This is a genomic window from Streptomyces sp. NPDC001070 (assembly GCF_053598835.1).
On sequence record NZ_JBSFLB010000023.1, the window covers coordinates 115344 to 161956 of the forward strand.

A 46613-nucleotide genomic window follows, 5' to 3' on the forward strand; every position below is an offset into this window, starting at 1 on the left:
ACGTCGGTCGCAACGTGACGCAACGCGCCCTGGACCGGCTCGTCATCGAGGGCCTGCTCGAAGGACGGGCTGGCTCCGGACGGTTTGTTCGCTCACCGCGCGAGCGCATGCGCATGATCCGGTCGCGCCACCGCGAGCGCCGCGGCGGCAGCCCGTTCCGCGCGAACATGAATGAGCAAGGCAAGGCCGGCACTTGGGAGTCGCACAGTCAGGCCAGAGTGCCCGCTCCTGAGGACGTCGCGCAGCGCCTTGCCATCCAGCCCGGGGATCACTGCGTGCGCACGACGTACGAGTTCATGGCTGGCGGCCAGCCGGTGCAACTGTCGACGTCGTGGGAGCCGATGGCTCTCACGGACGGCACGCCCATTGTGCTGCCGGAGATGGGTCCCCTTGCCGGTGCGGGAGTTGTGGAGCGGATGCGTACCATCGGCGTTGCCGTCGATACCGCCGTCGAGGTGCCGCGGCCGGGGCGGGCTACGCAGGAAGAGGCCAACCTGCTGGGGATTAGCGTCGGAGACCTGCTGATGCGGATCGAGCGCACGTACTACGACGGCGACGGTCGGCCTGTGGAGACGGCCGACCTTGTGGTGCCTGACGTCCGCTGGGAGATCGCGTACGAGATCGGCATAGACCGCGGCGAGTGACGGCTGAGGTCTGCATAACGGGCTGCCAGTCGTGCCGGTACTGACGCTAAGCCTCCTCCGAGCCAGGTGAGTTGCAGGTACGGCCGCGTTCTCCACCTGCTCGTGCTGACGAACGCGCCGTTGCGGCGCTGGTTACGGTCGTTCTGTTGGCAGGGGCCGCCTCAATCGATCCTCCAGGGCGTCAGGTTCGGCGACGAGCCCGTGCGGCGGAGATCGTCTTGGAGCAGGCATAGGGCGAGGCGGCGTTTCTGCGGCCCCTGTCGCAGCCGACCGCATGAGCGACGGGTGTTGAGAGCGCCGGCTGGATGGGCGGTCGGTCGCGTCTTGCGGTCGAAGGGGGCGGGGTGCACGGCACCCTTGTGTGCATCGACCGGTTCGTGGGGCCCGATGGAACGCATGAGCTATTAAGCGAACTCTTGCGCGACTTGATGGGGTCGGGAGAGTGACTTCCTCGGCTTGGTCGTCCATGTTGTGGCGTGTTGGGCGTCACCGTCTGCGGTCATGCGCTCGACGAACAACTCCTTCGCTGACGACGGTTCCGCCTGGGACGGCAGCCGCAAGAATTACCGGCCGCGCCGGTCCCTGCGCATCGCCGACGACAGTCCGAGCCGGCTGCTGCGCACTGCGCAGGGCTCCCGGTGTGATTTCTGCGGGAACCCCATTGAGTGGTACCAGCGCCCGGGCAGTACTGCTGTTCCGCTGCATCCCGTTGAGCTCCCCGCAGGTTCGGTGCCGCCGGGGGAGCGCTGGCACGTTTCTTCCGGTGTTGCTCATGCTTCCCATGACGGGAGCGCGTGGTGCCGCGTCCGGCACCGCGCCCTGTGTCCGTCGGTGCGGCGGGCAACCGCAGCGCGCTTCTGGAGGAGATGTGCCGGGCCCTCGCGCTGAACTCCCGCTGCCTGCAAGATGCCGGCCTCTTCACACCCCGGCCCGAGCAGCCACCCCAGGCCGCCCCGGATTGGCCTGTCCGGCCGGTCGTGCGCATCATCGGCGCGCGCTATCTGGCCCCCGGTCCTCTCGAGGACCTCCAGTGCGTGGCCCGGACCCGCGCCCGCCGTCGCTGCTCCCTACCTGTCCTGGACCGCGAGGCCCTGCCCGGCACGTGGCGGCTCGAGCTCGTCGATCCGCTCCTTCGCCCCGGCGACGGGCACCTGCCGGCCGACCAGGAGGTGATGACCCTGTACGACCTCACGGGCTTGCCGTACGCCGAACAGATGCGCTGGCGCGCCCAGCGCTGTACCGCTCACGTCACTGTTCGCAATGCTGCGGACAGCGCTCTGATTGCCTGGGAGCCCTTTGACCCAGTCCGCCACCGCCTGTACATCTGCGACCGGCTTCCCGGCCCGTCGCCCGCCTCGGGCCGTGGTTTGGGGTGAGCCCGCTGCCTTCGAGTGGCCGTTCCGCTCGGCTGCCCCGCCCGCGTGAGCTCGAAGGCCGCTGGGACCACGCCCCTGCCGCAGCACTTGCTGCGGAAGTTTCGCTGCCCCTGTCCTGGCCGTTTCGGAGGCCCCTGGTGTCCAAGACCTTGATCGGTACTCCCGACCCTGATCAGCCCCCGCCCGGTCCTGCCCTGTTCGATGAGCATGCCGAGCGCGTGGTCCTGGCAGCGGTGCTCCACCATCGACAGGTGGTCCCGTACTTGATGGCGGTCCCGCACCCGGCGCACTTCAGCAGCCCGGCCTGCCGGGAGCTCTTCCTTGCCACGCCGCCGTTCATCACCGTGGGGAGACCTGCACCCCGGCAGCGGTCACGGCCGAACTCGGTCACGTCCGTTGGAGTGGTGTATCGACGGCCACTCGGTGATCTCTTCTTTGAGGCTATGCGGTGAGTTCGGTGGGCAGGACGGTGTCGTCGGTATCTGACTCGATCGAGTGGAGGCGGGCTTTGGTGAGGAGGTCGCGGCCCATGTAGCGGCGGGCCTCGGTCCACTCGTCGTTCTGCTCGGCCAGGACGGCACCGACCAGGCGGATCACGGCGGTGCGGTCGGGGAAGATGCCGACCACGTCGGTGCGGCGGCGGATCTCTTTGTTCAGTCGTTCCTGCGGATTGTTCGACCAGATCTGCCGCCAGATCTCGCGCGGGAAGGCAGCGAAGGCCAGCAGTTCGTGCTGGGCGCCGTCCAGGTGTTCGGCGGCCTTGGGAAACCTCGTTTCCAGGGTCTGAAGGACGTGCCGCATCTGGGCCTGGACGGCGTGGGCGTCGGGCTGTTCGAAGACGGTCCGCAGCAGCGTGGCCACCCACGGCTGGGCCGATTTCGGAACCTGACTCAGCAGGTTGCGGGCGTAGTGGGTGCGGCAGCGCTGCCACGAGGCGCCGGGCAGGGTTGCGCCGATGGCGTCGACCAGGCCGGCGTGGGCGTCGGAGACGACCAGCTGGACGCCGGCCAGGCCGCGGGCGATGAGCGACCGCAGGAAGGCCAGCCAGCCGGCGCCGTCCTCGGCGGTGGCGACGTCCAGGCCGAGGATTTCGCGGTGGCCGTCGGCGTTGACGCCGACTGCGATCAGTGCGTGGACGTTGATGATGCGGCCGCCTTCGCGGACCTTCTGGGTCAGTGCGTCCACCCAGACGAACGCATACGGGCCGGCGTCCAGCGGCCGGTTGCGGAACGCGGTGACCTGTTCGTCCAGGTGCTTGGACATCGCGCTGACCTGGGACTTCGACAGCTGTGTCACGCCGAGGGACTCGGCGAGCTTCTCGACCCGGCGGGTGGAGACCCCGAGCAGGTAGGCGGTGGCCACCACCGAGATCAGGGCCTGTTCGGCCCTGCGGCGTCGTTCCAGGAGCCAGTGCGGGAAGTAACTGCCGCTGCGGAGTTTGGGGATGGCCAGCTCGACGGTGCCGGCCCTCGTGTCCCACTCGCGCGGGCGATATCCGTTGCGGTGGTTGACGCGTTCGTCGCTGACCTGCCAGTATTCGGCGTTGCAGAGGGCATCGGCCTCCGCGGACATGAGCACGTCGGCGAACGTCTTGACCATCGCGCGCAGCAGATCGGGACTCGCCGCGGCGAGGTTCTCCTCGGTGAGGGCGTGCAGGGGCAGACTGTCAGGTGCGGTCATCGTGCTGATCTCCTTCGAGGCTTCGACACTTCGAAGATCAGCCGGTGGCCGTTTGTCTATGCGGGCACCAACCCGGACGCCGGAGCAAACCCCCGGATCAGGTCCAACCCGTTACACCACTTCCAAGGACGCAACCGCCCGAACTCGCCCGGCGGCAACAGGCCGGCACCGCCGCCTTCCTGCAGGAAACAAGCGGTCTGCTGTCCGATCTTTCCCGTGCCGCGGTCCCGGCGGAGCCGGTCGTGGTGCACTACGCGGCGATCGTCCGGGACCTGGCCGCGCTGAGCCGCCATACGACTGCGCACTCCGAGGGTTTGCCGCCGGTGCCGATGCGCGGCTTCCTCATTGACGACGACACCACCTGACCACCCCTGCGCGCCCCAACCGCGCTCTCACAGATCGACGATGCTCAACGATGCTGCAGCCCACCGACGAACAAGTCCTGGCCGCCGATGCTTCGCCACCGGGGATCACCTGGTGGTCCAGGCCGGAGCCGGCACCGGAAAGACAACGACCCTCACCCAGCTCGCCGCCGGCACCTCCCGGCGCGGCCTGTATGTCGCGTTCAACCGGGCCATCGCGCAGGACGCCGCCGGCCGTTTCCCCGGCACGGTGCTGTGCAAGACCGCGCACTCACTTGCCTACGCCGCCATCGGTCACCGCTACCAGGCCCGCCTGAACGGACCCCGCCTGCCGGACAGGCACACCGCCGACGCTCTGGGTATCACCAAGCCCATGCGGATCGGCGACCGAACCGTGTATCCGGCCACGCTGACCTCCACAGCCCAGCGCACCGTGACCCGCTTCTGCCACTCCGCCGACCCGGTCATCGACCGCCACCACGTGCCCCCGCTGCGCGGCCTGGACACCGAGGACCTGCACGCCGAGCTCGCCCGCCGCATCCTGCCCTACGCCCGCGCCGCCTGGGCCGACCTGCAGCACCCCGACACCGGCGCCGTCCGCTTCGAACACGACCACTACCTCAAACTGTGGGCCCTGTCCGACCCGAAACTGCGCACCGACTTCGTGCTCCTGGACGAGGCCCAGGACACCAACCCGGTCCTGGAACAGGTGCTGCTCAACCAGCGCGGGCACGCCCAGTTGGTCATGGTCGGGGACTCTGCGCAGGCCATCTACGGCTGGCGTGGCGCCAAGGACGTGATGACCGGCTTCGACGGCATCGCCCTGTCCCTGACCCGATCCTTCCGCTTCGGCCCCCTGTTGGCGTTGGAGGCCAACCGGTGGCTGGCGATCACCGACGCCCCGATCCGCCTGGAAGGCAGCCAGGCGATCCCCACCGAGGTCGGAAAGCTGACCCAGCCGGACGCGGTGCTGTGCCGCAGCAACATCGGCGCCATGGCCCAAGTCCTGCGCTTCCTTGCCCTCGGCCGCAGGGTCGCGCTGGCCGGGGGAGGAGCGGCCCTGCAGGCTCTGGCGCTGGCGTCACGCGACCTGAAAGACGGACGCCGCGCCTCCCACCCCGAGCTGGTGCTGTTCACCTCCTGGGGCCAGCTGCAGGACTACGCCGAACACGATCCCGCGGGCAGTGACCTGCAGCCCCTGGTCGACCTCGTCGACCACCACGGCACCGACGCCATCCTGACCGCGGTCAACCGCCTGGTCTGCGAGCAGGACGCGCAAGTGACGGTGTCCACCGCGCACAAAGCCAAAGGCCGCGAATGGCCCCAGGTAGAGATCGCCGACGACTTCCACCCGCCCAAAGACAGCGACGAGACCGACGAGCACGGCAACCCCCTGCCCGGGCCGATCGACGAAGCCGACGCCCGCCTCGCCCACGTCGCCGTCACCCGCGCACGCCTACGCCTCGACCTCGGCGGCCTGACCTGGATCAACGACCACCCCGACGGAAACCCTGGGCCATCCGGACCGCGATCAACGGCGATCGGCGATCTGAGCCCCGTTACTGGCTGAGTCGGGTGGGGCGCTTTGGGGGAAGGCAGGCGGACAATGTCTGGGTGGAGGCGTTGGAGACGACGGCACAGGTCCGGGCGCGGATGAGCCGACAAAAGAGCCGGAATACCCAGGTGGAGCTGGCCTTGCGTCGTGTGTTGCATGCAGCGGGACTGCGGTTTCGGGTGCATAGGCGGCCGGTGAAGGGAGTGCGTCGGGAGGCGGACATCGTGTTCGGGCCGGCGCGAGTGGCGGTGTTCGTGGATGGTTGTTTCTGGCATGGCTGTCCGGAGCATGCCACCTGGCCGCGGCGGAATGCGGATTTTTGGCGGACCAAGATCGAGGGGAATCGGGTACGGGACGCGGACACCGATGAGCGGCTCGCGCAGGCCGGATGGCTGGCGGTGCGGGTGTGGGAGCATGAGTCGCCGCTGGAGGCGGCGGAGCGGGTGCGTGCGGTGGTGGAAGAGCGGCGGCGACGACTCTGAGGCCCCTCTATCGGGGGTGGGGCGCGCTGCGGGTTGCCTCGCCCCACCCCCCGTGATGGCCTTATGCGAGGTCGTGGAAGTATCCGGGCACCGTGCCGGTCGGTGTGCCGACGAGCATGGCCCGGTCGAGGAAGCTGTTGTTGGTTTCGCAGCTGGTCTCGGGCAGCAGAACGCAGGCGTGGCAGGCGGCGAGGTTGACGTTGTCGACGCCGGCTGCCTCGGACTCCATGCACAGCGGGTCGTTGGAGCACCAGGCGGTGCGGGCGAGGGCGGCCTTGAGGGTGTGGGCCAGGCGATCGGGTTCGCCCTGGGCGACAATGCCGCCGAGGCTGCCGGCCGAGTCGCTGGTGGCGGTGTAGAGCAGCAGGCCCGCCATGTCGTCGTCGCAGTACAGGCGCTCGCGCAGGGCGGAGGTCGGGTAGCCGCCGTCCAGGCTCCACTCGTTGATCAGGATGTGCGCGAGGGTGTGGAGCAGGAGGTAGCGGGGGGTGACCGGCGAGTCGATCTCTTCCGCGTTCTGCTGCCCTTCTCCTGCGGTCTTGGACGCGGCGGCGCGGCGCTTGAGAAGTGTCAGGTGATTGTTGCGGATGCGGCGCGCGCGGGCGATCACCGTCTCATCGGTCTCCCAAGAACGCAGTTTGTCCTCGTCCAGGCGTAGGAACACGCCTTCGCCGATCACCTCCACGGCCGGAAGCCAGTCGATGTCGTCGGACAGGGTCAGCGGCGCCATGCGGTGGGCGGGGTCCGCGTCGGAGGGCAGGTCGCCGCGCATGAACGACGCCAGGGCCCGCACCTCGCGCAGCCGCTTGACCAGCATGGTGTCGCGCAGCCCCAGCGGTTTGAGCACGGTCGGGGAGCCCAACGGCTTTTCGCATACGAAGGGCTGCCATTCGGCGGTGTACCGCTCGGGGTTGCCGCGGACCAGCCGGATGTATTCCTCCTGCCGCAGCGCGCTGCGGGCCTTCGGCGTGGGAGTGTCGTCCTGGTCGGCCTGTTCGTCGTCCTCGATGGCCTGGAGGAGGTGGATGATGTCTTCTGCCGTGGCGTCGACGCTCTTGAGCAGGGCGGCGTGGTTCTTGGCGAACCAGCGGATGGTGTCCTCGGAGGCGCCGAGCAGCTTGTGCTTCTCCACCAGCTTGTGCAGGCCCTCGCCCCACGGGGGGATGGACAGGGCGCTGGCGACCTGGGGATGCCACACGGCCGAGGAGCCTCGCTGCATGGCGCGCGGTGCCTGGTCGCATCCCTTGGGGAGTGCGTCCTTCAACCACGGGCGGCCGCCATCGCAGCCGATGCCGAGATCTTTTAGAACGCGGCTGCGGAAGGCGCCCTCCATGGATACGTCCGGCACACCGCAGCTGCAGGAGACGACGACCGACCGCAGGGATGCCGTGTTGCCGTTGGTGCCCAAGGACAGGGTGCCGCCGCACAGGCCGCCGGTGTGGCCGCTGCCGCGGTGGACCCACCGCCAGTACGGGAAGTCCGAGATGTGACCGTTGTTGCAGGCCAGGACGAAGCGGGAGGGCACGAGGTCCTCCTGGCATGTCCCGCAACGGGCCGTACGGGGCGGGGAGTTGAACTTGTGAAACGGCTGGAGCGTCGCGCACTTGGGGCAGGAGTACATGGTCGGGAATCGGCGGACGTGCACGCCGTCCGTTGCCCGGTCCGGGTCCGGGGCGGGCGGCTGGCGAAAGGAGCGCACCTTCAGCACGCGGGCCAGACGACGCTCCAGGACCTCGGGGGCCTGGGAGACGTCCCAGGAGTCGAGACCGGCGACGATGAACGACTCGTTGTCCACGGCGATCATCGCGCCGACGCCGTAGGTCGTCACCATCTGGGACCGTCGTACGCCGCCGAGTTTGCGGGGACGAACGACAGCGGCGCCGGTGCCGCGTCGGCGGCGCGGGGGAGGGGGCGGGGTCATGTGGTCAGTGCTCCAGGAAGAGGGTGGATTCGGCATCGACGTCGCGCAGGCTCCACAGGGTGGACCAGCCGGCCGTTTCGGGGTCCTCGTCGTCGAAGCCGGCGAGGAGGGCGGATTGGTGGGAGCCGCGCTTGGCTTCGTAGACCAGCTCGGGGTGGTCGGCGGCCTCGTCGAGCCACCACTGCACGAACTGGTCGAAGCTCTGGGCCGTCGCCTTGTGCTCGAGGTCGTTGACCGCGTGGACGCGGGCGAGGATGCACGGGCGGACGAGGGCGTTGAGATCGTCGACGAATCCCGCGATGTGGGCGGCCGCCTCGTTGGGGCGGGCGGCGGGCAGCATTAGTCGGGCCAGGGCAACGACGACGGCGTGCAGTCCTCGGTCGCGGGCGCGTGAGGAGAAGGGGGTGACGCTGGTCGACTCCACCTCGCGGTACAGGGCCGAGTGGAAGGCGGGGAAGCCCTCGTAGTGCGAACGGTCCCGGGAGCGGGCCGAGTTGTACATGACCGCGACGAGGCCGGGGTGGCGGCGGCCGACGCGGCTGGTGGCCTGGATGTATTCGGCGGTGGTCTGCGGCTGGCCCATGACCGCCATCAGGCCGAGCCGGTCGATGTCGACCCCGACGGAGATCATGTTCGTGGCGAGCAGCACGTCCAGGGTGTCCGCATCGGGCAGCTGTCGTTCCAGTTGGCGCAGATGACGGGGGATGGCGCTGGAGTCGGCCCGGCTGCTGAGCTCGATCAGTTGGGCCGCGAGGCGGGGTGCGGCCGAGGCGCGCGTGCCGAGCAGTTCCAGGCGGTCTTGGACGTCGTCGAGGACCTGCAGCTCGGCGGCCGACAGCAGACGCAGGCTGTTGAAGTAGCCCACCAGGGTCCAGTACGCGTCCTTGACCGCGTCGGCGGCCTCCGTGCGGGCGGCGGCGTCCAGCAGGGCGGCGTAGGTACGCACCAGGAGGGTGGCCTGGCTGGTGCTCGGGGTGAGCAGCCCGATGTAGCGGCGGGATGCCTTGTCCTTGCGCGGCGTCTCGACCGCGAACCAGGAGTCGCGGGCGTCCAAGCCGGCGGGCGGGAACTGGGCCGTGCGACGGTCGAACAGGGCCCCGACCTGCTCCGTGGCCCGGCGGATGGTCGCCGTCGACGCCACCACCTTGGGGCGGTCCGCCAGTACGTCCACGGCCGTTTCGTACAGGCCGGTCAACGTCCCCAGCGGTCCGGAGATCAGGTGCAGTTCGTCCTGGACGATCAACTCCGGCGGGCGCGGACCGCCCAGCTCGTCCCGGTTGAACAGCGCGGCCGTGGCCGGGCGCCACGGCATCGAGGCGAACTTGTCGACGGTCGCGATTACGAGGGTGGGATGCGCGTCGTAGACCGCCTCGTCGACCAGGTGGACGGGCAGTCCGTCACCGCTGTGGAAGGCGCAGCTCGTGCTCGGGCATCGCACGATCATGCGGTGGGTGCTTGCGCGGACCTCGTAGTCGAAGGCGGTCAGCGGCTGGCCGCACCACGGGCAGGTCTGCAGCTGGACCGGGTTCTCCTTCTGCAGGGACTTGCCCGGCTCGCGGCGCAACTTGTCCAGGCGGTCCTGGGCACTGTCCAGATCGTTGGGGGTGGCCGACTTGCCCACCCACATGCCCAGCGAGATGGTCTCGGTGCCCAACTGTGCCTTGTGCTCGGCGCGTACCTGCTCCATCGCGCAGATCAGTGCCGCGGCCCGCTCGAACTGCTGGAGCGTGAGCAGACGCAGGGTGTAGCGCATCACCACGGTCACCCCACCACCGCGCGCCCCGTCGCGCAGTCGGCGCCAGAACGTGGTGAAGGCGATCAGCCCGAGGTAGGCCTCGGTCTTGCCGCCGCCGGTGGGAAACCACAGCAGGTCCGCGACCTCGCGGTCCTCGTGGTTGGGATCGACGATGCCCTCAAGGCACAGCAGCATGAACGCGATCTGGAAGGGCCGCCACCTGCCTTTCTCGACCTGCGGTTGGCCGCTTCTGCCCTGCTTGATCCAGGCTGTGCGCGCCCGCTGCTGCGCCATCGCCTGGTTCGCCCACCGGAAGGCGGCAAAGACGTTCGGCTTGCGGTCGTCGCCCAGCAGGGCCACACCGCGTCGCATCCGCCCCAACGCCACGCGGCACAGCTCCAGTTGTCGACGCGCCGCCGCCTCGTGGGGTGTGCCGGCCAGGGCGCGGGCTTCTTCTTCGCGCGCCTCGATCCACTCCTGATACCCCTGAAGCAGGCGGGTGAGCGCGGCCACCACGTCCTGTTGCGTTCCCTGGCCCAGGCCGTGCATGGTCAGCGCCTGGTCGTCGATGTGCGGGTTGGAGTCGGTCAGCAGCACGTCGTGCGTGGGCACGAACTCGGTACGCACCGATGCGACCGCGGCTCGCTTGGGCATGGGGGTGCGCAGCGGTGGCGCCTGCCAGTCCCAGGCGACCGATGTGCCGTGGCCGGTGGCGAACACGGGGGCGTGGCGGTGCAGAAGTCGGCTGAGGGCCTGCTCGTCGTCGACCGGGCCGCGGCGGGCGGGGCGCTCCACGAAGGGACGGGTGCCCTCCTCGCCGTGGACGCTGACCTCCGGCTGGAAGAAGCAGTAGGCGTCCTGCAGGTCGAACTCGCCGGCCGTCAGCGTGTTCACCACCGTCACCGTGACCGTCACCGTGCCCTCGACGGCCGGGCGTACCAGAGCCCGCCATTCCAGGCCGTCGCACAGCTCGCCCTTGAGGGAACCCGGCCATCGCACGTCGAACTCGCCCGGCTCGCACACCAGCACCTCGCGACGCCAGCGCTCCTTTTGTCGCTCGGTGCTGCGGGCCTCGCTGCGGCGCGGCTCGATCCGGTTGCCCGCCTCGTCCTCGGGAACGTAGCGGGCCGCCGTGACCGTGACCGTTATCTGCGGTGACACCGTCGCATCGACGGCGAAGGTCAAGCCCATGGAGGAGGGCTTGCGCAGATTGGCCAGCGCGATGCCCAGATCGGTGGCGCCCTGCTCGACGTCGTCGCCGGCAACGACGTCGGGCGGGGTGTCCACGCCGTCCTCCTCGTCGAGCGTCAGGGGCTGTTGCGTGTCGACGTCGTCGGCGGAGGGCTGGGGGAAGAGGACGCCGATCGGGTAGGCGGTGATCGGCGCGTCGTCGGTGAGGACCTCCTGCTCACCTCCGTGCGGGCCGAGCAGGTCCTTGCGCAGCGCGGCGCGCAGGTCCGAACGCAGCTGGTAATGCGCCGTATGCGGCGACGGTACGGTCACGGGTGGTGGTGTCCTTCCGGGACGGATTCGGCATGGGTCCAGTCGAAGCGGCCCAAGCCGCACAGGCGCGGGGCGAGCCACACGCCCCTGTCGCCCAGGCCCAGGCGCTCGGTGAGAGCGGGGAAACCGGCGACACCCTCCACGGTGTCGATGCGCAGCCCGGTGACGCGGCACGGCCACCGCTCGACCTTCCACCCCGCATTGATCTTCAAAAGGCGCCATAGGTCGTGGCGGAAACGCTCGGAGACGACTCCGATCGGCCGGCCGTCGTGGAAGATCCCGTACGGCGGGGTCTCGACGTTGGATGCGGGCAGGTCGTGGAGCCGGCGCAGCTCCACCGCGTCCCCGCCGTGCACCCGCTCGCGCAGGTACTGCTGCAGGAGCGCGGGGTCGCCGACCGGATCGCCGGCGCCCGCGGGCGTGGCGTGGCACACGTCCAGATCGCCCGCCTCGATTCCGGTGCGCGCGTAGGACTGTCGGCCGCCGACGTACCACCGATCGGTGGGCTTGTGCTTGCGCATCATCCAGGTGTGCGGGCGCGCGAGCCGGTAGACGTCGTCGCGTGGCCGGGTCATCGCCACGTACAACAAACGCGCCTCGGCCGGCGGGTCCGCGTGCTCGCCGTGCCATTCGGACGCCGCGGGCGGCTCGACGATCAGGACGCGGTCGAACTCCAGGCCCTTGGCCCGGTGCACGGTGGAAAGGACGAGGGGATGGGAAGGGGGTGCGGTCAGTTCGTCGGGCAGCCGGCCCTCGGCCACGGCCCGGCGCAGCGCCTCGAGGTCGAGGGTGCCTCGGGCACCGGCGGCGCAGCGCCGCAGCGCATGCCATGTGCGTGACGCATCCCAGGTGGGCGCAAGCACGGCCAGATCGCGGAAACGGTCCTCGGTCAGCTGGGCGGCGCTGGTTGCCAGCAGCAGCTGGGCCACCCACGCCGGTGTGGGACGCGAGCGGGGCGAGCGCTGGATACGGTGATCCACTCCCAGCGTGTGCAGCCGTTCCGACAGGTGCAGGACCTGGCCGTTGTCGCGGCACAGGATCGCGGTGGTGCCCTCGAATTGCCGCAACGAGGCCAGGGTGAACGCGTCATCGAGGGTGCCGAAGTCGGGGGCGAGGGCGAGGTCGGAGCGCAGCTGCGCATACACCGCCTCCGCTTCCTTGGCCGCCTCGCCCCTCTGGGCGGGCAGGTTTTGCAGTCGCGGCCCGTACGGCAACGCGATACGGGCCTCTTTGGTGCGGGCGCGGAAGTTGTCGGCGAGGGTCACTTCGACCAGGTCGTCGCCGAACGAAACGCGCACCCAGCGGAAGAAGAGATTCGTCTCGTTCGCGCGCTCGTCGGGGTCGGCGACCTGGAAGCCGTAGATCGCCTGCGCGGCGTCGCCGACCACGGTGAAGCCGCAGTTGTCCGCGTACCGGTCGAGAAGCGCCTCGACCATGTCGCGGCGCACGCCCACCAGGTCCTGCACCTCGTCGATGACGACGTGCGCGGGCACACCCTGCTCCGAGGCCTCCAGCACACCCCGCTCGATCGCCTCGGTCGCCATCGCGATGCGCTGGTCGAAGCTGGTGCCGCCCAGGTCGTCGCGCTGGGGATTTTCCAGCAGCAGCACCGACAGCGCCCAGCCGTCGAAGGTCTGGGCCCGCACCCGACGAGCGGTGGTGGCGAGCTTGTCGACGCGCTCGCGCAGCTCGCGCACGGCGGCGCGCGAGAAACTCAACACGAGGATCTCGCCCGCCAAAAGCTCCTCGGTGCCGGTCAGATGCTCCAGCCGGTAGGTGAGGGTGGTCGTCTTGCCCGCACCCGCGCCCGCCGTGACGAGCGTCCTGGCATCCCAGGGCTTGGTCACGACGGACAGCTGGGCGGGGGTGAGCGAGAGGCCCACCCCGTGTGCGACGGTCACTGCTGTCCCTTCTTCCACAGGTACTCGAACTCGGTGAAGGCAAGGCCCGCGTCGTAGTTCACGATGTTGTCGCGCACGTCGAGGATCAGGCAGGTGTCCTTGCCACCGTTGCGGGGCCCGCGCAGACCACGGCCGATCATTTGCTGGTAGTTGTTGGCGCTGTAGACGGGACGGGCGATGACCACGGCCCGCGTCGCCGGCGCGTCGAATCCCTGCGTGAGCACGCCGTAGTTGGTGATGACCCGGATCTGGCCCTTGCGGAAGGCCTCCACGCGCTTGCGCCGCTCGGCGGTCGGAGTCGCCGAGTCGATCGCCGCCGCCCGGATGCCCCGGTCGCCGAGCTTGGCCGCGAGGAACTTGGCGTGCGAGACGGACGTGGCGAACACCAATACCGGCCAGTCCTCGGGCATCGCCGCGATCTCGCCCAGGAGCATCTGATTGCGGGCCTCGTCCTCGGCCAGACGCTGCTCGGCACCCTTGGGCAAAAAGCCGTTGAACTGCTCGACGGTCCGCAGCTCGTCGGGGCTGAGCTGCATCCGCGCACCGGCCAGCTCGCGGTGCTCGACCTGCGACAACACGCCCAGCTGCTGCAGACTCGGAATCGGCTCGCCGAGGAAGACCCCCTCGTCCAGGCGGCGATTGCCGAACCGCTGAGCGAGCTGCCGGGTGCGTTCGGCGTCGTTGCGGAACGGGGTGGCGGTCAGACCGACCAGGTGACGGGAGGTCTCCCAACGGGTCAGGCCGAGCTGCTCGAAAATCTTGGTGTACTCGGGCGACGTCGCCACATGCGCCTCGTCGACCAGCGCCAGGGACGCCCGGCGCAGCCACGCGTACTCGTCCGTGTGCAGGCACACCCGCAACTTCGCATCGGTCGCCACGACCAGATGCGGGCGGCCGGTGACCGGGGTGGCGGAGTTGCTGCTCCACAGTCGGTCGATGACCAGCGGCTGGTCCGCACCGACCTTCTCCCACACGAACTTCCAGGACTGCACGGCCTGTTCGCACAGCTCCTCGGTCTGCGCGACCCACAGGACCGGCCCCGCCGGGGTGCCCGCCTCCCGGATCCAGCGGATGACGCCTTCGGCCGTGACACGGGTCTTGCCCGCTCCGGTCGGCAGGCTGAGCATGGCCCGCTGTGGCGTCGGCAGCGTCAACAGCTCGGTCAGCTTCGACGCCAGACGCTCCTGGTAGGCGTGCAGAGCGGGGAACTCCGTGGGCCCCTGCGCCTCCTCCCTGGCCGGCGGCGAGGGCACTCGCGCGCCGGCGAACGAGTCGGGAAAGCCCAGCTCGGTCACGAACCGCAGCGCCGAGGCACTGCCGTCGAAGTAGCGCGGCGCATTCGCGTACTGGGCGGCGATGTCCTTGGCATGCACCCGCAGCACCGACTCGTCGTGCGCGTTGTAGGCCATCTCGGCCAGCCGGCGGGCATCGGGCTCACGGCCGGTCTCGGAGATCTCACTGGCCAGCAGTCCAGTGGGCAACTCCCTCTTGATGTCCTCCTCGTCGATCATCATGGCGATCTTGTCGATGACGCTGTCGCTGCGACGGATGGCGGCCAGGCGGGCCTGAAAGGCGTGGTCGGCCTTGTCCGCCTCGTACTTGTGGATCAAGGCCCGGCACCCGGCAACCCCCATGTGCCAGCCGAACTCGCGGTCGGCGATGACGAGTGCCTCCTCGACCGACAATCGGTCGGGCACCAGCACCGTGTGCTCCTGCCGGGTCCCGTCCAGCGGCTTGGTCCGGCTGCCGTTGGGGGTGCGGACGACTTCTTCCAGCTCCGAACAGCGCTGCAGCATCAAGCCGTTGGCGCGGCTGCCCAGGCGCTGACGCAGCGGGGGGTACTCGTCGACCAGCGGCACCGGCGGGCCGATCGGCACGGCGCGCACCCGCTTCTCGACGACGTCAGTGACCCGCCGCATCCCCCACTCGTTGATCATGTACTCGGCCTGCTCCCGGTCGCCTTCGGCGTCGACCAGCAGCGCGGGGTGCTTCTCCCGGATCAGCTCCTCGTACTCCGCGCGCGTCAGGGCCACGGCGATCTCGTTGTCCGGGCGCATCTGCCACTCCTGGCCCACCCGGCAGCGCACCGTCTCCTCGACCACCACCAGTTCCAGGGCGACGCGGATCAACGTGGCATACGTGCGGCCGACCAGGGCGTCGTCCTCACTGCTCTTGGCCAGCTCCAGAAGGTGGGACCAGCGGCGTGGGGCGACCTGCTCCACCGAGGTGGGCAGTCCCAGACGGCGCGCCTTGTCCTGCTCGAGCTTGGTTGCGACGGGCAGGACGTGCGCGAAGGCGGCCAGCTGCGGGCCGACGGCCTCACGCACCGGCACCAGTCCCTTGGAGGTGTGCACCGTCCCGCTCCGGCGCAGCAGCCACAGGATGGGGGACAGGACCCGGGCGCGGGTGCTCACATTGCGGCCGATCTGCCGCGTCCAGGACTCCACCAGCCCCTCGGTCGGCATGGCGTCGAGGAACGCGGCCCTGCCCTCGGGCGAGAGGCGCTCGAAGAGGTGGAGTGGACCGGCCGTCGGCGAGCCCTCCAAGAGCACGGTGTGCATCTGGACACGGCTGGCCTTCTTGTCGAGGCTCTCCAGGTACTCCTCGTGCAGCGCGTGGTGGTAGGTCTCGAACCAGGGGTCCTGCTCGGGGTGGTGGCCCCGCGTGGGGCGGTCCTTCATGCCCAGTTCCCGCAAGATAGAGGCGTCGTGGAAGGACAGGTCGACGGCGATCTCGGCATCCCGCGAACCGTCCGGCGGGACGACCTTGCCGGGCAACAGGCAGTCCTTCATGGGGCTGAACGCGCCGGCGGCCGTCTTGACGTGCAGCGTCTGGTCGAGGTTCGGCACCTTCGCGCGGATGGTCAGCACCTGCGCGGTGCCGCCGGCGCTGCGCAGCAACTCCCAAAAACGGGCCCACGAGTCGGCGGTGTAGCCGGCGAAGCCCTGGTCGAGCACGCTCTCGAACCGGCCGCGGCTGTCCGCGTCGCGGATCCCCAGACGGTCCAGGTGCAGGAGCTGGGACGGGTCGGAGGCGATCCGCTCGTCGACGTACACCAGGTCGTCGGGCAGGCCGTCGATGCCGGAGTTGCGAAAGACGCTGCCCGGGGTGGGCGCGACGAAACCGTGCCTGGCGGTCAGGACGATCCGCGCCCGGCGGGCGTCCTGCGCCTGGTCGGACGGCAGCTTGTCCAGGAGCCGGGACAGCAGACGGATCGCGGCGGCGGAGGCCTCGGCGGTGCCGTCCTCGACCAGCGCCTCCAGCCAGTCGCGCACCGACTCCACCGGCTTGTCCGCGGCGGTCAGGAAGTGGGTCAGCTTGCCGCGGCGGCCACCCACCTCCACGGAATGGTGCACCCAGTTGCGGGGCCGACCCGGATAGGCGCGCCAGATGTCCAGCGCCTCCTTCGGCAACCCCTCGGGGTGGATGCGCAGCTCGGCCGGGATGCGCAATGTGCCGTCCTGGTCGGGCAGGGACGGGTTCTGTGCCGTCAACCTCCACACCAGTTCGGTCAGTCGGGCACACGCCCAGTTCGGCGACTCCTTGGTACGGCCGGGCAGCAGCGGGAGGTAGGCCGCCGGGTCCTCGGGGTCGGCCAGCTCCGGCAGGGAGCCGACCACCAGGTTGGCGGCGACCCGCAGCAGTTCCTCGTTGAGCGCGCTGCCGGTGAGCAGGTTCTGCCGGTCCTCGTTGGTCTTCCAGGCCGCGTTGAGCGCGCCGCTGAGCGTGGTGGCGTACTTGGTCGGGAAGAACGACCAAAACCATCCACGCTCGTTGGGGACCTGCCGGACTCCCTGGTCGTTGACCTTGTACTCGGGCACAGCCCAGGAGACGTCGATGGTGACGCGGGCGTGCAGCTCACCGGCGGCGTTGCGGGACTCGTCCGTCACCTGGTGGGGGACCGTGAAGACACGGAACCTCTCCACCTGGGCGTGGGAGCCGCCGCGTGCCTCACGGACGGTGTGCAAGACACCGTCGTGCTCCACCGTGATCTCGCGGCGCACCTTAGGCATCACCCGGACGTCCTCCAGCACCACCGTGCCCACATGGTGGGAGAAGAGCTGGAACAGGCGCGGGAACTCCTCGCGGGCGCCGTCGTTGCGTCCCCGGCCCGCCTGATGGATGTCCAGGCCCAAACGCTCCGCCGCTCCCGGCAGCAGGGGCAGCCGCACGACGGTCGTGGCCCAGGACAGCAGCTCGCGCAGGCGCTCGTCTCCGGCGCACTCCCATTCCACGTCCAGGGGCCGGGCCAGGCGGAGCACCGGGGTCTCGCCGACCGTGTCCACCGACGCGAGTCCGCGCTCGGCGCGTCCCTTGTTGACGGCGGCGAGGATCTCGGCCGCCGACCAGTCCGCGTCGAATCCGAACGACCCGGAGGTGCTGAAGAACTGCGGGGTGCGCGTCACCGACAGGACGGACTTCACGCCCACCCCGAAGCGGCCGATCTGCCCGCCCCGCTTGCGGGAGACACCCATGCGCAAGATGGTGTCCGCGCCGTCCGGCGTGATCGGAGTGCCCTCGTTCGCGCAGTACAGGTGGTCCTCGGCGAGGATCACGTGGATCTTGCCGCCCTGCTGCACGCGCAGTTCGTCGGCGGCGTTCTGCACCAGCTCGAACAGCTGCCGGTCCCCGTATCCGCCCTGGTGGATACGGCGCTCGCTGTTGGCGTCCTCCTCGACACGGTCGGGATTGAAGGCGTAGGTGCCCAGGGCGAGCTCGGTGAGCTCGGCGATCTTCGTCAGGACGGCTCTGTCCGCATGACTGTTCACGAAGGTGTGTACTCCTCGAAGACGGGTGGCGACTTTGGCACGGACCGTCGACCACGAAACGGGCCGAGAGTTCGGTTCCGGGAAAGGGTGCGAGACGGGTGGCTCGACCCCCCCTGTGAGGAAGAGCTCGCCGCTGGGGCGCACTGCCGTGCGCATGCGGTTGCGTGAAGCGTCGGGCCTGCGGTAGTTACGCGAGCGCGAGGCGGCCCGACGGTCGCCGAAGTGGTCGTACGAGGAATCGATGGTCGTGCACGAGTAAGGCCCCCCAGCCGTGTGTTGGCATACCGACGAAAGCGGTGCACCCGCAGGCTTCCCCAAGCCCGATCGGAGCGCTCTCCTCGTCGTGAGCCGGGACGTTATACCCGGGTGGCTTGCCATGTCCAGCGGCAGTCGACAGTTTCTGAAGTCCCGTCAACTCGCAGTGGCGTTGTCAGTGGCGCCTGCTATAGGAGCCACCGGCAAGGCCGTCGTCTATTGATTTTTGACACACGGGTCGATGTCAAAGATGCCTGGTAGTATCGCCGGCATGCCCGCATTGGGAGACGAGCCGACAAGACCGACGGAGGTCGACCCACCGCCATGACAGGGCAGCAAACAGAAGCGTTCGGGCCGTGGCTCGGCCGACAACTGCGACGCGCGGGCATGACGCAGGCCCAGCTCGCCGCCGAGCTGGGCAAGACGCGAGCCGCGGTCTCCGCATGGATCACCGGACGAGCCGAGCCACGCGAGGACGTCAAGTCGCACATCGCGCAGATCCTCGGCACCGACCTGGCCTCCCTGGTGACCAGGACGTTCGACGTCCCCCTCGACCTGCCCCTAGTGTGGCAGCACAGGCCGGCCCACGCCGACGGCGGCCGCGAATACGGCAACGTCGCCGCTTTCGCCTTCGACGCCGACCTGGCCGTCCTGGCACGCGAGGCCACGCAGAACTCCCTCGACGAGCGCTTTGAGACGCAACAGCCGGTGCGCGTGCACTACATGCTCCACGAACTCAGCGGCGACCACCTGGACGCCTTCCTCAAGGCCGTGCACTGGGACGAGCTGAGCGCGCACTACGAGCAGGCCGCCGCCGGCGAACAGAAAGTCTCTCGCGGCCTGCGCGCCGCGCTCGACGAACTGGCGGCCGGCCGCTCCCTTTTGCTGCTGCGCATCGACGACTACAACGCCTTTGGCCTGACCGGCCCCGAATACGGCGACGGCCGCTACGCCGCGGTCGTGCGCCGCACCCTCGACTCCCACAAGAGGGCCGGAGGTCGCGCCGGCGGCTCCTACGGACTGGGCAAAGCCACGCTCTGGGCCACCAGCCGCTTCGGCCTCGTCCTTGTCAACTCCACGCTCGGTGAGGCACACCAGGGCCGCACCCACCGACGCGTCGTGGGACGCCTGGACCTGCCCTGGCACACCCTCGACGGCGAGGCCTATGCGGGGCCTGCATGGTTCGGCGAACCCGACACCGATCCCGAACGCAAAGACGTCGCCCGATCCTGGTGGGCCGACGAACCGACCGTGCGCGACCTGCACCTGGAACGCATCAGCGACGAGCCCGGCACGTCCTTCCTCGTCGTGGGCGCCCACGACGCCTCGGGTGACGCGGAGACGCTGCAGGAGATGCACGACAAGTGCGTACGCTCCCTCGCCGACGGCTTCTGGGCCGCGATGATCGGCGGGCGCGACGCCGGCCCCCTGCTGGAGGCCCGTGTCACCACCTTGCGCAACGGACAGGTGGTCATCCCCGAAGAACGCGTCGACCCCCACGCCCACCACCCGGCCCTCAGCCGCGCCCTGCAGGCCTACCTCGACGGCGAGACCGTCCCCGAACTCACCGCCGGCGACCACGTCGCCCACGCCGAGGTCCCCCTCGTCGTCACCCCCCTCAAAGGCACCGGCCGCGCCCGCGACAAAGGCCGCGAACACCCGGCCGTCCTACTGCTCACCCCGGCCGACGACAACGACGAACGCTTCAACCGCATCGTGTGCATGCGCGGCAACCGCATGACCATCACCGAACAGCGACCCCGCGACCTGCCCCTGGGAACCATGCCGTTCCAGGCCGTCCTGTTGGCCGGCTACGCCACCGGCCGCACCGGTGAGGACGTCGACCCGGCGGAGGCGTTCCTGCGGGCCTCCGAACCACCCGAACACGACCGCTGGGACCGCACCGAGGAACTCACCACCAGCTACGAGCGCGGCGCGCTCAGCCGCATCAAGGAGTTCCGCCACGGCATCGACAAGGCGGCACGCTCCCTCGCCGTCCGCCGCGAGGCCACCCGCACCGGCGGACCGAGCGTCCTGCGCGAACTGCTCACCCTCGAGACCGACCCCACCCCAGGCGCCGGCCCACGCCGCACGCAGTCCTTCCCCACGGTGCGCAACCTCAGCGCCCACCTGGAAGACACCGGGGCATGGAACGTCACGGTCACCCTCAAACTCCCCGACGCCGACGACCCCTGGCTGCTCACCCCCGTCGCCAAATTCGACGTACGCTCCGGCGGCAGGCCGACCATCGACTGGTCACTGCTCATCGGATCGGAAAGCTGCCGCGCCGAGGGCGGCCACATCATCGTCGAACCCGGCGTGCGCACCGCCGTCTTCACCGGCGTCACCGACCCCGCCACCCACCCCGTCAAGGGCGCCTTCGCACGCCTGGCCGTCGACATCCTCCAGCCCCGCAAAGGCGCCGCGTGAAATCCGTGTTCCCCTACCCGACCCTGTTCGGCGATATCGTCTTCGACATCACTGCCGTCACCGTGGACGGCACCCCGCTCCCGTACGCGCAGGTGTCGACGACCGAACGCACCGTCGCCCTGTTCCGATCAGGCCGTGAGCACTGGACGCGGGCCACGCTCCACCTCAAGGCCCACCTGCCCGAGCCGGAGCTCGCCCAAGGGCCCTTCACGGACGTCACCTGCATGGCCGTCCTCACCGAAAAGGCCACCAATACGCGCACCACCGCCCGCCTGGCACGCAACGTCGGCGGCAGCTGGCAGGGCACCATCGATCTCGTCAAGGACCACCACCTGCGCCGCGCCACGCTCACCGTGCACGCCATCGCCACCGTCGAGTCCATGGCGGGGCGACTGGTCGGCTCCGCCGCACAGGACTGGTACGTGGACCTGCGCGAGTCCACCCCCGTGCGACGCCGCGAGATCGACATCGTCGAGGTCGACTTCCGCGACGGCCCGCACGAGTGGCTGCGCCCCTTCCAGGAGGCGCCCTGGATCGTCGAGACCAGCGCCGACACCCCCACCGTCTACCTCAACACCACCGCCGTCGAAGGCCTGATGGACGTTCTCGCCGCCAAGGGCGGCACCACGGCCGAGCGCGTGCTACGCGACATGACCGCCAGCCACATCGCGCAGGACGCCTGGACGGCCATGTTCCACACCGCCGTCAGCGACCTCGACGTTGACGAGGACGGCACCCCGGTCATGCCCACCGGCTGGCGTGAGGCCGTCGTCCGCACGATGCTCCCCGACGTCCTGCCCGGCCGCCAACCCACCGATGCGCTCTACGACATCAACGAGCGCCGCACTCAGGGATTCGGCTGGTCCCAGCTGCAGAGCGCGATCCAGTACGCGGCCGGAAAACGCAGCCGCGTCACCAAGAAGCTGACCAACGCGGTGCGCACCGTCGACCGCACGGACAAGGGTGTGAGCTGATGCCCCGGGCCACCCTCTACGACATCCCCCCGATGCTCGGCCTGCTCCCCGACACGATCGTGGCCAAACACCTCAGCCACGCCATTCAATCCGGGCAGGAGACGCCACCCCAGGTCGCCCTGCGCAAGGCGGCAACCCTGTTGCCCACCACCGAGGCACGCCGGCACGCCGCTCCTGTGCGACAGCTGCTGGAGGAGGCGATGCGTCGCTTCGGTGACCAGCGCACCGCCGCCGACGCATGGCTCGCCCCCCGCCTGCACGCCACCCTCCGCCTGACCCGGGCCGAGGCTGCCGACGGCCGATTGTGGAACTATGTTGCCCTGCTCGTCGCGCCGGACTATGTCGTCTGGCGGCACCGGGGCACCGAAACCACTGCCGCCTCCCGCTTCAGCGGCGCGCACTACACCCAGGCCTTCTCGCGCTTGTGGTGGGCGGCGGAACTCTTCCGCGACGGAACCGATTATCGCCCGGTGGAAACCGCCTGCCGCGTGCAGGACGTCCTGAACACCACCTTGCGGCTGGATGTCATCGACCACCGGCCCACCGCCTTGGCGATCGTGCGGATCCTCGATGGCCTGATCGCCGACGGCACCCCACGGCTGGGTGATCACGTCAACGCGCTGTCCTCCGCCGTCAACACCGCGGGCAGCACCCTCGTCTACGACGTCCTGGCACCCGACCCCGGTGGAGATGGGGAAGCCGTCCTGGACTGGATCGCCGAGGCCCAGGATGCCCCGGCCGTACCCTTTGAGCGGCTGCCGGACGGGCCCGACGACGGACGTGTGAGCGCACAGTCCGTGGACACCCTTGTCGCACTGTTCGGCAAGCTCCTGGCCGAGGCGCCCAGGAGACATCGGCCAACCCTGCGACCGACGGACCCCGGCGTCATCCCGCAGCAGGCGACCGAGGCCCAGCGGCACAGCCTGTGATCAACCTGCCGCGCCCGGCGCTTGCTCCGTGCCGCAAGACGCGGGAGGGGCCCATTCCTCCAAGCGCTTCCACACCTCCTGGCCGGGTGGCTCGAGTCCGAGGGCAGCGCTGAGGATGTGCACGCCCAGCCGCGGCGGGATGGCGTTCCCGATCTGCTGGGCGATGGCACCGCCGCTCCACGGGTACGCCCGCGGGAACGACTGGAGTTGGCCCGCCTCCGGATGGGTGAAGCGGCCGATGTCCCTGCCGTCCCGGGTCTGCAACCGGTTCCGGGAGATCTTCCCCGTCACCGTCGCCGACGGCATCGTCGCCTCCCGCCGGCCGCGCGCCTTGGGATCTCCGCCAGTCCCGTAGTTCGACACGACCACGAAGTGGTCCTTGCGCCCCAGGGCCTTGCCCATCGATACCCACGGCTCAAGTTTCGGGTCACCCACGGAGGCCCCAACGCCCTTGCGGTAGGGGCGGTGGGTGGGCGCGGGAAAACGCGGGCGCTCGCCCAGACGTGCCAGCAGCACGGCACGGCGGCGGGTCTGCGGCACCCCGTACTCCTCGGTGTGGAGCACAAACGCACGCGGAGACGGCTTGGCCGGTCGGCGCGCACCGGTGACCTCGCCCAAAAGCAGCTGGCCATCCTCATCCGGCGCCGCCGGCTTGACCAGGGGGAATTGGTAGCCGATCTTTTCGAGGACTTCGCCCATCGCCTCCCAGACCGGAAGCACGGCGGGTACCTGCTCCAAGACGATGGCCTCGTAGGGCCGCCCCCGGAAATGGGCCTCCAGCGCCCATTTCAGCGGCTGTAGAACCAGAGCGGTCCGCTCGTCGTCGAAGCCCTCGGCCTCCTTCATGACGAGGTCGAGGCCGTCGACGTCCTGTGCCGTGCCCAGCTTGTCCACCAGCGACAACACCAGGTCCAGTGCTCGGCGCCCGGCGCCCGAGCCGGCCACGGTGAAGGTCTGGCACGGTGGCCCGCCTGCCAGCACGGTCGCCTCGCGTACCCTTTCGCTGTTCGGGCGGTAGTCACGAACATCGCCGTGCACGGTGAGCAGGCCGGCGGCCTCCCGCGTCTCGTAGGCGTCGCCGTCCCACTCGATGCCGATGGCCTTCTGCTCGAGGATCTCGGCGGCGATGTCCAGACCTCCGGGGCCCGCGAACAAGTCCACGATGCGCAAAGGTGCAGATGAGGACTGGTGAGGCTGTACGGCGGTCATGATCTGGGAGTGTATAGCGACCCGGGCGGCGGCGGTGCCACACCCGCTCATTGAGCCAGGAGGGCAGCCCGGATCGACAGCCCCAAGGCCTCGGCGAGCGGAGGCGGGGTCGCGTTGCCCACCTGCCGGTAGCGGGCGGTCTTGCGCCCCATGATCTTCCAGTCGCCGGGAAAGCCCTGCAGCAGGGCGACCTGCTCGACGGTGAGCGGCATCATGCCCTTGCGTCCCAATGCGGGATCCCAGTGGAAGTCCGGTCCCGGTACGGTATCCGCGATCGTGGCGCCGTCCACGCCCATGCGCGCCCACGCCCGCTTGGAACCCGTCATGCCGAGATCGGGGCCACCGCGCTCCCACGACCCCCCGACGATGGTCGGGGCCAGACGGTCGGCCTGTGCGGCCCACGCGGCCGCGCCGTCCCATCCGCCGGCGGCCATCGACTCACCCAACGCCATTCCCACCGTGAGCGGCGGGTCGAGCAGGCGCTCGGGGGCGCGAAAGCGGCCCAGACCGTCGCCCTTGAACGCGACGAGCACCCCCTCCTCCCGGTCCTGCGGGACACCGTAGTCGGCGGCGTTCAGGACGAGCCACGCGTGCTCGTAGCCGAGATGCCCCAGCTCCTGCGCCACAAAATCACGCAACGGCGCATACGCGTCCTTGGTCACCACGTCCGGCACGTTCTCCAACAACACAGCCCGCGGCTGCACCCCATACACCAGCTCGATGGCCGCCTTGAACAGGCCCAGTTCGATGGCGCTACCGCGTGAGCGGTTGACCGCCGCGGTTCCCTTGACCCGGGGAAGCCCGCCGGCGAGAAGGTCGACGTCATACACCTGCTGGTCTTCCGTGGGGTCGAAAGCCAAAAGGTCGACAACCCGTACATCCCATTCGGGGCGATTTGCGTGGAGTGTCTCGCAGGCCACCGGTCGGTCGTCCAAAAGCAGCACCGGTTCGAAACCTGCACGTTCCAGACCGAGCGCGAGTCCTCCCGCACCGGCACAGATCTCCAATGAGCGCAGGCGCGGGACGAGGCGGTCGGCATGGTGCCGCCGTGGGGATGCCGGCTTCTCGACATCGTCGAACCCTGCCATCGTCATGCCGTGTGCACCTCTTCGGACCAACATGGGGATCTTGGCGGACGGTGCCGAGACTAGCCCGACGCCCTCGGCGAGTGGTGCGGCCTTGTGTCACAGGTCTGACGCAGTATGCAACCCCGCCCTGGCCGCCCGGCGGCGGAACAGGACACCGCGATGCTGGAAGACTGGCTCCATGCTGCGCGAACCCTCCGAAGTGGAGATCGACGACAACGGCCGAGCCGAGATCCCCATGGGCATCCTGGTCGAGGCCGGCTTGGCCCCCGGCACCACAGTCCTTGCCTACAGTGCCGGTGACGGCCGCATCGTGCTGCGCCGCGCTGAGGACGCGCTGGCGGAGTTGGCCGAAACCGGGAATCTGAGCTGAGCCAAGACCTCTCACGGGCATCCCCTCTCGCAGGAGGCTGTGGTGCGGTGACTCGCCCCCCGTGTACGGGGTCCGGGCGGTTGCACGCACGTGCACAGACGGAGGGCGCAAGATCACAGGGGCCGGCATCCGCAGCGCACGACATCGCCAGGTGCCACCACTCGCACGGCCCCTCGGCCACCCTCCGTGGGAGTCCGGCCGGATCTCCACCGTGAACGCGACGTCCTCCTTGCTTGCCTCCACGCCTTCCCACACGAGCACCTGGACGTGCCTTCCCGGACTCGCAGCCTTCCCGGTCCCACCCGGTTGTCAGGTCGCTGCGAGGCCGGCGGCGTGCCGGCCGCACGAGCCCCGTGGCTCGTCCACGCGGTACACCCAATGCGTCTCGGCGCTCATGGCGCCGATCCTGTCATCTGGGGTTCCTTGCAGAGCGCGGGTCGACCGGCCACGACAGCTGCCCTGACGTGTCCGCGATGCAGCACGGCACCTTGTTCGTCATCGGGAAGGTCGTGCTCGCCGACCATGATCCGGCCGAGGCGGTCACGGTTTTCATCCCATCCCGTCGTCGGCAACGGGAGCGAGGAACGGACTCGGGGTTCCGTGGCAGGAGACGAGCAGGTCCTCTCGAGCGCGTGTGCAGGCCACGAACAGCAGGCTCAGCTCGGTGGCGATGTCCTCCTGGTGTTGTTGCGGGTCGACGTCGATGGGGGTGATCTCGGCACGCATTGGCACAATGCTCTCGCTGACGCCCAGCACGGCGACGCAGCGGAACTCCAGCCCCTTCATCCGGTGCATCGTCGCGATGCGCACACCTGCTCCGGGCGCCGAGCTGTCCAGGACATGCGCGGGAAGGCCGGCCCGTTCCAACGCGGCCGCCACGTCCCGGCCCAGCTGGATGAAGTGCACGGCCACGGCGATGTCCTCGGCGGCCACCCCCGAAGCCGTCCACTCGCCTATCCGGGCTACGGTCGCGGCGATCTCCTCGGCCTTGGACGCATAACGCGCGAGCGTGGAGCGGCGACCGTGCAGAGTGGAGCGGTACCCGGCCAGCGAGGCGGCCAGTCCAGGATCTCGTGCGTGTCCGGTAGTTGATCCGCAACCGTTGGGAGCGCCCGGTGATCGAGATGCCCAAGGAGCGCAGCGACACCTTGTTGCCATAGATGCGCAGATGGGCATCACCCGCGATGAACAGGTCATCGCACCCCTCCGGGACGAGCGCACGCAGAAAGCGCCACTGGGCCGGGTGGAGGTCCTGCGCCTCGTCCACGATCACGTGACGGAAGCGCCGATCGGCCTGCTCGGCCAGGCGGCTCGTGGCTTCCGCGCAGATTTGCAGGAAGGTCCGCTCGCCCAACTGGCGCAACTGCTGCTCGAACGCTTCGGTGGCGCGCCACGCCTGCAGCCGTTGGATGGGCGGCAGGGCCGTGCCGCGTCCGTGGCGGGGGCCCTGAGGTAGGCCTCGGGGCTGCGCAGGTCCTGGGCCACGACATGGCGCCACTCCTGGTTCAAGAACACGTCGGCGTGCAGCTGGTGGTCTCCGTCGCCCACGTCGGCCTGGTCGACGCCATCGGCGCCGCCCTGCCCGGGGCGGCCTGCCCAGGAGCCGAAGGTCATGACTCTGACCTGCCGGGCGTCCTCGCCCCCGTGGAAGAGGATCCGCTCCCTGAGCTCGCGCACGGCGGTGCGGGAGAAGGTGAGGACCAGGATCTGCCCGGCGCTCAGCCCTTCATCCTGCAAAAGGTGGTCCAGGCGCCGCACAAGCGTGTGTGTTTTCCCGGCGCCGGCGCCGGCCGTGACCAGTACCAGTGCGTCGGCGGGCTGTTCGACGACGGCCGCCTGCTCGGAGGTGAGGCGACCGTCTGCCCCGTGCATTTCCATCAGTACGCCTTCTTCCACAGGTACTCGAACTCCGTGTAAGCCAGGTCGCGTCCGAAGTTTTCGATGTTGTCGCGGACGTTGAGAATCAGGCACTCGGGCTCACCGCCGTTGGCGGGTCCTCGCAGTCCACGACCGATCATCTGAACGTAGGTATTGGGACTGTAGGTGGGGCGTGCCACGATCACCGCTCGGACCTTCGGCGCGTCGAACCCTTGAGTGAGAACCCCGTAGTTGGTCAAGACTCGGATCTTGCCGTCGCGGAAGTCCTGGATCCGCCGAGCCCGGATGCTCGGCCTGGTCTTCGATTCGATGAAGGCGGCAGAGACACCGCGGTCGTTCAAGAGTGCCGCGAGGACCTTGGAATGCTCCACTGAGGTCGCGAAGACCAGGACGGGCCAGGCTGGATTGAGCTTTTCGATCTCCTGGACGATGCGCCGGGTGCGGGAGACGTCGTCGGCGAGCTTCTTCGTGACGTCGTCGGGGATGCGCATGCCGTTGTTCTGCAGGACCTTCTCGACCTGGGCCTGGTCCAGGGCCACGCGACCGCCGGGGAGCTCGCGCTGCTCCACCTTGGAAAGCACCCCGAGGCGCTGCAGGTGTCGATGCGCCGCGTTCTCGTCGTCCCCGTCGAACGCACCGAAGTCGAGGCGGCGCTCACCGAAGCGTTTGACCAGACGTCGGGTCTCCTCGTCGTTGCGGCCTCGGTAGGCGGTGGCGGTGAGACCTATGAGGGGACGGGACACCTTGTACTGGTCGATACCCAAAAGATCCAAGATCTTGGTGTAGGTCTTGGGGATCGCGAAGTGGGCCTCATCGATGATGACCGCCGCGGCGTAGCGCAGCCACGCGTACCGTTCGTCGGCCAGACGCTGGACGAGCGTGTCGTCGGTGGCCACCACCAGGTGATGGCCGTCGTTGAACGGCTCGGGGTAGTGACCCTGACGCATTCGGCTGATGTGCAGCTTGGAGGCCGAGCCCAGGTGGGGCCAGAGGAATTCCCAGGTGGCGATGGCCTGCTCGCACAGCTCCTCGCTCTGTGCTATCCACAGGACAGGTCCGACCAGGTGGCCCTCGCGCATGGCGCGGATGGTGGCCTCTGCGGCGACACGGGTCTTGCCGGCTCCGGTCGGAAGACTGAGCATCGCCCGCTGTGGGGTTTCCTGGACCAGGAGACGGTACATGTTGGATACGACTGTGGCCTGGTAATCGTGCAGGTCGGCGACGGTAGTCGGCCCCATGACGGCGAAGTTGGTGGGGAGTGGTGTGTCATCCGGGTCGCCGGCCCAGGACGCGGGGAAGCCGTAGTCCCTCAGGAACGCCCGGGTCCTGGATCCGCCCACCCATTGCGTGGGGGTGTCTTCGAACCCCGCTTCGCGGAAGGCGGGTGCGAGGGTGCGCAGGACGTCGTCGCCGTATGAGGCCATCACCAGACGTGCGACGCGAAGGTCATCGGCCGGGGCGCCGCGTAGTTCTTCGTCGGTAAGTAGCAGACCCGCCGGCAGACGGTCGCGCATGCGGCCGACGCCGACGGCCAGGAGCAGCTTGCGGGCGATGTCGGGTTCTCGGCGTACCGCGACGAACTTCTCGTTCTCGCGGTCCTTGACCTGCTGGGCCAAGAGCGCCCGACAGGCGGAGTCATCGAGGCGAAGTCCCAGCGCGGCGACCACGGCCTTCAGCACCGACAGTTCGTCCTCGGGGCCGCAGAGGAGAACGTCGGACCCGACTCGGGTTTGTGCCAGCGGTTCTTCCTCACGCCCGTGGCTGGTGGTGGTGACCACCCGTGCGAGGGAGGAGCAGTGGACGATCCGCAGGTCCGCATCGTGCGGGAGACGCTGCTTGAGGCGCGGATATACGTCGAAGAGAGGGGTCGGATCGCCGGCGGGTATGTGCTCGATCTCCTCCTTGATGGCCAGTTCGGCGTCTTGCATCGACCACAGATCGCGCATGCGCTCGGTGTCTCCGGCGGTCGGTGCGAGGAGTGCGGGCAGCCGGTGATCCTTCAGGGCACGGTACTTGGCCCGGTCGTGGGTCACGTAGATCTCACCGTCCGACCGAGACGCCCAATCTTCGCCGACTCGGCACCGCGTGTCCTCGTGGCTGGGCCAGGGGATGTCCGCGTTGCCCTCCGTGGCCTGTGCCAGGAGGGCGTAGGCGCGGCCGACGACGGCGTCGTCGGCGCTGGCCGCCAAGCGCTCGAACAGGATGCGCCAGGCATCGGACGGAATGTCGTGGACCTTCGAGGCCAGACCCAGCGCCGCGGCCAGTTCCGAGTCGATTTTGGCGACGGGCAGGAGGTCGCCGTGCGTGTGCAGCTCAGGGGCGAGGGACTCGGTGATGCGGCGCAGCCCCTGACTGGTGGGCAGGTGCACGTGTTGTTGGATCAGCCACACGATCGGCGAGGCTATGGAGACCTGCGCACCCGTGGTCGGGCGACGCACGGTCCAGTGATGCGGGACGCCGTGACGGGGCAGAGCGCAAGCGTAGGCGGCGCGTCCTTCCTCGGAGAGACCCAGCAGCAGTTCCAGCGGTCCTGCGGTATCGGAGCCCTCGACGACGACCGCCTTGGGGCCGACGTGCCGGGCACCGGCGGGAAGAGAGGAGTTGAACTCGCCGAGCGCGTACTCGAAGTAGTCGGCGAACCACCCCGCCTCCTGGTCGACACGTGCCAGAGCCGGGATGTCCGCCGCCCCCAGATCCTTGAGCACTGTCATGTCGGGACCGTGGAAACGCGGATCAATGGCCGCGTGCCCATCACGCGAGAGATCCGAGGGGACGATGCGACCGGGCAGGAGGCATGCGTTCAGTGGGCGGAAACGGCCGTCGCAGCACCGCACCTTGATCGTCTCTCGGTACCCCGGGCACCGCTCTCGGACCGCCGCCACCGTCGGGGCACCGCCGGCCTGGCGCGACAGCTCCCAAAACTGGGCCCAGTCACCATCCCCGTACCGGGCGAAGCCGATGTCCAAGACGGCCTCCAGGCGACCCACGGCGCTGGCCTCGGTGATACCCAGGATGGACAGCGCCTTCGCCGCCTCACGGTCGAGGGCGACCTCGGGATGCACATACTTCTGACCGTCCTGGAGCGTGCCGGACGCCGTGACACGCCGGTACACGGATCCTGGTTGGGGCGCCTGAAGTTTGCCGTCCTCGGTCAGCAGGATGCGTGCGCCGGCGGCCTCCATTGCGTGCGCGGAGGCCTTGGACTTCATGTCGGCGGCGATGAGGAGAGCGAGAATGCTCGCCCCGGGACTGCCGTCCGACACCAGTGCCTCGAGCCAGTTCTTGACCGACTCAGCAGATTTGTCCGCACGTTCCATGATGTCGCGCACGCGTGAACGGCGATCACGGGCCTCGACGCTGTGATGCACCCAGTCCCTCGGACGACCGGGATGTTTGGCCCACAGCCGCAGCCACTCCGGCTGAAGGTTTTCGGGGTGCAGGTGCAACTTCTTCGGCTCGCGCAGGGCGCCGGACTGGTCGGGAACGGAGGCACGGACGACCGCCGCATCCAGCACGTTCGCGCTGAGCTGCCGGTCGGCCCACTGGGCGGCCTCGCGACCGCGCGCGGTCAGCAACGTCAGATACGTTCCCGGGTCGTCAGCCTCGACGAGCTTGGGCACTGAATCGACGATCAGCTCCGCCGCTGCGCGGATCAGCTCGGTGTTGAAGGGGCTCGTCTGAAGGTTCTGACGGTCGGGGCTCGTCTGCCAGGCCGCGTTCAACACTCCGGTGAGGGTCGTGTTGTAGTGCGTGGGGAAGTAGGCCCAGAACTCCCCGCGCTCGGAGCGGTTCTTCACCCCCTTCCCGGGCACCGCCCACGCGATGCGGATCGTCGGCCTACCGTGCTGGTCACCTGCTGCCTCCAGCGCCTCCGGAGACGGCGAGTGATCACGGGAGAAGACGCGCCACCGCTCCGTGCGCACTTCCTTGCCGTCCAGCTGCTCGCGGATGGTGTGGAGGTCGCCGCGAGCCTCCTGGCTGATGACGCGCAGGCGGTGATGGCCGCTTCGCGCATCCTCCAGCACAACGGTGTCCACATGAGCGGAGAACAACTGGAAGTGCACCGGGAAGTTGTGCAGATCGCCACCGAGCCGCTCGCCCGCCCCCGGCTTCAACGGCAGCACCACCACCGTGGAGGCCCACTCCATCAACGCATCGAGACGACGATCCCTCTTCCGCTCTGTGGCGTCGTCCAACACCTGGGCCATGCGCAGGACCGGCGTCTCCTGTTCCGGTGGAACCGGCACGGTGCTCCGGATCAGCTGGGAGGACCACTGCTTGTCGAAACCGAAGCTACCGCTGGTGCTGAAGAAGCGAGGGGTGTCACAGACACTGAGCACTGACTTCATGCCCACTCCGAAACGGCCGATCTTTCCGCCGCGCTTGGCCGACGAGCTCATGTGCAGAATCGTGTCCACGCCCTGCGGAGACACCGGGGTACCCGTGTTCGCACAGTACAGGTGAGTGTCCGTCAGGACGACCTGGATGCGGCCTTCACCCTCGTTCTCGATCTCGTCGGCGCCGTTCTGGACGAGTTCGTAGATCTGTCGATCGCTGTAACCACCCCGGGATATATCGCGTTCCAGGTTCGCGTGTTCCAGAACATGTCGGGGATCGGCTCGATAGACGTCGAGACTGCGGCGGGACAACTCACGTACGGCTGTCAAGACATCAGGCAGGTGGAAATCGGACGCCTGCATGGTGCGCGTAACTCCTTTGGCTCTGAAATGGCAGGGTCGACATGATGTTTTGTGAGTATGTGGCAGGACCAGGCAGTCACGTGCCAGGCGGCGGACGTCCATCGGAGGAAGCTCGCGCATTTCCTCGCGGGTCGGTTCTACGGCGACACGGTCGGCTCCGCCTCGCATGAGGACAGCGAGCCTCACTTCCTCGACCGCCGACAGGGTCCGCTTCGCGGGCCGCTTCGTGAAGGGGTCCTCGCTCATGACCACCAGGGTCGCGGATACGGCGGCTGGCGAGGTCGCCTTCGCAGCCTGCGATCGGGGTCGCGGGCGGTCCTGCCTCGGCGGCCTCGTGCCCAGGTGTGGACCTGCTGTGAGTGCTCGGATCGTCCGGCACCACGCGGTATTGCGTCTCGGTGCTCGCCTTGAGGGCGTCGGCCACGCTCGGTGTCAACCCGGTGAGGCGGGCGACCCTCGAGACGGCCAGTTCAGTCACCGTGCCCTCGTCCGCATAAAGGGCCAGCACGTCAAGGGCGGTGCGGACACGCGGCCGAGTGGTGCGCTCCGTTTGCGAAAATTCTGTGTGTGGACGTACAACCTTCTTCACATGTCGTATGTCTCGAGAAGGTGAGGGTCGAACGGCGTGAGGGTGTATGTGCAACCTCATGCGGGCCGGCTCTGCGAGCGGGCGTGCCCGCGAAGCGTCATCAAGGGGCAATCCCGACGTCGCCGCCTCGAAGGTGGCGGCGGGAACGGCATCGTCGCGGGTGGCTGCCTGCTGAAGGTTGCGGTACAGGACGGCGAGCGGGGCCTTGAGGTCCACTGTCACCCAACTTTCAGGCGGACGGCGAGATTGATGCGTCCGTGAGGCGCGCAGGCTCCACGTGACGAACCTGACGATAAACCTGGCGCGTTGACAATGTAAACACCTTGCAAGTCTGGTTCGTGATGACTTCCTCGTGTACGCTTCCGTCGTTGCGTCAGATCCCATGTTGCGTCGCCAACCGTCCGTCGGTAGAGGAGACGTGGGACGGCGTCGTCTCGCCCTGGGGGAGGGCGTACATGCGGTGGGCAGAGGAGGGGCAGTGGAACGAGGGACGGTCGCGGGACGGTTCCGGCTTCAGGGGCCGATCGGCACCGGGAACATGGGGGAGGTGCACCGCGCCGAGGACCTCCAGGTGCCGGACGGCGCGGCCGACCGCCTTGTCGCTGTCAAGCTCATCCTGCGTCACCGTTCAGGTGAGGTCGTCAACACCCGGGACGACGCCAAGGCCGTCGAGCGGTTCGACCGCGAAGTGCGCATCATGCGCCGCCTCCACCACCCGAACGTCGCCCGGATCATCGAAGGTGGCGTGGATGACGACGGGGACGCCGGCCGCCCCTACCTGGCGATGGAACTGCTCGACGGAGAGACGCTCGGAGACCTCATCGACGAGGAGTCCCAGCTCCCCGTCTCCTGGGCCGCCGCGATCGCCGCGCAGATCGCGGACGGCCTCGCCCACACCCACGCCGCCGAGGTCATCCACCGTGACCTCAAGCCGCGCAACGTCATGCTGACCCGTGGCGGAGTCGTCAAGGTCCTCGACTTCGGCATCGGACGCATTGCCGACGACCCGGACGACGCCAGGATCACCAGCACGGGAATCGCCGTCGGTACTGCTCGCTACATGGCACCGGAGCAGTTCAAGGCCGGCCTCGTCACCCAGGCCGCCGACCTCTACGCACTCGGCTGCGTGCTCTACGAGATGCTCACCGGCGTTCCGCCATTCACCGGTGAGAACCCCTTTGAGCTCAGCGACAAGCATGTGAACGACGCCCCGACGCCGATACGCCTGATACGCGAGGAAATCCCCAAGGAACTCGCCCGGCTTGTCGACCGCCTACTGGCCAAGGACCCCGCCCACCGACCCGCAGACGCCGCCACGGTCCGCGACGCGCTTCTCCCGCTCGCCACGTCCGACGGTGGGCCCGGACCGCTCCCCACCTGGGCGGCCCTTGACCCCGTGAAGGGCCTCGAGGTTCTGCACGCCGCCCAGGCGACCGCGCCCGCCGCACTTCAGGACGGCAGTGAAGAACGGGCCGAGCAGCCCGCCGAAGACGGAGTCGACCTCGGAACGGCCGGCCCCGGCATGGACGTCTTCAACGTCCACCGCACGCTCATCAAGGACTACCGGGCCTTCACCGAGGGCGGCACCGTCATCCGCGACGAGCTCGTCAGGCGCTTCGTGGAGAAGGACCTGAACGCCAAGTCCCAGTGGCCCGATCCCTGGCTCTCCCTCAACCCCTTCTTCGCCGGCGGCGGCACCGTGCTGGAACTGGCGGGACAGAAGGTCCTCCACGACGAGTGCGCCAAGATCTTCCAGGCGAAGAAGACCGAGGGCGGCACCGTCTGCGACGGCCGCCCGCTCACGCTCCACCAGCACCAGCGCGAGGCCATCGATGCCGCCAAGGCCGGCGCCTCGTACGTCCTCACCACCGGCACCGGCTCCGGAAAGTCGCTGTCCTACATCGTCCCGATCGTCGACCGGGTCCTGCGGGAACGCGACGCCGAAGGCCCCAAGGCGCAGAAGAGGGTCCGCGCGATCATCGTCTACCCGATGAACGCGCTCGCCAACAGCCAGCTGAAGGAGCTCGAGAAGTACCTCCGCGACGGCTACGGCGCCGGCCGCGAGCCCGTCACCTTCGCCCGCTACACCGGCCAGGAGAACGACGAGCGCCGCAAGGAGATCCGCGACAACCCGCCGGACATCCTCCTCACCAACTACGTGATGCTCGAGCTGATGCTCACGCGCCCCGACGACCGGCGCTCGCTCATCAAGATGGCCCGTGGCCTGGAGTTCCTGGTCTTCGACGAACTCCACACCTACCGCGGCCGCCAGGGCGCCGACGTGGCCCTGCTCATCCGCCGGGTCCGCGAGGCCTGCCGCGCGAACGAGCTCCAGTGCATCGGCACCTCCGCCACCATGTCGACGGAGGGCACCTTCGACGACCAGAAGAAGGTCGTCGCCGACGTCGCCACCACCCTGTTCGGCACGCCCGTCCGCCCCGAGCACGTCATCGGCGAAACCCTGGTACGGGCCACCGATCCCGCCCCGGACACCGTGCCCGCCGCGCGCCTTCGCACCTCGGCCGCGCCCCGCGCGTACTCGGAGCTGGTCCGCGACCCCCTCGCCCGCTGGATCGAGACCCGCTTCGGCCTCGCCACCGACGAGACGACGGGCCGCCTGGTCAGGCAGCGTCCCGCCAAGATCGAGGTCGCCGCGAAGGACCTGGCCGAGCAGTCCGGCGTCGACGAGGAGCAGTGCGCCGCCGCGATCCGCGCCACTCTGGAGGCCGGCTCGCAAGCCCGCCACCCGGTCACCGAGCGGCCGCTGTTCGCCTTCCGCCTGCACCAGTTCCTCTCCAAGGGCGACACCGTCTACGTGACCCTGGAGGAGAAGGCGACCCGCCACCTCACCCGTGCCTACCAGCTTGAACAGCCCGGCAGCGGCGGCAAGCTGCTGATGCCGCTCGCCTTCTGCCGCGAATGCGGCCAGGAGTACGTGACCGTGTGGCGGGACGAGAAGGACGGCGACGTACGGTACGAGGCGCGCCGCGACACCTCCGCGACCGGCGGCCGGCAGGGCGACGGCTACCTCTACATCGACCCCGACAGGCCGTGGCCCGCCAACCCGCAGTACGCCGTCGACGACCGCCGGCTGCCCGAGTCCTGGCTGGAGCTGGACGCCGGAGGCCAGGAGGTCGTCAAGAAGTCCTACCGCGACCGTGTGCCGCGCGCCGTGACCGTCGACCCGTACGGCTACGAAGGCCGGGGCGAACTGCACGCCGCGTTCATCCCGTCGCCCTTCCTGTTCTGCCTGCACTGCGGCGTCGCCTACGAGCAGACCCGGGGCAAGGACTTCGCCAAGCTGGCCACGCTCGACCAGGAGGGACGCTCCTCTGCGACCTCCCTCATATCCGCCTCCGTGGTGCGCTCCCTGAAGTCGGTGCCCGCTGAGGCACTGGACAAGGAGGCCCGCAAGCTCCTCACCTTCGTCGACAACCGGCAGGACGCCTCGCTGCAGGCCGGGCACTTCAACGACTTCGTCCAGATCACCCAGCTGCGCGGCGCCCTGTACCGGGCGGCGCTGGACACCGGTGAGGACGGTCTGCACCACGAGGAGCTCGCGTCCGCCGTCACGAACGTGATCGGCCTGGCGCCCGTCGACTACACCGGCGAGAGCGACCTGGCCCCGTCGCTGGCGCGCAACGCGGCGAAGACCCTCCGCGACGTCATCGCCTTCCGGCTCTACCTCGACCTGGAACGCGGCTGGCGCATCACCATGCCCAACCTGGAGCAGACCGGCCTCCTCGAGATCGACTACGAGGACCTGGAATGGGTGGCCGGCACCCAGGACCGCTGGAACGCGGCCCACGAGAGCCTCCGCGACGCCGACCCCGCTCTGCGCGCCGAGGTCACGAAGGCGCTGCTCAACGAGATGCGCAGGGCCCTGGCCATCGACGTCTCCTACTTCCGCGACGACTTCGACTCGCTCCAGCGGGCGAGCGAGGAACGCCTCATCGACCCCTGGGTGCTCTCCGCCTCCGACAAGCCGCGCATCGGAACCGCCTACCCGCACCCCTCCCGGCCCGGACTGGACCGCTCAAGCCTGTTCCTGTCGGCACGCGGCAAGTTCGGCAAGTACCTGGAGCGAGCGGACCAGTCCTTCAAGAAGATCGGCAAGGACGAGCTGCAGCTCGTCATCGAGGACCTGCTGAAGGTCCTCGCCAAGGCAGGCCTCGTCAAGGAGGTCACCGAGGCTCCCCAGCGCGCCGGCCGCTACCACCGGCAGACGGCCCCCGCCGTCACCGGCTACCGGGTGGCCGCACAGTCCCTGATCTGGCGCGCCGGCAAGGGCGAGACCGGCGCCCACGACCCGCTGACCCGCACCTACCAGAGCGGCGACGGCCCCCGCGTCAACAGCTTCTTCCGTGAGCTGTACCAGAGCGCGGCAGCCGAGCTGGCCGGGCTGTTCGCCCGGGAGCACACCGCCCAGGTGGCACCCGAGGAGCGCGAGCGCCGCGAGGAGGCCTTCCGCAAGGCCGAGCTGAAGCTGCTCTACTGCTCGCCGACGATGGAACTGGGCGTCGACATCTCCTCGCTCAACGCGGTGATGATGCGCAACGTCCCGCCCACGCCCGCCAACTACGCCCAGCGCAGCGGTCGGGCCGGCCGAAGCGGCCAGCCCGCACTCGTCACCACGTACTGCGCGACGGGCAACAGCCACGACCAGTACTACTTCCGCCGCTCCGAGCGCATGGTCGCCGGAGCCGTCGCGCCGCCTCGGCTGGACCTCGCCAATGAGGACCTCGTCCTCTCCCACCTCCAGGGCATCTGGATCGCCGAGGCCGGCCTCAAGCTGGGCCGCGCCATTCCCGGGGTCCTCGACGTCTCGTTCCCTGACACGGGAGAGCGCCCCCAGCCCGAGCTGAAGCTCCTCCCGGAGATCCTCGCCGCCTCCCTCGACGTCGACGCCCAGCACCGCACTGTCGACTCGGCCCGGCGCGTGCTCTCGCCGCTGCTGCCCAGGTTCGCCGAGACCACCTGGTGGTACGACGACTGGATCCAGGACCGGGTGCGCACCGTGCCCGAGCGGTTCAACCGGGTCTTCGACCGGTGGCGCGACCTCTACACGGCCGCTCTCGACGACCAGTACATCCAGAACAAGCGCCGCCTCGACTACAGCCTGACGGAAGGCGACCGCATCCGGGCCAACTCCCGCCGCCGCGAGGCCGAGACCCAGATCAACCTGCTGATGAACGAGAGCGCCGACAGCAAGTCGGTCCTCTCCGACTTCAACCCCTACCGCTACCTCGCCTCCGAGGGCTTCCTGCCCGGCTACTCCTTCCCGCGCCTGCCGCTCGCCGCCTATATCCCGACGACCGGCCGCCGCCACGGCGAGGGCGACTACCTTCAGCGGCCCCGCTTCCTCGCCATCCGTGAGTTCGGCCCCGGCGCCCTCATTTACCACGAGGGCGCCCGCTACCAGGTGACCCGCATCCAGCTGCCGCCGGACGCGTCGGGCGACCTCGCCACCACCGAGGCCCGCCGCTGCGCCCACTGCGGCTACCACCACGACCCCAAGGAGCGCGCCGACCTCTGCGAGATGTGCGGCGAACCCCTGGGCTCCGCCACGTACGGCCTGCTGCACCTGCACACCGTGTACACCACGCGCCGGGAGCGGATCTCCTCCGACGAGGAGGAACGTCGCCGTGCCGGCTTCCGCCTGGAGACCTCGTACCGCTTCCAGGATCACGGCACCCGTAAGGGCCGGCAGGACGCCAAGGTCGCCGACGCGTCGGGCATGCCGATCGCGGAGGTGGCGTACGGCGACTCGGCCACGGTCCGCATCACCAACACCGGGCGGGTGCGGGCGAAGAAGGACGAGCCCGCGGGCTACTGGCTCGACCTCGGCGATGGCCGCTGGATGAACGACCGCGACGCCGCGGAGGCGTCCGGCGACTCCAGCGAGATGCCTCGCGTGGACCTCGACGGCAACGAGAAGCGGCGTAAGAAGCGCGTCATCCCCTACGTCGAGGACCGCCGCAACATCCTCGTTGTGACGCTGGACGAGCCGCTGCCCGAGGCGATCGCGCTCTCGCTCATGTACGCCCTGGAGCGGGGTATCGAGGCTGCCTTCGAGCTGGAGGACTCCGAGCTCAGCAGCGAACTCCTCCCCCCGGACGACGGCCCCCGTGACCGCATCCTGTTCACGGAGGCCGCCGAGGGTGGCGCGGGTGTGCTGCGGCGCCTCCAGTCCGAGAAGGACGCGATCGCCAAGGCCGCGAGCAAGGCCCTGGAGATCTGCCACTTCGACGCGGACGGCGAGGACCAGGGCGGCCCGCACCCGGACCGCCCCTGCGCCCGTGGCTGCTACGAGTGCCTGCTCACGTACGGCAACCAGCTCAACCACGCCATGATCGACCGGCACGCCGTGAAGGAACTGCTGCTGCGTCTCGCCGCGGCCACGGCGACCCGAGAGAAGCGCGGCGAGTCCCGGACCGAGCAGTTCCAGCGGCTTCTCGACGAGTCGGAGACGCCCGAGCTGGAGGGCGCGCTCATCGCTTGGCTGAAGGAGCGCGGACTGCGGCTCCCCGACGAGCCCGGGTCGTTCCTGACCGAGGCCAACGCCGCGCCCGACTACATCTACCGGCTGCCCGGCGCGAAGGTCGCCGTCTTCGTCGACGGACCCGGCGCCGTACTCGACTCCACGCGAGACGAGGACGCCGAAGACCGTCTCTACAACGCCAGTTGGGACATCGTGCGGTTCCCGCAGGACGCCGACTGGAACAAGATCGTCGCCGCCCACTCCCGCTACTTCGGCACCGCCGCCAACTGAACGCCCACCACGAGGACCTGACGACGCCCATGGCACTCACATACTCCGCCGGCTCCCTGGTGACCGCGCGCGGCCGCGAATGGGTGGTGCTCCCCGAGAGCGCCCCCGACATGCTGGTACTCCGTCCCCTCGGCGGCTCCGACGACGACATCGCCGCCGTCTTCCCCACCTTCGAGGAGGTCAAGGGCGCCGAATTCGCCCCGCCCCTGCCCTCCGACCTGGGCGACCAGCGCGCCGCCGGACTGCTGCGCACAGCCCTGCGCATCGGATTCCGCTCCGGCGCCGGACCGTTCCGCTCCCTCGCGGGGATCGCCGTCGAGCCCCGCGCCTACCAGGTCGTACCGCTGCTGATGGCACTGCGCCAGCAGACCGTACGCATGCTGATCTCCGACGACGTCGGCATCGGCAAGACCGTCGAGGCGGGCCTCATCGCCAGCGAACTGCTCGCCCAGGGCGAGGCGACCGGCCTCGCCGTGCTGTGCTCGCCCGCGCTCGCCGAGCAGTGGCAGGCGGAGCTGCGCACCAAGTTCGGCATCGACGCGGAACTCGTCCTGGCCTCCACGGTCTCGCGCCTGGAACGCGGCCTGGACCTCGGCCAGTCGCTGTTCGACCGGTACCCGCACGTCATCGTCTCCACGGACTTCATCAAGTCCACCCGGCACCGCGACGACTTCGTGCGCCACTGCCCCGACCTCGTGATCGTCGACGAGGCGCACACCTGCGTCGCGGCCGACGACACCTCCACCAGCGCCCAGAACCAGCTGCGCTACGAACTCCTCAAGCGCGTCTCGGCGGACATGGACCGCCACCTGCTGCTGGTCACCGCGACGCCCCACTCCGGCAAGGAGTCCGCGTTCCGCAACCTCCTCGGCCTCGTCAAGCCCGAGCTGGCCAAGGTCGACCTGGACACCGACGCGGGCCGTGTCCTGCTCGCCCGGCACTTCGTGGCACGCAAGCGCGCCGACGTACGCCAGTACCTGACCAAGGGCGACGGCCTCGCCGACGACAGCCTCGCCGAGAAGACCGCGTTCCCCTCGGACCGCTACTTCAAGGACGAGACCTACAAGCTCGCCCCGGCGTACCGCACCCTGCTCGACGACGCCATCGCCTACGCGCAGGAGCGCGTCGAGGCCGCCGACTCCCAGGGCAAGCGCGAGGCCCGGATCGCCTGGTGGTCGGCGATCGCCCTCCTGCGCTCGCTGGTCTCCTCGCCGCGCGCCGCCGCCCAGACCCTGCGCACCCGCTCCGCGGCCGCCGTCGCCGCCTCCGCCGAGGAGGCCGACCGCCTGGGCGCCCCGCTGACCAGCGACTCCGCGGACAGCGACGCACTGGAGGGCATGGACGTGGCCCCGGGAGCGGAGACCGAGGAGCACGCGGGATCGCGGCTCGCCGAACTCGCCGCGCGCGCCGAGCAACTGGAGAACCCCGAGCAGGACCTGAAACTGAAGGCGCTCATCAAGCACCTCAAGGCCCTGCTCGCCGACGGCCACAACCCGATCGTCTTCTGCCGCTACATCCCGACCGCCGAGTACCTGGCCGAGCAGCTGGCCAACGACCCGGAGACGAAGAAGCGCGGCCCGCTCGGCGCGAAGACCGTCGTCAAGGCCGTCACCGGCACGCTCTCCCCGCAGCAGCGCCTCCAGCGGATCGAGGAGCTGGCGACGGAGGCCGGCGAGAACGCCGCCGCCCGCCGCGTCCTGATCGCCACCGACTGCCTGTCCGAGGGCGTCAACCTCCAGCACCACTTCGACGCCGTCATCCACTACGACCTCGCCTGGAACCCGACCCGCCACGACCAGCGCGAGGGACGCGTCGACCGGTACGGCCAGAAGAAGGACCAGGTCCGCGTCATCACGCTGTACGGCGACGACAACGGCATCGACGGCAAGGTCCTCGAAGTCCTCATCAAGAAGCACCGCCAGATCAAGAAGGACCTGGGCATCTCCGTCTCCGTGCCCGACGAGATGTCCACCGGCGTCACGGACGCCATCGTCGAGTGGCTGCTGCTGCGCGGGCGGCAGGGCGAGCAGGAGGCGCTGTTCGGCTCGGACGCCTTCCAGCAGAGCTTCGCCGACCTGGAGAAGGACTGGAACTCGGCGGCAGAGCGCGAGAAGGCCTCCCGCTCCCGCTTCGCGCAGCGCTCCATCCACCCCGAGGAGGTCGCCCGCGAGGTCGCCGCGGTCCGCGAGGCCCTCGGCAGCGCGGGTGAGATCGCCACCTTCGTCCGCGACTCGCTGAACGCCCTGGGCGGCGTGCTGCGCGACACGGGCGCCGACTTCACCGCCGAGGTCGGCGGCACGCCGGCGGGCCTGCGCGACGCGCTCGCCCCGGTCGTCGGAGCCGACACCATCGAGAAGGACCGCCCGATCCCGTTCCGCGCCGACCCGGCCGTGGCACGCGGTGAAGCCGCCCTGGTGCGCACCGACCCGGTCGTCGGCGCCCTGGCCGGCCACGTGCTGAACGCGGCGCTCGACACCCAGGCCGACGGCGTCCGCCCGGCCCGCCGCTGCGGCGTCATCACGACGAAGGCCGTCGACACGCGCACGACGCTGCTGCTCGTCCGCTACCGCTTCCACCTCACGCTGCCGTCGCGCAGCGGCGAGAAGCAGCTCGTGGCGGAGGACGCCCGGTTGCTCGCCTTCCGGGGCTCGCCGAAGAACGCCGAATGGCTGACGCAGGACGAGGCCGTCGCGCTGCTCGACGCCACGGCCGGTGTGAACACCGACGCGTACTTCGGTGAGCGCACCATGACCCGCATCCTCGACCAGCTCCCCGAGGTCTCCGGCCACCTGGAGGCGTACGGCGACGAGCTCGCCGCCGCGCTGGACGACTCCCACCGGCGCGTACGCAAGGCCGCCGACGAGATCGTCCGAGGCCTCCGCGTCACCGCCCAGAAGCCCGCCGACATCCTCGGCGCCTACGTCTACCTGCCCGCCGCCGCATCCGGAGAGGCCGCCTGATGTCCGCCACCGCCCGCAACCAGGTCTTCTCCGCCGTCCACACGGTCGGCGCGCTGCTGCCCGTCGACATGCTCGTCCGCATCAGCGAGGGCAAGGACGTCCCCGGCTCCAAGCCGGCCGACTACGGCCTGCCCACCTCCCGGTCCGTCCGCGACGAGGCCGAACGCAGCTGGGAGTACCTCAAGCCCCTCTGGCGCGACCTGCGCAAGCGACTCCCCGAGGACCCGGCGACTGGCGCTCCGGCGAGCGACCCCACCGGCATCGTCGCCACCGACTGGCTGGCCCCGCTCTGGCGTGAGCTGGGCTTCGGCCCTCTCACGCCCATGGGCCAGGCCGGTGTCGCCGCCGACTCTGATCCGGACAAGATCTTCGCCGTCTCCCACCGCTGGCGCCACGTCCTCGTCCACCAGTCGGCCTGGAACGCCGACCTGGACCGCCGCCCGGGCGGAGCCGGCACCGTGCCGCCGCAGTCCATGCTCCAGGAGTGCCTGAACCGCACTGAGGCCCATCTGTGGGGCATCCTCACCAACGGCCGCCAGGTGCGGCTGCTTCGTGACTCCAGCGCGCTGGCCACCGCCTCGTACGTCGAGTTCGACCTCGAGGCCATCTTCGACGGCGAGCTGTTCAGCGAGTTCGTCCTGCTCTACCGGCTCTTCCACGTCTCCCGCTTCGAGGTGGCGGAGGACGCGGCTCCGTCCGCCTGCCGGCTGGAGAAGTGGCGCACCGAGGCCATCGCCTCCGGCACCCGCGCCCTGGACCAGCTCCGGAAGGGCGTCCAGACCGCCATCACGACGCTGGGCACGGGCTTCCTCAAGCACCCCGACAACCGCGAGCTGCGCGAGACTCTGGACGTCAAGACGTTCCACTACGCCTTGCTGCGCCTGGTCTACCGGCTGCTCTTCCTCTTCGTCGCCGAGGACCGCGACGTCCTGCTGTCCCCGGACGCGGACGCCTCCGCCAAGGAGCGGTACGCCGCGTACTTCTCCTCCGCCCGGCTGCGCCGCCACGCCCAGCGCCGCCGCGGCACGGCTCACGGCGACCTGTACCAGGCCCTGCGCTTCGTCCTGTCGGGCCTCGGCAACGACGACGGCCGGCCCGAGCTCGGCCTGCCCGCGCTGGGCGGCATCTTCGACGACGTCGAAGCCGACAAGCTGCTGCACGCCCTGGCGCTGTCCAACGAGCCGCTGCTCGACGCGGTGCGCGCCCTGTCGATCGTCCGCGACGCCAACTCCCGCCGGAACCGGGTGGTCGACTACCGCCACCTGGACGCGGAGGAGCTGGGCTCCATCTACGAGTCCCTGCTGGAGCTCGTCCCCAAGCACAACGCGACCGACCGCACCTTCGAGCTGGTCGAGCTGGCCGGCAACGCCCGCAAGACCACGGGCTCGTACTACACCCCGTCCTCGCTCATCGAGTGCCTGCTCGACTCCGCCCTCGATCCGGTCATCGACGACGCGGTCAAGCGCGGTGAGATCCGCGCCACGCGGTCCGGCCAGCCGGACACCCGCGACGCCATTGTGGACGAGCTGCTGGCCCTGACGGTCTGCGACCCTGCGTGTGGCTCGGGGCACTTCCTCGTGGCGGCTGCGCGTCGAATAGCCAAGCGGGTTGCGGCTGTCCGCGAGCAGAACCCCGAACCGCCGATCGATGCCGTCCGAAGGGCCCTCCACGAAGTCATCGCCCGCTGCATCTACGGCGTCGACCTCAACCCCATGGCCGTCGAGCTGGCCAAGGTGTCGCTGTGGCTGGAGGCCCTGGAGCCGGGTAAGCCCCTCGGCTTCCTCGACGCCCACATCAAGCACGGCAACGCGCTGCTGGGCGCCACGCCAGCGCTGCTGGCGGGGGGCATACCGGATGATGCTTTCAAACCGATCGAGGGCGATGACAAGAAGATCGCGGCACGGCTGAAGAGGGACAACGCACGGGAACGCGGCGGCCAGCTCAGCTTCACCACCGAAGACCGCATCTGGGTCTCCAACGCCTCCTTTGCGGTCACGGTGCGCGACATCACCGACGCCTCTTCTGACACTCTGAGGGACGTCCGCCTCCAGTCCAGCCGCTTCCGCGAACTGGAGCAGTCCGCGGACTACCTCCACGCCCTCAACATTGCCGACGCATGGTGCGCCGCCTTCGTCTGGCCCAAGGTTGAGGGCGCGCCCACGCCGGTCACGGAAGGTATCTTCAGTGACCTGCAGAGCCCCGGGAGTGGTATCCCGGCGACGACGCGGAACGAGATCGTCCGCCTGGCCGAGCAGTACACGTTCTTCCACTGGCACCTGGAGTTCCCGGAAGTCTTCCGCGTTCCCGAGACGGCAGGCGCCACCGTAGACCCCGCAGTCGGCTGGGCCGGCGGCTTCTCCTGCGTGCTAGGCAACCCGCCGTGGGATCAGGTGCAAGTCGATGCACGTGAGTTTTTCGCATCACGACGGCCCGAGATTGCACAAGCAGCGAACATGACTGTACGTAACCGGCTGATAAAAAAGCTTGAGCAGGACGAGCCTGAACTCTTCTCGGAGTTCACAGCCGAGAGTCGTGCGAATGATGGATTCAAACATTTTGTCCACGCATCTGGTCGGTTCCCGTTGACAGCCTACGGGCGACTCAACACGTACTCGCTGTTCGCCGAGCACGCGAGGACGCTCGCAGAGCGGATGGGACGTGCAGGCCAGATCGTGCCTTCTGGGATAGCCACAGATTCATTCAATCAATACTTCTTCAAGGACCTCGTTCAACACGGCTCCCTTGCCTCTCTCTACGACTTCGAGAACGCCGCGCCGCTCTTTCCTGACGTGCACCGCTCATTCAAGTTCAGCCTGCTGACCCTTGCCGGCAGTTCCGTTCGCGAAGAGGCCGCGAGCTTCGCCTTCTTCCTCCATGATCCGGCAGATCTCGACGCAGCCGATAAACGCTTCACCTTGACCTCCGAAGAGATCACCCTCCTAAACCCCAACACGGGCACCTGTCCGATCTTTCGAACGCGTCGTGACGCCGAGATCACTCTCGGAATCTATCGTCGGGTACCTGTGCTTATACGTAAAGAGAGTCCAGCGGAAAATCCGTGGGATGTTCAGTTTCAATTGATGTTCATGATGAACACGGATTCTGATAAGTTTCACACGCAAGAAGACCTGGTAGTGGACGGTTGGTCTCTCGTGGGTAACACCTTCGTGCGCGGAGCGGCCCGCATGCTTCCGCTCTTTGAAGCGAAGATGCTCCATCATTATGACCACCGATGGGCTACCTACGGGCCCGATGGCTCCATCCGAGAACTCAGTTTGCCTGAGAAGCAGAGCTCTACTGGGGTCTCGCTTCCGCGCTACTGGGTGTCCGAGCTCGATGTCAACACTCAGCTTGCTCGCAAGTCGTGGAGACGTGAATGGTTGATTGGGTGGCGTGACATTTGTCGTGCTACCGACGAACGCACGTCAATCACTTTCGTTTTTCCGAGGTCCGCCGCAGGAAACAAAGTTCCGCTTATGTATGTGCAGCAGGAACCTTGGCTTTGTGCTGCCCTCGCTGCATGCCAGGCGTCCTTTGCTTTCGACTTTGCAAGTCGCCAAAAGCTGGGTGGCGTCACCATGAATTTCTTCATTTGGCAACAGCTGCCAGTTCCTTCGCCGAGAACTGTTCAACTGTTCCAGGGTTTCATTACCCCCCGGCTCCTGGAACTTTTCTACACCGCCCATGACATGGCTCCGTTCGCCTGTGACCTAGGTGACACCGGCGCGCCCTTCTATTGGGATGACGACCGCCGCGCAGTCATCCGCGCTGAGCTGGACGCCTTGTTCTTTCATCTCTACGGCATCGCCCGTGACGACGTGGACTACATGCTCGATACCTTCCCCATCGTCAAGCGCAGGGACGAGGCCAAGTACGGCTCCTATCGAACCAAGGAGCTGATCCTCGATGCCTACGACCGCATGGCGGCTGCCGGTGTCTCAATCGACGCCCCACTCCTCGACGGCGAGAACTTCACCTCCTCCCTCACACCGCCTCCTGGCCATGGCCCCCGTCACTGAATCGAGTCGACACGAATCTTGGATCGGCGGTCGCAGCCGTGTTGGCGCGACTTCCCGACCAGGACACCCCACAGCGAGGTCAAGGTGAAAGCTGATGCGCCACCGTCTGGCTCAGGAGGGCCGGCTTCGGTCTCACGCGCCGAGGCCGTCGCGCTTGAACGCGAACGTCTCCGCGCGCTGGGGGCGCGCCGCGAGACGGACACCGCTAACGCCGCAGTCGACGCTTTCACGGTGCGTAAATGGCGAAAAGTAGGCATCTTTTGTGCTCACGCGGTGGAGCAGGCTCTCGCGAGGCTGCGCCAGCTTGCCGAGCAGGATGATCCGGCGACGCCCGGCTGGGCTTTCGACGCGTTCTGCAGCGCCCAAGAAGGCAACCTGGAGGGGGACTTGCTGCCTGCGGTGTGGTGTGTGCCTGGCCTACTGACTTGTAATGCGTGATGTCGTGGGGTGCTGACAGGTCGTGATCGTCGCGGTACACCACGGTCATGAGGTACGCGCAGGGTGGCGGGCTG

General features: G+C 68.9%; 22 protein-coding genes and 3 pseudogenes (1 of these 25 only partly in view). 13 read left to right on the plus strand and 12 right to left on the minus strand.

Going from position 1 to position 46613, the window contains the following annotated elements:
• The 3 genes from ACWDAS_RS26730 to ACWDAS_RS26740 all read left to right on the plus strand — a co-directional run.
• On the plus strand, positions 1-644 hold the 3' portion of the coding sequence (locus tag ACWDAS_RS26730; protein ID WP_450395697.1) for a GntR family transcriptional regulator. Its footprint begins 106 nt before the window's first position; only the last 644 of its 750 coding nucleotides appear in the window; the start codon falls outside the window, past its left edge; the stop codon is at positions 642-644.
• Between the two features lie 501 nt (positions 645-1145).
• A complete protein-coding gene (locus ACWDAS_RS26735) occupies positions 1146-1532 on the plus strand; it encodes a DUF6083 domain-containing protein (RefSeq protein ID WP_450395641.1) in 387 nt (128 codons plus the stop codon).
• Positions 1466-2020 carry a hypothetical protein gene (locus ACWDAS_RS26740; RefSeq protein WP_450395707.1) on the plus strand — a complete coding sequence of 185 codons (555 nt, stop codon included), beginning with the start codon at positions 1466-1468 and terminating at the stop codon, positions 2018-2020. Before ACWDAS_RS26735 ends, ACWDAS_RS26740 begins: the two co-directional genes overlap by 67 nt.
• A gap of 441 nt (positions 2021-2461) precedes the next feature.
• Here the strand turns inward: ACWDAS_RS26740 and ACWDAS_RS26745 are convergent, their stop codons facing one another.
• Positions 2462-3700: an IS256 family transposase gene (locus ACWDAS_RS26745; RefSeq protein WP_450395645.1), complete on the minus strand. Its 1239-nt coding sequence runs from the start codon at positions 3698-3700 to the stop codon at positions 2462-2464.
• A gap of 242 nt (positions 3701-3942) precedes the next feature.
• Between ACWDAS_RS26745 and ACWDAS_RS26750 the strand changes: the two genes are divergently transcribed.
• The 3 genes and pseudogenes from ACWDAS_RS26750 (at position 3943) to ACWDAS_RS26760 (ending at position 6099) form a co-directional block, all read left to right on the plus strand.
• Positions 3943-4065 (plus strand): hypothetical protein, encoded by a 123-nt coding sequence (locus ACWDAS_RS26750; RefSeq protein ID WP_450395647.1) that lies wholly within the window; start codon positions 3943-3945, stop codon positions 4063-4065.
• Positions 4066-4115: 50 nt separating this feature from the next.
• Positions 4116-5632, plus strand: a pseudogene (locus ACWDAS_RS26755) (UvrD-helicase domain-containing protein).
• Positions 5633-5676: 44 nt separating this feature from the next.
• Positions 5677-6099 carry a very short patch repair endonuclease gene (locus ACWDAS_RS26760; protein WP_450395649.1) on the plus strand — a complete coding sequence of 141 codons (423 nt, stop codon included), beginning with the start codon at positions 5677-5679 and terminating at the stop codon, positions 6097-6099.
• Between the two features lie 61 nt (positions 6100-6160).
• Here ACWDAS_RS26760 and drmB read toward each other — a convergent pair whose 3' ends face one another.
• The 4 genes from drmB to ACWDAS_RS26780 are packed head-to-tail and all read right to left on the minus strand — an operon-like array spanning position 6161 to position 17928.
• Positions 6161-8020: a DrmB family protein gene (gene drmB / locus ACWDAS_RS26765; protein WP_450395652.1), complete on the minus strand. Its 1860-nt coding sequence runs from the start codon at positions 8018-8020 to the stop codon at positions 6161-6163.
• A 4-nt stretch (positions 8021-8024) separates the two neighbouring features.
• Entirely contained in the window at positions 8025-11258 is a 3234-nt protein-coding gene (locus tag ACWDAS_RS26770; RefSeq protein WP_450395655.1) for a helicase-related protein, read from the minus strand.
• Positions 11255-13159 (minus strand): UvrD-helicase domain-containing protein, encoded by a 1905-nt coding sequence (locus tag ACWDAS_RS26775; RefSeq protein WP_450395657.1) that lies wholly within the window; start codon positions 13157-13159, stop codon positions 11255-11257. The genes ACWDAS_RS26770 and ACWDAS_RS26775 overlap by 4 nt, the downstream gene beginning before the upstream one ends.
• Entirely contained in the window at positions 13156-17928 is a 4773-nt protein-coding gene (locus ACWDAS_RS26780; RefSeq protein WP_450395660.1) for a sacsin N-terminal ATP-binding-like domain-containing protein, read from the minus strand. The genes ACWDAS_RS26775 and ACWDAS_RS26780 overlap by 4 nt, the downstream gene beginning before the upstream one ends.
• A 579-nt stretch (positions 17929-18507) precedes the next feature.
• Between ACWDAS_RS26780 and ACWDAS_RS26785 the strand changes: the two genes are divergently transcribed.
• The 3 genes from ACWDAS_RS26785 to ACWDAS_RS26795 are packed head-to-tail and all read left to right on the plus strand — an operon-like array spanning position 18508 to position 22516.
• Positions 18508-20613, plus strand: coding sequence for a helix-turn-helix domain-containing protein (locus tag ACWDAS_RS26785; RefSeq protein WP_450395662.1), 2106 nt, complete (start codon positions 18508-18510; stop codon positions 20611-20613).
• The gene (locus ACWDAS_RS26790; protein ID WP_450395664.1) at positions 20610-21587 is read left to right on the plus strand and encodes a hypothetical protein; all 978 of its coding nucleotides are present in this window, start codon (positions 20610-20612) and stop codon (positions 21585-21587) included. The genes ACWDAS_RS26785 and ACWDAS_RS26790 overlap by 4 nt, the downstream gene beginning before the upstream one ends.
• Positions 21587-22516, plus strand: a complete 930-nt coding sequence (locus ACWDAS_RS26795) for a DUF6339 family protein (protein WP_450395666.1) — start codon at positions 21587-21589, stop codon at positions 22514-22516. Before ACWDAS_RS26790 ends, ACWDAS_RS26795 begins: the two co-directional genes overlap by 1 nt.
• On the opposite strand, the gene ACWDAS_RS26800 is transcribed toward ACWDAS_RS26795, so the two are convergent.
• Positions 22517-23725, minus strand: coding sequence for a DNA cytosine methyltransferase (locus ACWDAS_RS26800; RefSeq protein ID WP_450395669.1), 1209 nt, complete (start codon positions 23723-23725; stop codon positions 22517-22519).
• 47 nt (positions 23726-23772) lie between these two features.
• Complete coding sequence (locus tag ACWDAS_RS26805; RefSeq protein WP_450395671.1) at positions 23773-24819, minus strand: DNA cytosine methyltransferase; 1047 nt, start codon at positions 24817-24819, stop codon at positions 23773-23775.
• Between the two features lie 172 nt (positions 24820-24991).
• On the opposite strand from ACWDAS_RS26805, the gene ACWDAS_RS26810 reads away from it, so the two are divergent.
• Positions 24992-25183 carry a hypothetical protein gene (locus ACWDAS_RS26810; protein WP_396348496.1) on the plus strand — a complete coding sequence of 64 codons (192 nt, stop codon included), beginning with the start codon at positions 24992-24994 and terminating at the stop codon, positions 25181-25183.
• Positions 25184-25732: 549 nt separating this feature from the next.
• On the opposite strand, the gene ACWDAS_RS26815 is transcribed toward ACWDAS_RS26810, so the two are convergent.
• The 4 genes and pseudogenes from ACWDAS_RS26815 to ACWDAS_RS26830 form a co-directional block, all read right to left on the minus strand.
• Entirely contained in the window at positions 25733-26116 is a 384-nt protein-coding gene (locus tag ACWDAS_RS26815) for a 3'-5' exonuclease (RefSeq protein WP_450395675.1), read from the minus strand.
• 280 nt (positions 26117-26396) lie between these two features.
• Positions 26397-26681, minus strand: a pseudogene (locus tag ACWDAS_RS26820) (UvrD-helicase domain-containing protein); the annotation flags it as partial.
• A gap of 95 nt (positions 26682-26776) precedes the next feature.
• A pseudogene (locus ACWDAS_RS26825) lies at positions 26777-27061 on the minus strand (UvrD-helicase domain-containing protein); the annotation flags it as partial.
• On the minus strand, positions 27061-31761 hold the full coding sequence (locus ACWDAS_RS26830) for a sacsin N-terminal ATP-binding-like domain-containing protein (RefSeq protein WP_450395677.1): 4701 nt from the start codon (positions 31759-31761) through the stop codon (positions 27061-27063). The gene ACWDAS_RS26830 and the pseudogene ACWDAS_RS26825, both read right to left, overlap by 1 nt.
• Positions 31762-32888: 1127 nt before the next feature.
• Between ACWDAS_RS26830 and ACWDAS_RS26835 the strand changes: the two genes are divergently transcribed.
• The 3 genes from ACWDAS_RS26835 to ACWDAS_RS26845 are packed head-to-tail and all read left to right on the plus strand — an operon-like array spanning position 32889 to position 46101.
• Positions 32889-39122, plus strand: a complete 6234-nt coding sequence (locus tag ACWDAS_RS26835; RefSeq protein ID WP_450395699.1) for a protein kinase domain-containing protein — start codon at positions 32889-32891, stop codon at positions 39120-39122.
• A 29-nt stretch (positions 39123-39151) separates the two neighbouring features.
• Positions 39152-42082, plus strand: a complete 2931-nt coding sequence (locus ACWDAS_RS26840; protein ID WP_450395680.1) for a helicase-related protein — start codon at positions 39152-39154, stop codon at positions 42080-42082.
• Entirely contained in the window at positions 42082-46101 is a 4020-nt protein-coding gene (locus tag ACWDAS_RS26845) for an Eco57I restriction-modification methylase domain-containing protein (RefSeq protein ID WP_450395683.1), read from the plus strand. Before ACWDAS_RS26840 ends, ACWDAS_RS26845 begins: the two co-directional genes overlap by 1 nt.
• Before the next feature lie 132 nt (positions 46102-46233).
• Here ACWDAS_RS26845 and ACWDAS_RS26850 read toward each other — a convergent pair whose 3' ends face one another.
• The gene (locus ACWDAS_RS26850) at positions 46234-46467 is read right to left on the minus strand and encodes a hypothetical protein (RefSeq protein WP_450395685.1); all 234 of its coding nucleotides are present in this window, start codon (positions 46465-46467) and stop codon (positions 46234-46236) included.
• Positions 46468-46613: the final 146 nt, after the last annotated feature.

Bases quoted from the DNA above. Each gene is read 5' to 3' on its own strand.
- ACWDAS_RS26840 (WP_450395680.1), top strand. From the start codon at position 39,152: ATGGCACTCACATACTCCGCCGGCTCCCTGGTGACCGCGCGCGGCCGC.
- ACWDAS_RS26745 (WP_450395645.1), bottom strand. From the start codon at position 3,700: ATGACCGCACCTGACAGTCTGCCCCTGCACGCCCTCACCGAGGAGAAC.
- ACWDAS_RS26785 (WP_450395662.1), top strand. From the start codon at position 18,508: ATGACAGGGCAGCAAACAGAAGCGTTCGGGCCGTGGCTCGGCCGACAA.
- ACWDAS_RS26835 (WP_450395699.1), top strand. From the start codon at position 32,889: ATGGGGGAGGTGCACCGCGCCGAGGACCTCCAGGTGCCGGACGGCGCG.
- ACWDAS_RS26795 (WP_450395666.1), top strand. From the start codon at position 21,587: ATGCCCCGGGCCACCCTCTACGACATCCCCCCGATGCTCGGCCTGCTC.
- ACWDAS_RS26805 (WP_450395671.1), bottom strand. From the start codon at position 24,819: ATGACGATGGCAGGGTTCGACGATGTCGAGAAGCCGGCATCCCCACGG.
- ACWDAS_RS26810 (WP_396348496.1), top strand. From the start codon at position 24,992: ATGCTGCGCGAACCCTCCGAAGTGGAGATCGACGACAACGGCCGAGCC.
- ACWDAS_RS26845 (WP_450395683.1), top strand. From the start codon at position 42,082: ATGTCCGCCACCGCCCGCAACCAGGTCTTCTCCGCCGTCCACACGGTC.
- drmB (WP_450395652.1), bottom strand. From the start codon at position 8,020: ATGACCCCGCCCCCTCCCCCGCGCCGCCGACGCGGCACCGGCGCCGCT.
- ACWDAS_RS26735 (WP_450395641.1), top strand. From the start codon at position 1,146: ATGCGCTCGACGAACAACTCCTTCGCTGACGACGGTTCCGCCTGGGAC.
- ACWDAS_RS26830 (WP_450395677.1), bottom strand. From the start codon at position 31,761: ATGCAGGCGTCCGATTTCCACCTGCCTGATGTCTTGACAGCCGTACGT.
- ACWDAS_RS26800 (WP_450395669.1), bottom strand. From the start codon at position 23,725: ATGACCGCCGTACAGCCTCACCAGTCCTCATCTGCACCTTTGCGCATC.